Origin of the sequence: Geomonas sp. Red32 (assembly GCF_023652955.1) — a bacterium.
Classification (GTDB): domain Bacteria; phylum Desulfobacterota; class Desulfuromonadia; order Geobacterales; family Geobacteraceae; genus Geomonas.
In genome coordinates this window covers 58,763-100,741 of sequence record NZ_JAKLOY010000013.1, presented here as the reverse complement: position 1 = coordinate 100,741, position 41,979 = coordinate 58,763, and the positions used below count along the sequence as shown (strand labels likewise).

Below are 41,979 nucleotides of genomic sequence, written 5' to 3'. Positions count from 1 at the left end.
CCCGTCTCCTCTTCCTTGCTGGTCCCGCAGACCTTGTAGATCATATTCTCAATGGGAACCAGCACCGGCGAAAGGAGCGTCTTTTCCCCCTGGAACACCTTCGCCATGTAACCTCCAACCGGCTTGACAGCAGCCAGCAGGACCGCGAAGAAGACAACCGTTTCAATCCATTCGTACCTGTTCATAGTGTTTTTCTCCGTTAAGAGAGACCTCCTCCAGGAAACATCTGCCGCTTGTGACAACGGATAGGGATCCGTTTCAGTTTAATTGTCCAGGGCGGGTGCGAACTCCCTCACGATAGTAAGGTTACCGTCCTTCGTCTAAAGGTTGTGTCAAAACAACCGGCTATCGCGTTAAGGAACCATTAAAGTTTTCCCTCCTCATAGTGGCAGGTCACGCATCGATCATGACAGCCGCGACCGTCGCGCCGTCCGTCGATACCGAAGCGGGACTGTAGCCCTTTCGCCATTAAGACGGTGTGAAAAGATGTCCGTCCCTCGTGAAGAAAACATTAAAGCCATTATCAGCGCCCTCGGGGGAAGGAACACGATGAGAGCCCTCGAGCCTTTAATGATTTCTTAACGCCGGGATGGCCAATTTTAATACTCCCTTAAGGGTGATCCGGGTACGGTAGCCTAAAAGACCTAAGCGTGTGGAAAAGGGTGTTATTGGGGGTGGATCTGATGAGAAGGGACCGGCTAAGTTGCTGCCGATTACTGGGATTTTCCCTTGGGAAGGAGATCTTATGAAGATCTATCTTTACGACGTCGAGACCGGAATCTTCCAGGGAGAGGACTGGAGCGACGAGCCATTCTTCAGCGACGGCCCGGCAACGTGCCCTGCCGGGGCGACGGCAGTCGCGCCCCCTCCACACAGAGGGGGCGCGGTTCCGGTTTTCAACGTGAAGGAGAACTGCTGGGTACCCCCCTCCGGCTCCCCGGGCGCGATCTACGCATCAGGGTACGACCTCCACCCTGGAAAGCTTCTGGACGACCGTTTCATGATCGAAGAGTGTGTCGGCCAAAGCGGCATGGCCTCCGTTTTCAGGGCCATCGACCGCGCCTCGGGCGCCCAGGTGGCGGTCAAGGTCCCCCACCTGCAGTACGAAAGCGATCCCGGCTTCTTCTCGCGCTTCGCCAGAGAAGGTGAAATCGGAGAGCGGCTCGATCACCCTTCCATTCTGAAGTTCATCCCGGTTGAGAAGCGTAGCCGTCCCTACCTGGTGACCGAGTTCCTGCGAGGGCGCCCCCTTTCGCACCTTTTGAAAGAGTCCGGGCCGCTTCACGAAGGGGAGGCGCTGAGCTTGGCGAGCCGCATCTGCGACGGCATCGCCCACATGCACCAGCGCAGGGTGATCCACCGGGATCTCAAGCCGCAGAACGTGATGATCTGCGACGACGGGAGCATCAGGATCCTCGACTTCGGCATCGCCAAGTCGATCGGCAGGCGTCACACCTTCGCCGGATTCACCCCTGCCTTGGGAACCCCGGAGTACATGGCCCCCGAGCAGGTCTTAGGGAAACGCGGCGACGAAAGGACCGATATCTACACGCTGGGGGTCATTCTCTACCAGATGGTGACCGGGAAGATCCCCTTTCTGGAAGGTGCTGAGGACGTATTTGCAGCCATGAATGCACGGGTCACCGGCGATCCGGCCGCCCCGTCCGGCTGCGACGGAAACATTTCGTCCCAAGTAGAGGAGATTATCCTGCACGCGATGGAACGTCTCCCCGAAGGGCGCTACCCTTCCGCGGCGGCGATGAAGGAAGAACTGGATCATCCGGAGCGGGTGGAGGTGACCGGGCGTTGCCAAAGGCTGCAGGCGCCCCGGCTCTGGAAGCGCTACCTGAAGAGCGGCATCCTGCTCGCCTTGCTCCTCTCGGCAGTGCTCTTCATATTCGTCAAGGTGATCCTGCTGATCATAAAGCGGGGCCCTTGAAAGCACCCCTGTCAAAGAGGTAATGCTGTCTCAGCATCAACCTGGAATCCCCTTAGAGGTTAGAAATGGCCCACATGAAGAGTAAATCGGCACCTGCCACCGTAGAGAGAAAACAGCTGCTGGTGGTGGACGGCGACCCCGCCATCCGCCGCCTCGTTCAGCATATCCTCGGTTCACGTTTCAACCTCAGCATGGCCGCGACCGGCAGGGAAGGGCTGGCGGCCGCAGCGGTAGTACAACCGGACGCAATCCTGCTCGACGTAGAACTCCCCGACTTGGACGGTTTGGAAGTGATCCGGCAGATCAGGGGGCGGTCGGAGGTATCGCTCATGGTGGTCTCCGAGCAGAACAGGGAGCGAGACAGGGTGGCAGCGTTCGAGGCGGGAGCCGACGCCTACCTCGCTAAGCCGTTCGGCGACAACGAGCTGAGAGCGCAGGTAGACGCGCTCCTGAGGCGGAACAGGAAGTCAGAAACAAGCCCGGTTTTCATGAGCGCGGATCTAAGGGTGGATCTCTGGCAGCGGAGGGTGGCGGTCGGCAACCGCGAGGTCAGTCTTACCCCAACCGAGTTCGAGATCCTCCGCTACCTGGTGGTCCACGCGGGAAAGGCGGTTTCCCAACGGGAGATTCTGGGGGTGAAATGGAGGGACAGGGCGGGAACCCGCCACTTACTACGGGTCAACATCTGCAACCTGAGGCAGAAACTGGAAGGCGACCCTTCCCACCCCAGGCATATCCTAACCGAACCCGGATTCGGCTACCGCCTTCGTTGATAGTTGCCGATGCCTCTTCATGACCCGATCAGGATGCCCCCGGACCAGAAAGCGGTTAGGAAAAGCATTCGGGTCAAGCTTGCAAACTTGTAAGGCGGGAGCAGCCGTATCCAGGAGAGCAACGACAGGCCCGTTTATTGTTGAGGGGATTGGATAGGAGTTTCGCGAAGGGGACAGGCACCGTAGGTGCCAGCCCCTTCCACCGGCTCAAATGCAAAAAGGGCCAGCTTTTTGAGCTGACCCTTTTCTATTAGTGGCTGGGGTACCAGGATTCGAACCTGGGAATGCCGGAATCAAAAGGCGAAGATACCCTCTAATGCATCGACACCTGCATTACATATCCTCATGCTATCAACCACTTACATCATCTAGGCCATTAGATTTTCACCTTATCCTACACTTCAATCTGCGTCAATATCTGCGTCAACCACTCGCGCAACCTGCATCAGCTGCTACGTCCTGTCCACCTAAGATAACAACATCTTGTGATAATTCATCCGGGTGCCACATAAGGATGGTACGTGGGTGTTAGCAGGGGGCCTTTTAATCAGAAGTGACCATCAGCTTAACCGTGTTTGCCGTATCTTCGCCTCAAAACTGTGTTTTTATGCTGTTGGGAAGATTACCAAATAAAGCGTGGTTTTTAATTTTTGTCCTGATATTTTCCGGCAAGTCGTCAGCTACCACTACAGTATCATGCTTAAGTGCAACATCAATTATGTCATCAGCAGAAACCGCGCCGGACCTAATCTGCTTTGACAAAACTGACATGTCGTGCTGAAATTTTCGCCATTCGTCCACATAAATTTCGGGATCGCGAAATGATGTGGTTTTGAACAGTTTATCCAATTCTAGGCCTGCCTTGTAAAGGGCTACTTTTCTTATAGGTAAGGCTATCGTGTGTAACATTAGGTATTTCCATAACTGCTCGCAATCTATTACTTTCAAAGTATCCAATCCATGAGCTGCGATGTCTTCATTAGCTTTACCCAAAAATATCATTAAGTCAGTTGCAGCAGCAGGTGAGTTTGAGAAAAAAGTAGATAGGGACATGGATGAACATGAGTAAATGTCCAGACTACATAAAAATATATCTTGTCTTGCTGGAGCAACAATGACTAGATCCGATGTATTATACTCAACTAACCGAGACATTATTGCGACTCTACCTATGCAATTTTTGAAGTCATCAAAATTCTTTTCAAGTTCAGTTAAGTTAGCAAAGGTATGAAAAATTTGATTATTTTTCTTAAGAACCCATTTTTCACCATCAGAGAGAAGCCCCCAAACCGCATTGTGCAGGCATTGGTATTCAGTCACCTGACCTACGTGCCTTTTCAATGCGCTTATGTCGATTTGACGCTTTTTTTCTTCTACAATAGCGACTGGGTTGTTCATTCCTAAAGGAACGATAACTAGATCTGGCCTTCTCCTTACTGGTTGAGCTCCTTTCCACACATATGATTCTTTTAATTCTTTATATATTGCAGTATTAAGTTGTGGAATAACTTCAGGGTTGTACCATCCCAGACCATCAGGAGAGGTGAGGATGGGATGTATGATCAAATCATGCCTTAAGGCCTCATTATCGAATTTAGGGTCTATTAAATCGAGATTCCTTTTCAATGAGTCAAAGAACTGGGTACGTGGCATACCTCCCCCTATCTTTTTATCCGGTTACGACGTTATCACGACGCGACAGGAATAAAGCCGTAATAAGCGATGCAGGAGGAGCTAGGTCAACGGCAACCTAACTCCTCCTAACTTGGGTGGACCGCATTTCACTACCTATGCGAGCATATCCAGTATATGAGCAGCATGTGCCAACTTGTCGGGAGAGAGGTGAGCATACCGCTCTGTAACCTGTATCGTTGAATGACCTAAATACTCTTTAACCACATACAGGTCAACCCCCCTATTTACTAACCTACTGGCACAGGTATGGCGTAATGCGTGAATCACAAACTCCTTATCGGCCTTTAGTCCCATCCTCTTGCGTGCCCAGTTCCAGGCATGGGCTGCTTGATGTCTGGTAATGGTGAACACTCTGATACCGTTGATGGCCTGCCTCTCCTCCAAGATATGCCGTACTCGCTTGGTCATCGGGACACTCCTCGGCTTCTCCCCCTTGTTGACCCATATAGAGATCAGATTAGCCTTAAAGTTAACATCCTCATATTTAAGATTGATGGCCTCTGACAACCGCATCCCTGTGTCCAGCAGCACTTCAATGAGGTCTGCCGTCTCATGATAGAAGACGTTTCGCATGCTCGGCTTATCTCCACGGATTAGAGCCAGTATCGTCACTTCCTCATCTCTGCTGATTACCCTTATCCTCCCCTGGGTCTCCTTGCCGAGCCTTATATGATCTGCCTGCTGCCTCTTGAACCTCATGACAGTCTTCAAGGCCGCAAGATACCTGTTGACGGTAGCCGTGGCGATCTTGGTCGCCTCCAGCTTGGCAACGTACTCGTAGACCACCTCCTCGGTAATAGAGCCCAGAGGTAAATCCCCCATGAGGGTGATGAACCGTAAAGCATTCTTGTGGGTTCCATCTCCATCTTTGTTCTTTCTCCAACGCGCGGTGTAAACCTGGTCTATCGCATCCGATATCTTGGTTCTAGACGCCTTCTCCTGTGGCGATAGGCTACCCTCATCCATTAGCTTCTTCTTCTCGACCGCCTCGACCAGCTTAGCCTCTTTCTTGGTAAACTTCCCGGTAGACCGGAACACCCGTACCCCGTTAACAGTGAAATTCATGTAGAAGACACCTTTATCGCCTCGTTTGTAGACTGCCATGGTGACACCTCCTTGGATTTGGACACAAAAATAGGAGCATGATGGCTCCTTGATTGACTGCTTGATGGATTGTTAAATTTAATGAATGATGGACTTGGCTACTCGACTTCTTATATTCTCGATCTGACGTAACTTTAGACTTAGGGACAGGTAAGATGCTGGGTTCAACTAGTGGGATTAGTGAGAGCTTACTTTATGGAGGGAGCTACTTGGTCTGCTTGCAGGAGTTAACGAGGTGGTGAAGTGCTCTCTGGTCTGAGACTGGTAGGCTTGCAATTCTCTGGATCAGCTTGTATCCGTTCTTCATGAGGGTGGTCAGGTCAGTCACCAACTTGAAGATGGTCGGGTAGGTAAAGGCTCTCGGGTCCAACGTGGAATACATGTACTGGCTCACCCTAGCTCCACATGGTTCACATATGACAACCACCGCTGACTCTTGGGCTGCCTTGAAGCCGGTACAGGTCAACGTCCCGTACTTGGTGGCATGGATGGTGTCTCCTTCCCTTATTACCCGTCCGCAATGCTCGCATTTCATGGTGGTCCTCCTTAGATCAGGTAGTCGATGAGCTTCATGGTGATGTCGATGGCCGGTAACTGCTCCCACTCCGCCCCCAGGTGGTCAACGATCTCTTGCGGGGAATGCAAGTAGATCCCATTAAGAGCATCAGGCTGTTGAACCATGTAGGCGTTGAGCGCCATGCGGCCATATCCCTTGTTGATGGTGAGCACGTAGATAGCGATACTCTGGGTGAAGACATGGATGGTGTCTCCTGCTCCTCCAGGGAAGTGGTAGTAGTTGCCACGGTAGATGAGGGTTAGGCTTTCAATCTGGATGATGGTACGGTCGGCGTCATGGTTGGTGAACAGCTTGAGTTCGGGCACAACAGGGGTCATGGGTCTTCCTCCTTTGAATAGAAAAGACAGGCTGATAATGGCCTTGCTCTCAGAACAGGCTAAAGCTAGTACGATTAAGTAGTTAGTTCGCATCGAGATGAGTTATAGAGGAAAGGAGGTGTGGCGGGTAGCATTAGGTAGGGCATCATAGTCCACATGGGCAAAGGACCGCCGAAGGTCCATGTCTACTTAGTCATCTTGGTCTTCCTCACCTCCTTTACGGTTCAGAATTTAATCCCTGGCCTTCTGGGTCTGGGCTGCTGCATGTACCAAGAGGGTGCGGCTGCTTCTACGGGCTTACTGGTGACGGACTTCTTCGATTGGTCAATCTGGTAGCCTTGATACAAAAAAAAAGACATGTCCGATGTTGATGGACATGCCTCTAATATTTGATAGCCGGGGTACCGATTAAGAGCGATTCAACTTCTACATATTCATTCTCTCTTCTGGTCTGACAAAGTGGAACAGAGTATCTACAAGGAACATTATGTTAGTCATTAATAACGAGCCTTTAGCGTGTCACAATATCGATTTTGGTCATAAGCACCTTCGTCGCTTGGGTCAGACACCACTAGTTTGGTCTTATAACTGTGACTTATTTGTTAACAAAAACACTAATTACATCCTCTTTATCCATCGCATCAATCTATTTGATGGCTCCTTCACCCCTTCCAACCCTACTATTCGCTGCTTAATCACAACATTAGCCATATCAATAAGGTCTTGGTTCGCGTTAGTTATTGCTACTTTTTCAAAGAAAGTATCAGTCCCAATTTCCTGAACAAGCCGTCCTAGCAATTCATCTAAAAAACTGCTTGAGGCCCTAGTTATACCAGAGAAATCAATATTAAGTTTATCTTCAATATCTGGCAACATGGTTAATATCTTTCTTCGTAATTTTTTAGCTGTTTCTCTAACTCCAGTATGAAAACATTCATCTACAACCTTGATACCGCCCATCTCAGCAATTCGTTCACATTCTGCATTTAAATAATTCCAACTAGGTTTCCCAATAAAAGTATTAGATAAATCTACAGGTCGATTTACATCTAAACTAAGTAATAATCCGGTTCCCATTGTAAAACTGTGATTTGATGTTCCAATTTCCTTACCATTGAGAATTTTGTACTCGGCATCTCCTGTCCATATATTTAAACTGCCTTGGTTTTGAATAATTATTTCTCTTGACCCAGCGAGGCCATTACCCTGTCCAATAGAAAGATTTCTTGTCACACCACGCTTAAGAGCTTCCGTTATTGCTTGTTGATGATCCCTTAGCACCTTCGACTCTTCCAACGAATTTTTAATACCTCTCCCTGAATCGAATATACCAATCTCTAATCTCTGAATATCTTCTCGATACTGAGCGCATACAGCCCCAGGAGCTTTAGTCTCTGAATGAATTATTATATTATCCATAATTTCATTAGCAGCCCACTCAAAGGCCGGCAGTATGCTTCTAGCATTTTCGAACAAATGGGTCAAAAGGTCACAAATAGAGTTCACAGCATCATAGGCGTCTTGACCTTCCTTGATGGTCTTTATAGTAATAAATCTCCCAACCTCAGGTTTTCGTTTAAATATTTCTTCATACCCCAGATCTAAAATCTTGAACAGGTCCATTCGAGAAAGGTATTGTAAAACCCTTGGACTTCCAACAAAATCTATCTTACCACCATTAGACAACTGCTTTAATCCCCATGTTGCCAAGAAAGAAATCGAAGCACAGTCCAAGTAGCAGTAGTTTGGCACTTTAAATTGTAGCTCACGACAAACATTTTCATTTAGTCTGTAATAGTTTATGGCTCTAACCAAATTTGTGAGTCTGCAATCTGATGGCAGTACGACCGTAACCATTCCCCACCCCTAATGAGCCATAAAGCAGCTCTGACTTTTCAATGATAATGCTGCGGACTATAACACAAAAACAGATAACAATGAAAGTATATTCACACTCCAAGCTTCCATATTTGCCCCTACAAGACCATTTTTCTCTCATGCCCGATCCTACCTATATCCCAAAACTTAAACTTGGAATAAATAAAAAATCGAGTATATTCTCCCTTCATCATTTCAGCAGAAGGAGTAGGTTACGATGACTGCCGAGACCAAAGAAACCTCCAAGACCTACAGGAAAGGCAAGACACACGACATCAGAGTTGATCTGCTACACCGTGACATCGACCAGCCACGTAAGCACTTCGACCAAGACGAGCTTGAAGGCCTCAAGAAGTCGATTGCTGACAAGGGGCTGCTCTACCCTGTTCTGTTCCGAGTGGATGAGAACGATGTCCTTATCCTTGTATCTGGAGAGAGAAGGCTTAGAGCATGTAGGGAGCTAGGTAAAGAGACCATCCTTGCCATGCGGGTAGATAGTGAGCGGTACGACGAGGTTGCCTTGATCGACAACCTACAAAGAAGTGATCTCCATCCCATAGATGAAGCAGAAGCTCTCAACAACCTCCAGGCCAAGTACAACCATACCCAAGAGCAACTAGGCAACCTGATTGGCAAGGCTCAGAACACAGTAGCAGATATTCTAGGGTTGATGAAGCTGTCGGACGAGATTAGAGAGGATGCTAGGATTAGGAAGGAGCTAAGCAGGTCTGCTCTTCTTAAGATTGCTAGGATCAAGAAGGCTCCTGCTCAGAGAAAGGCTTATGATGCTCTTGTTTCCTCTTTAGGTATGCCCAAGAAGGAGATCAGAAGACCTAGGCTTAGTGTCACCAAGAAGGCCATTACCTCTACCGATAACGCCCTCAAGTGCATAAAGACCATAGACCTTGACACACTTGGAGATGACAGAGATAGGGTAGTAGGCAAGCTACAAGAATTGATGCAGGAGATCCAAAATAAGCTTAGGACTATAGGCGGTTAGGGCATATCGGCGCGCCGATACTCTTAAGTGAGCAGATACAAGAGAAGCCCTATCATGTGGTGGAGGTAGGGCTTCTTAGGTTTAGCGGTAAAAAACCTTGATAGTTACGAATGGGTATTATTGATGACGTAGCCAAGGATAATAATTGCCACCAGGAATGTGCTTTTCCAATCCTCATAGATTTCTGCATCAGACATTGGCATCTTTCCGATACCGAACAACGGGCCGTCCTTCGAATACAAAGCAGCTGTATATTTCCGTTTTATGTTGCTAAATTCGAAAGCAAAAGGTTTATGTGCGATATTGTTACGTAACATATTTAACGAATTAAGATATAAGGTTATACGGTTGGGTATCTCATTGAATGCATCAGCAAGGTCAAGGATTTGGTTAAAGCTCCAATTGTCACGTTGCTTAGGTAATACCTTTATCTTATTTTGAATATAGCGCCACAGCAAGCTTTGAATTATGAGATGCAATTTGATCATCAAATAGGAATCGGTTTCCCCTAGCAATTTTTTAATATATCCACTATCTAAGGAGATTTCATCTTCTACTGTTGTCAATGAGTAATCAATTACTACTGAAAGTGAAGACAAGTACCTTTGCATTTGCTCAGTCATGTCCAACGAGACATCTTCCCCATCTTCCTTATATTCAAATAACGCTTTGAACTTCTTTTCTTTATCAAAATAGTGTGCTCGTATTATCTCACGCGAGTTTAAAAGAAATTCGACGTTTTCAATTACACCCGATTGGATGGTGCACTCAAACGATACTCTTTTCCCCATACGCTTTCTCCACTGACAGCAATTGAGAATCTGCCGTTAACCCACAACCGTCACGGCCCCTTCAAGACATTCAAGATCACCCCCCAATGATAGAGTCAAGTATATTAATCTCTACAGGCTTGTTCTGGTCAAGGATCATTGGTGCTCCTGGTCGTGGCAGGGATGGCTCTTTATACCACAAAGGCAGGTATCGAGGAAGGGGAATGGTCTGGGGATCATTAAGACACTGGGGCAGCGATTAGCGTTACTTGCCTCCGTTACTCTGTATGTGGTACCAGGTCTGATTTGTTGGGTTCGATTTGGTAATGGGAACATTATGTTAAACAAAAAGAGGCTGAGTTCATATCTCCACCTCTCCGTAATCTGGCTATGCTGCCTCCGGCCCCCCTCCTCCCGGTCAAGCCCACCGCCCCTCCCAGAATCGCAAAAATTACGTTAAATCGGGTCGTTAGCTCGAATCAGACTGGGTTATAGTGAAATAGTGTTTGGATCTTACCATCATAGTTACCTTCATAATAGATGTGATACCCATCCCTCCCTTTGATAGCATCCTCCTGCCTAATTTAACTGAGTCCATCAAAGGATTTAGCGCACCACCAGTACGTTCGTAAACGTCTCACTCTCGTGCTTAAGTTCCAACTTCACATTAGGCATGTACTTCAACTGCTTGCCTAATCTTATGTAATGGTTGCACTTAGTATTACATCTGTTGGCTCTATTGGTGGTCTTAATCTTGAGAGTATTGGGGATGGTATCTGATACCTGCCCTTGGTACTCTGGCTTGATCAATGGACCTAACTTCTTCGCGGCTTGCCACCATCCAGTTAATGCTCTATATGGGTTGATTTTATTTAACTGCTGGGTGATTACACCAGCCCACTTATATTTAGGAGTTGGGGTCACACTAATGTTCAAATGGTCCTCAGATATCTGATAGAAGTAACGGTACATCACATTAGTAACAGTCTCCATATGCCTTTCCTGGCATATAACCGAGTCATGCACAGTTAAAACTGGTATCTGCTTCTTAGTGAAGTACTCTATTACCTTCTCGATGATACAAGAGTCGTAATACTGGAGGTCTCTACCCTGATCGTTTGCTATTAGGTGTGCTATCAAGGGATGCTTCTGCTTCAAGAGTTCAAGTTTGGCCTTTATGGGCTTATGCCCCTTGATCCTATAGCGGTAGAGCTTGCACTGGTCCCTGAGTTCATCGAATACAGCGGAGGCTGCTAACTGCGGCGTCTTGGCATTAAAGGCAGTCAGGAGTATCAGCTTATTGAGATCACGGTCATCATCAGCATCGTTGAGCGAATCAAGCCCATCATCCAGAGTATAGGCATCCTCACCCTTATCAGCGTAATTGATCCCCACCTTGGCATACAAGAGATGAATATGCATGGCCGAGAAGTCCAGCTCTACGGTCGGGTCTCCATTGATGGTGATGTATTTCCTGACGATACTTGGTGCTCCAATCCACCATGCACCATAGAACCGGCCTCCCTGCTTCATGCTGCCGTTGTTGAACACCCGGTACACTGTTTTCTTGGACAGACGGAGAACGATACGCTTCCTCCTGCCAGGGAGAGCCATATCGGCTAACTTCTCAACCGTCTCATCCCGGTCTTTAGCTGTCATGCACTCAACGTCAACATCTATATGCGTCCGTTGGAGTAAAGAACTGTAGTTCCGAATCACCCTCCTCATGCTTATCGTCGCTGCATTCTTCGGAACCGGCAATGAAGGCTTTACTAACCGAGTCCGAACTTTTCCTCTGTACTCGTACACCTCCTCTACCGGTTCCCCTCTCAAGATCAGCACATCATCCTCGATCAGGGTGTCGATCATCTCGGGCCTAACCCCAAGCCTTCCAACCAGGTCCATGAAAGGCTGCAATGGTCTCATCCTGCTCACATAGGAGTGGAGGGTATTGGTCTCGGGGTTGAAGAACTGACCACCTTTTCTATTGCGTAAAAATCCCTTTGCGGTGAGAAGATCTACGCTCTCCACCAGGTAGGTGTAAGACACTTTACTATTTTTAATGTAAGGGTGATCCTTGCCGGTGAAGTTGTAATCATTCTTGTCCCTGCTGTAGGCGAGGTATTGCTCTGGATCGCACAGGTAGGACTGATAAAGGGTCAGCACCAGAACCTTCATGTTGATCCGGTATCCATCCCGCTTTCGAGAAGGAAACTCCTGCACCAACTCCGCAACCAGAGAGTCAACCTCCTTGGCCTTACTCCACCAGTTGCAATTGATCCACCTAAAGTTATCGAACTCGGTATACTCAGCTTGCATAATAGCTCCTTAAACGCAAACAGGGAGCCAATAGGACTCCCTGCCTGCGTTTTATTCGCGGTTAGTTGCGGTTTACCGATGTGCCTTCACAAACTGGACGGCCTCATCGTAAGTCGGGAACTTGGTAAGCACATTACCAGCAATGTACATGCTGCCTATAGCCGTACCTTCAGCAGAGTTTCCGGTCGGTTCGACAACGTAATGCTTTGTATAGGTCGTGCCGGGATCATAGGAAATAATCATCAATTCGCGCATAGCCTCTCCCTATGCTGCCTGCGGGGCGTCAGTCGCCGGCGGATATGCCTCATTAAAGAGCTTGGTAGCCTCCTCGGAGGTTTTGGGATCAGCCATGTAGGACTTAAACCGGTCGTGCACATACTGCTGCATCTTGTTGGCTTTGGTGCTGTCGTCGTACCCTGCGATGCCTTTTTCCTTGTTGACGGAGTAATCGCTCAAGGCATTACCTTGGAGACGTTTGAAGGTTGCCGTCACGGTGGATTTAGGGGTGAGTATCTCCACCGCCTTCTTGATCTTCTTGGTGTCGTCCATGAAGTCCTTATTGCCAAGGGCGACCAGGAGAACAGCGTGAAGTGCTTTGCCGTTGACGGTATCGGGGATGGTGAGGGTGGTGGTGAAGGTGTTTTCGTTGCTCATTTCGTGCTCTCCTTTTACTACTGTTTGGATGTTCAGCGCGTTGCTGTGCCTCCTTTCTACCAAAAAAGAATTTGAATAAAAAAACGCCTACTCCGTGAAGTAGACGTCTATTTACTGGCATGATCTCTGCTGGCTACAGCTTCTTCTTTGGTCCTGTCTTATGCGTTCGAGGGTCTACCTCCCTTAGCCAGCCTCGTAGCGTGTTGTCACCCTTGTAGAGCTTGCCAGAGCCGTATACTTGTATGGCCTTATGGTCCCGCATTTGCTCGATTGTCATATCAGGAGAAGAGTCCCACAATGTCCTAGCGATGCCTTGGCACACCTCTTTGTCGATAGATCCCCTTAGCCTTTGCCTCATCGGTAGCTCTGCATCCTCTTTTTCAATTTCCGCTTTGAACTCATAAGGCAAGTCGTAGCCCTTATCGTAAAGCCAAGCCAAGAACTTCTTCGGGTGAAAATCGGAATTCTGCAACACGATCTTCGCTTCTTGGTAATCACCATTATGGTCATAGCCTGAGGGCCTTTCGGACCGTTTTAGAAATACAGCCTTGGCATCCTCATACCCGAGCTTTTTTATTATGCCATCCCGAAGGTTAGTCGCCTCCTGGTGCATATCGTCATCGGCAGTCCAAGATCGGTTCAACAAATAGGCTCCGATAACAATATCTACCGCAAGGTCTCCTCGCCAAACATCCTTCGTAAGCCAATATTCATAATAGGACAACTCTTCCACTGGGTCCAAAATCACCCTCCAATTCGCCCTTTCAATTGTCATCGGATTATGTATCCGGTAAAAACTCTACCTAATCAGGTGTTTATACAACAGTGATGCGAGTATTGACGCAAAACCATCGACTTTTCAGTCTTAACAGCATAGCAACATAGCCTGCACTACCGCATACTTACCTGCCTTTTCGACTCGGACCGATGAGATTGTTTGCGTAGCAAATGATCGAAGAGGCCGAACAAGCCGAAGGCTTGATAGCCCCATGGCAGCAATACCATACCTTCTCCGTATCATCAACAGCCGCATCATAGCACCCCTCCCATTACCACCGACCATATCAACCTCACCAACATCCCTACAATCCAGGAACCGAAGTGGCGTCAAGGATCGGACAAGCACCGTAACTTGAGAGTAGTGACGGACCATCAGAGGACAACAGGTGCCTCCCCTTCAACTCCAGACCACTATGTTTAATGGCCATCATAATAATTTAAGAGGGTATCGGCCTTAATTGCCGACATGTGGCATAGGAAACAACATTGACTTACCAATAGGTACTATCTGGAGATGATACATTCTAACCATTTAATATAATTGGTGTACTGGCTAACCAGCACAGTTAAGTCTGTTTGGAGAGGTTCTGAACATACTGGTCTTAGGGTATCGCCAAGCGGTCAGTGCTTGATGCCTCAAGCACGCCATAGTGAACATGCTGAGTAGCTGCATGTGATGCTTTAAGGCTTACCTGATGCCTAACACCTGCGTCAATATCTGCGTCAGATACAAAAATAGGGAGCTAGCTGCCAAGCTAACTCCCTATTATTAGTGGCTGGGGTACCAGGATTCGAACCTGGGAATGCCGGAATCAAAATCCGGTGCCTTACCGCTTGGCGATACCCCAATATTCAATTTTGTGAGGGACCGAACCCCATCCTCACCCTACCCTTGAAAGGGAGGGGACGCCGGGACGACAACTCCTAGAGGGTCTGCACGGCTACCGCAAACCAGTCGTGTTTTTTGGCGATCTCGGCTGCGGCGGCTTTGGCACTCTTCTCATCGGGGAAAAGTCCGAAAACGGTGGATCCGCTGCCACACATGAGCGAGCCGCGGGCTCCACTGGCAATCAGCATCTCCTTCAGATCGCCCACTACCGGATACTTCTTGAAGGTTACTGCTTCGAGGTCGTTGGAGAGGATCCCGCAAACGTCTTCAAGGGTGCCGTAGGAATTGGCAAGTATAGCGGCGGTGCGACAACCTGTCAATTGCAAATTTTGGTACACCCAGGCGGTGGAACAGTGGATGCCGGGGTTCACCAGCACGATCCAGAGGGTCGGAACACTCTCGAGGGCAGTGAGCTCTTCACCGATCCCCTCGGCGAAGGCGGTCTTCTTGAAGATGAAGAACGGCACGTCGGCGCCCAGCTTCACCCCGATCTCCCTCAGGCGCTCATCGGTGAGCCCGAGCTCCAGGAGCTCGTTCAGCCCCATCAATACGGAAGCGGCGTCGCTGCTCCCGCCCCCCAGACCGGCGCCGGAGGGAATGTTCTTGGCGATGTTGATGTCGATGCCAACCTCGCGGCCGGAGATTTTCAAGAGTGCATCGGCGGCCTTCCAGGCGATGTTGTCGGGGCCGTCGGGAACACCGGCCTTGCCGCAGGTGACCCGGATTCCGGGAACGTCGCTCAGGCTCAACTCGATATCGTCGCAGAGATCAACCCTCTGCATAATCATCCTCAGGTCATGGTACCCGTTCGGCCTTTTCCCCAGCACATCGAGGCGATAGTTGACCTTCGCGGGGGCTTTCAACTGCAACTTCTTCACTCGCGAACTCCTTGTTTGTTTGATCTTCTTACCCCATCCTCACCCTGTCCCTCCCCTTGAAGGGGAGGGGACCTAGGCCGGGGAGCTTGCGTTGTTCGACGACTACCCCTTTTCTGCGGGCAGGACCTCACCGTTCGTCAGCGGGGACGGTGCGAGCAGGCGCCGGCCAAAGTCGATATGGAGAGCGCCCGGTACCGGAACGGGCCTGCGTTTTCTCGACGACAGGATCCGCCGGATCTGGCGCTGCAACTGCCGGACAGCTTCCAGGGCCCCCTTCAGTTCGTGCTGCTCGCGCGCGGTCAGGGCCCCGGGGGTGACATAGGCAGGCTCGAGGGCGATCTCTTTCTTCACCTTGATCCCGGCCAGCATATGGTAGGCGGCCTCCACCCTTTCGGCCAGCACGCTGTGCAGGACTTCCATCTCCTTCAGGACCGTCAGGCGGTCCAGGGTAGAGGCGGCATCCAGCCCTTCCTGCAGAGCCAGCAGCCGGACGGCGGAAACGAGCGGATAGATGGCGGAACGGGTGAGGTTGATACTTCCGCGGTGCGGGCCGTTCATCTCGGTAAGCAGCCCTCCCAGCACTCCCAGTGCCACCGGCATGGAGAGCGTCTCTTCACTGAGGGTCTCGTACTCGCGTCCCTCCCGGTACCGTTCGAGAACGGTGGCCGCTTTCAGGACAGCGTCGCGTCCGAGGGTCTCGTCGCCGGCGATCATCCGGAGGTCGGAGAGCTGTTCCAGCCGCCGGGTCGGGAATTCCACATCCCCGTGGAATCCGGCAAAGCGTTCCCACTCTTCGAACGATCCCCGCCAGAGCACGTGCGCGGCGGACCCGAGACCGTCTTTGCTGATGACGCCTAACTGGTCCAGGATGGCCAGCACACGGTAGGAGAAATCCTCGAAATACTTCCGCTCCGCGCCGGACCAGACCAGATAGAAGGCATCCCCCTCCTCCATGGTCTGCTCGCGCCGCCCGAGGCATCCGCTGGCCAACAGGGCATAAGGCGCGGGAGGATGACCATGATCGCTCACCTCCAGCCCCTCCTCGGCGAAGAGGAGCACCCTTTTCAACAGCCCCTCCCGCCACGCGTTGCAGAACCCGTGAAAGGCGGTGACCGATCCGCGCCGGACGTAGTAGGCGGATGCGAGACGGTCGAATTTGTTCAGCAGGGGGGGCAACTGGTCGAGGTACTCGGCGTGCCCCAGGTCGTTGAGGACCCGGCCGAAGGAGGCGGAAGCGGCATGCTCGAAGGAGAGCTCCTCCGTCACCCATTTCTTCAGATCCTGGACGGACGCCAGGGTGTCGTGCGGTGACAGGAGACGGGTTCTCTCAAAGAGTTCTTTTTTGGCGGATGATACGAGCTCGGGATCGGCGAATTGTTTCTCCATCGGGGCATACCTTTGTTCGAGGTCAATTCATAACATTGCAGGTACTGCAGGGCCACCTATAATCGCCCTCACCCGGCCTTCGGCCACCCTCTCCCCTGTTCTCTTCTGGAGCGGGGGCGTAATTGGTGGAGAGAACGCCGCGTTTCGTTCCTCAACGCGACCTACCTAAGCCGCATGTTCGGCCACCTTCTGCGAGGGCATTACCCTGAGGGCATATATATTACAACGCCTGCTTCATCACCTCGCTCAGAACGGCGGTGGCGTAGGAGCCACGGGGGAGGGAGAACTCGAGAATGAGGGAGTCTCCTTCTTCGGTGGTTGCCGTGTCCTTGAGCGGAACGCGCAGGGGACGCCGTTCGCCTTCCATCTTGAGCCCTCCGGAGAGGTTGAAACTCTCGCGGGCGATCCCCTCCCCGGCCAGTATCCGCCGCTCGAGCTCCCCTTGGTCTCCTTCGGCCTCCATCATGGTGCAGCCGTACATCGGCCCGGTGGGGGATATCTCGAAGACGGCGGCGCGCGGGGCCTCGGCGGCGGCATCTTTCACGAGGAAACAGGCGCCGTTTTCATGCTTGAAGGCGATGTCCCCCTCGCTCACCCGGTCGAGGGTCTCAAGCCGCTCTTCCACCACCTGGTCGAAAAGGGATGACTGGTAGGCGGAAAGGTAGAGCCGCTTCAGACGCGGCTGCACGGAGTTGAAGGCCCGCTCGTAGCCGTCGGGGCGCTGGACGAGCCTGGTGAGGATCTCCCGCTCTCCGCGCAGGTAGCCGGGGAACATCTCGAGGCTCCCGGCGAGATCGCCCTCCCGGTAGGCTTCGATCGCCTGACGCCACCGCTCGTCGGTGACGGCTGCCGGATCGCCGATCAGGATGTCGACCGCGGATTTGAAATCGCGCCGCACGACGGCGGCGCCAATCTGGTGGGAGTTTCCCTGCACGCCGTAACGCTGCAACCCGAAGCGGTTGGGAACGCCGCGCTTTTCCAGGAGAGCCAAGGTCTCGAGCGCGTGGGGGAGCGCGCCGGCCTCCACCCCGCGGATGCGGATGCGGAACCGGTTCCCCTTCAGGTGCCCGAGACGGATCTTGTTGCCGTGGAGCTTGGCGGAAAGGATGGTGATGCCGGGGATCTCGAGCGCGAGAACCTTCTCGGGCGCCACCCGGGGAATGGAGATCGTCTGCCTGGTCACCCCCACGGCGTCCTTCATCCCGGCGTATCCCAGGTCGCGCTCCTGAACGCCGAGCGCCTTGGAGATCCTGCGGAGGGCTTCCAAGGTGGCGATGCCGCGCTTCTCGATGAGGGCGTAGCAGTGCTCCCCCTGCCCGGCGGGGAGGTAGGCCGGGATCTCCTCTACCAGGAAATCTTCGGGGGTGGTCTTCATGCTGCCGCCGGTCCCGGGGACGCCGGCCGAAAGGTATCGTGTCAAACTGACTCCATCAAAGTTTTTCTTAATCTGGCGGCGCATAATACCTGCTATGTCCCGATGTTTCAACACTATTCCGCACCCCGCGGGCAGGATGAGGATGCCCATTCCCGGACATGACACTCACCGAAAGAGGACTCCTTGCCGGAAAGTTCTCTCTGAAGCCGAAATTCGTAAAGAAAATCGGCCATCTCGTTGTTATACTTGGCCGCAGAAACCATCATCATTCACTCACAGGAGTCCCCCGATGGGAAGTGCGACAGTGACCCGGATTACGGCCAAAGAGATTGCCGAAAATCGCAGATGGCTTAGAGAGCAGGTCAACCCTTACTTCTTCACGGCGATGCAGGACGAGCCGGAGGCTTTGGCAATACTGGAGCGGGAGCTTTCCTCGCTTAGCCATAACCGCCGGCTGATAATGGCCGACCGGGAGAAGACCTTGATCCTCGCCAGGGTCAACGCGCCCGGTTCGCTCTACGATGCCCTGCGCCACATCCACGACCGCGAGATCTCCTACGCGATGATCACCCACTCCGACGGCCCCATGCCGGGAAGTGACCAGATCCTCGAGATCCAGCGCTTCGAGTTCGACAGAAAGAGCAACAGCGAGATCCAGGGGTGGCGCGAGGTCGAGATCCCTCCCCAGTTCTCCCGCCAGGTCACCCTGGAGATGCGGCGGAGCTACCCGGACTTCGACATGAAGGAGTTCGACCGGCTGATCCGGATCCTCTGGCTTAACAACGAGAACTACGTCAGGATCTCCGCCCCCTTGAGGGTCGCCCAGGTGCTGCACCTGCTCCAGAAGGCGGGGATGAGCGGCGGCCTCTACCTCTTCGTGGAACAGACCTCGATCCCCAACGTCACCCGGGTCCATTTCGCGGTCGCCAACCCGCCCCAGACCGAGTTCCTCCTGCAGCTCATGGAGGTCTTCAACAGGCTGGACCTGGGGGTGAACCGCGCCTACTGCCTCACCATATCCAACGGGCAGCATCCCTATTTCCTCGGCACCTTCATGGTCATGAGGAGATCGGGGGAACTTTTGGAGTACGGTTCCGAGCTCTTCAACCGGCTCCAGCAGGAGCTCTACAACACCCAGATCATCTCCACCAAGCTCTACACCTACCGCGAATTCGTCACCACACGGGTCATGACCGGGGAGGAGGCCGCCCTCGCCAACGCCTTCGTCGCCTTTTGCCACACCAACCTGGCCCACAACCAGCCGGACCGTTTCGGGCTGGAGCAGGTGCAAAGCGCCTTCCACTTCCACCCGGAGATGGCGCTGCAGCTGATCAAGCTCTTCCGGGCCCGCTTCGATCCCGCCATAAAGGACCGCTCCTCGACCTACTTCGCGGTGCTTGAGGAAACGAAGGAGGCGGTGGAGGGATACAACACCGGGCACCGCTACCTCGACGAGGCGCGACGCGCCATCTACCGCTGCTGCCTGACCTTCATCACCAACACGCTGAAGACCAACTTCTTCGTGCTCGAAAAGCAGGCGCTCGCCTTCCGCCTGGACCCGAACTACCTGGCCGAACTGGGGACCGCCTTCACCTCGGACCTTCCGACGGTGCTCCCGTTCCGGGTCACCTTCTTCTTCAGCCGCTACGGTTTCGGCTACCACATCGGGTTCTCCGACATCGCCCGCGGCGGGTGGCGCACGGTCATCTCCCGCACCACCGACGATTTCGCCACCAACGCCAACACGATCTTCCGCGAGAACTTCGTGCTGGCCCACACCCAGCACCTGAAGAACAAGGACATCTACGAAGGGGGATCGAAGCTCGTGCTGATCCTCGACGCGGCCGACCTGCAGCGGAGCGGGGAGCGCAAGATGGAGGACTGGCGCCTGTACAAGCTGCAGCACGGGGTGTTGAACGCCTTCCTCGACATCTTCGTCACCACCGAAGGGATCGCCCGCCATCCGCAGGTGGTCGACTACTACCGGGAGGACGAGCCGATCGAGCTCGGGCCGGACGAGAACATGCACGACAGCATGATCGAGAACATCGCCCGCATCTCGGCAAGCCGCGGCTACATCCTGGGAATCGGGATCATGTCCAGCAAGAAGGTGGGGATCAACCACAAGGAGTACGGCGTGACCTCCACGGGGGTGGTAAAGTTCGCCGAGATCACCATGGCCGAGCTCGGGATCGACATCTACCGCGATCCCTACAGCGTGAAGTTCACCGGCGGCCCCAACGGCGACGTGGCGGGGAACGCCATGAGGATCCTTTTGGATCGCTCTCCCCAGGTGGCGATCCGGCTGATCCTGGACGGCACCGCCGCACTCTTCGACCCGGAGGGCGCCGACCACCAGGAACTTGCCCGCATCGTCCTGAAGGAGGATCTGGACGCCTTCGACCCGGCCAGGCTCCACGAGGGGGGATGCCTCATCTACCGGAGCGGGAGCCGGCGCGAAGGACTGAAGGAGCTCTACCGGAAGGTGACCAGGAGCGGCGGGAAGGTCCGCGAGGAATGGATCTCCACCGACGAGTTCTCGCGCGAGACGGCAAGTCTCCCCTTCGAGGTCCAGGCCGACCTCTTCATTCCGGCGGGGGGGAGGCCGGAGACCATCGACAAGGACAACTGGAGGGAGTTCCTGCGGCCGGACGGGGCCCCGTCATCGAGGGCGATCGTGGAGGGGGCGAACTCCTTCATCACCCCGGAGGCGCGCCTCAACCTCCAGAAGGAAGGGGTCATCATCATGCGGGACGCCTCCGCCAACAAGTGCGGGGTCATCTCGTCCTCCTACGAGATCATCGCCAACCTGCTCCTCACCAAGGAGGAGTTCCTGGCCGAGAAGGAGCGCTACGTAAAGGACGTTCTCGAGATCCTGGAGACCCGGGCGGCCGACGAGGCGAAGCTGATCCTGAAAAGGCGCCGGGAGACCCCGGCCCTGATCTGCACGGAGATCTCCGACTCGTTGAGCGGGGAGATCAACACGCACTACGCGAGCATCTTCCGCTTCTTCCAGCAGCAACCCCACCTCTGCCTGCAGCCGCTCTACCGCCGGGCGATCCTCTCCCACCTGCCGCGGATGCTCAGGGAGGAGGCGAAGTACAGCAAGCGGATCAAAAACCTGCCGCAGAAGTACCTCTTCGCCATCCTGGCGGCCGAGATCGGCTCGTCGCTGGTCTACCGGGGCGACCGCGAGGCCGACTTCGAGGCCACCATCAAGGGGCACGTGCAGAAGTACTTCTGATCCCCGGCCGCGTTCATCCGTTCAATCCGCGTCATCCGCGTTCCATCGCCTTTGACTGTCCTACCGGCTGGCTTGATGAATTTCGACGGCAGTTGAGACAGTTGGACGGAACAGGTGACATAAATAACTCTTGACACTGCCCCCTTAATCCTATAGATGTGATTAAATTTTTTTTGAAATGTTTATATTCTCAGCAAAGGGCAAACCCGGGGCAATCCGGGGACGCAAAGTCACAGATCCTGACAAGGGATGGCTGGGCCGCCGAAAGGGGGCCGTCATGTCACTCTTCCACCCGTACATAGCACATTAAAACGACGCCTGAATTCGCTCCGCGAATCAGGCGTTTTTTGTTTTCGGAAATCCGTCTTTTTCGACGCCGGCACGCAACCTTTACCCCACCGAACCTTCCGGTGGGCATCCGCTGGAGCAGCAGCCAGGGGTACCTCGTGCAGATTCCCGACTGGATACGTCCTTCCCTAGAAGCAGTCCGCCTCCCCTTCATGCCGCAGGTATTGCTGCGCTTTCTGGACATGCTGGAGGACGACCAGGCATCGCTCACGGATCTCGCCACCCTGGCCGGACGCGATCCGGCACTGGCCGCCCGCTTTCTTACCGCCGCAAACTCCCCTGCCCTGCGCCGCGGCCCTGACGTCACCGGCATCGACGACTGCCTGGCGACCCTCGGCACCCGGCTGACCCGTACCATCGCCGAATGCCTGGCGATTGAGAGCGGCTGTGCGCACGGCGGCGAGCAGGAACAGATCGATGTGGAGGGAATCTGGAGGCATTCGCTCCGGGTAGCCGAAATGGCCCGCGCGGTGGCGATCAGGACCAACTACGGCGACAGCGAGAGGGCCTATCTGGCGGGGCTCCTGCACGACATCGGCCAGTTGCTCCTCCTGGGCGGGGTTGGCGAGCGCTACGGATGCTGGCTCCAGAATTTCAACGTGGAATCGAAGCTGCGGGACGTCGAGGAGCTTCTCTTCGGGACCGACCACGCCGCTATCGGCGCCTGGCTGGTAGACCAGTGGCACCTGTCGTCGTTTCTCTCCGACGCCATCCTCTTTCATCACAAGCGTCACGACGAGATAGAGGACGCCGACCAGCTGAGCAAGATCGTCTGGTCATCCCACGTCATTGACAGCTGCGGGGAAGGGTCCGGCCTCTCCGGGGGAGAGGATCTCGCCGCCGTCATTTCCATGCTGGGATTGGAGCCGTCCGAGATCCTGGCCATCCGCAAACAGGCCTGGAATCAGGTCGCCGTTCTCTCGGAGGCCCTCGGCGTTTCCCCATGGGAGGAGGCAGCTCCCCTCCCCTTCCCCGCACCACCGGAAAACCGGCAACCGCCCCCGCAGCACGACCGCGATCGCGACTGTGCCTATTCCGAGGTGGAGATCCGGGTACGGGAAATGGCGATCATGCAGTCATTGCAGCGAAACCTCTCCACCCTCTGCCGGGAGGAAGAAATCCTGGTGGCGGTGCATGAGTCGGCGCGGATCCTGTTCGGCATCGGGCGGATCGCCTTCTTCTTCATCGCGCAGGACGAGGCGGTGGCATCGGCGCCCGACTTCGCGGGACAGCCGGCCCTTCTCCAGCATCTGCAGATCAGGCTCGATACCGGGCGCAGCCTTGCAGCGTCCGCCATGGTCGGCAAGCAGCCACGTTCCACCTTCGACAAGGAGCTTCCGGTCCCGGTCTCGCTGGTCGACGTGCAGGTCGCGCGGGCCCTCCAAAGCGAGGGTGTACTCTTCGTCCCGATGTGCATCCGCGAGCGCCGGGTCGGCGTCATGGCCTGCGGGGTCAACCTTTCGCAGCATGCCCGGCTCCAGAAATTCCTCCCCCGGATGGTCCGTTTCGCCCAGCAGGCAGCGGTCAGCATCGAAGCATGGCGGGAGGTCCGGGCCAAGGAGGAAAGGATCGCGGCAAGCCTTTACAGCGGGTACCAGCAGCACGCCCGCAAGATCGTGCACGAAACCGGCAATCCGCTCGGCATCATCAAGAACTACCTGACCATCGTCAGCCAAAAGCTCCCCGCCGGTAACTCCGCAGGGGAGGAGCTCGAAATCCTCCGGGAGGAAGTGGACCGGGTGGCGCAGATTCTCCAGCGCCTCAACGATCTGAACGAGCCGATGCCGGCAACGGAGCCGGTCGACTTGAACGGGATGATCAACGGCATGCTGGCCTTGTACGGGGAAACCCTCTTCGCCTCGCAGGGGATCGTGGTCGAAAAGGAGCTCTCCCCTTCCCTGCTCCCGATCACCGGCAGCCGCGACAGCATCAAGCAGGTCCTGCTCAACCTCTGGACCAACGCGGCGGACGCGCTCTCGGACGGCGACCGGCTGCTCATTTCGACCTCGGACAACGTCATTCTCAACGGGCGCTTCTATGCCGAGATCTGCCTGAGCGACACGGGACCGGGGCTCCCCCTCGAGGTCATGCAGCGGCTTTTCCAGCCGTTGGACAGCCGCCAGCGTCCCGGCCACTCCGGAATCGGGCTCTCCATCGTCGCCTCCCTGGTGGAGGATCTCGACGGCTTGATCAAGTGCCGCAGCGACGCCGGCAACGGAACCAGTTTCGTCATCTTGTTGCCGCGGGGGATGGAAAGCGCGGCGGCAGCGAGTTAACGATGCAAAGCCCCCTGCAGCGCCGGGGGGGAGCAGGACCTAATATCCCGCCTGCGTGCGGGGATTCCCGGGTAAAACCGGGTGACATTCAGGGGACTAAAAAAATGGCCTATGTGAACGTGAATCTGCCAAAAGAATGGATCGAGCAGCCTCAGCACATCTTGATCGTCGACGATGAGCCGCTCATGCGCTCCAGCCTGCGACAGCTTTTGGAGGGAGCCGGGCGCGTGGTATCGGAATGCGCCAGCGGCGGGGAAGCGATCGGCATCCTGAAATCCGGGGAGATCGACCTCGTCCTGCTCGACATCAATCTCCCGGACATCTCGGGGCTGGAGGTGGTGGAGTGGATCAAGATGGGCAAGATCCCCACCAGCGTGATCATGGTGAGCGCCAACGACTGCATCGATTCCGCCATCCGCGCCATGCGCGGCGGAGCGGTGGAGTTCGTCCGCAAGCCGACCGAGTTGGAGGACATCCCGTACAAGGTCGACAACGCCCTGCACCGGCGGCACCTGGAACGGAGCCACTTCATGATCGCCGCCCGGCTCGAGCAATCCGAGCGCCTGCACCGCTTCCTGGTCGAGAAGGCCCCCGATCTCATCTATACCCTCGATCCCAACGGCTGCTTCACCTTCACCAACGAGCGCTTCCAGTCGCTGCTCGGCTATTCCCGCGACGAGTTGAAAGGGCGCAGTTACACCTCCATCGTCCACGAGGAGGACGCCCACCTCGCCACCTTCGCCTTCGTCGAGCGCCGCCGCGACCACCGCGCCACCACCAACCTGGAAATCCGCCTGAAGTGCAAGGTCGATCCCCAGCGCCACCTCGAGAGGCAGCACGTCGTGGCGATCCTGAGCGCCATCGGCATCTACGAGACCAGGGAGAAAAAGAGGGACCTGCAGTCGATAACCTACGCGGGGACCTACGGGGTGGCGCGCGACATCACCGAACGGAAGATCGCCGAGGAGACCATCAGTTTCCAGGCCCTGCACGACCAGCTCACCCTGCTCCCCAACCGGACCCTCTTCAAGGACCGGCTGGAGCTGGCGATGGCGCAGGCCAGACGGAGCGGCAAGATGGCCGCCGTCATGTTCTTCGATCTCGACCGCTTCAAGCGGGTGAACGATACCCACGGCCACGCCGAAGGGGACGAGCTCCTCAAGAAGGTGGCCCAGCGCCTGCAGCGATGCCTGCGGGCCACCGATACCCTCGCCCGCCAGGGGGGGGACGAGTTCACCCTGCTGCTGCCGGATCTCGTTCATCCGCAGGACGCCGCGGTCATTGCCGAGAAGATCATGGAGGAGCTCAAGGTGCCGTTTCCGGTGGCGGGTCAGGACTTCTGCGCCATGGCCAGTATCGGCATCGCCGTCTTCCCCGGCGACGGGGAGAGCGCGGACCAGCTCCTGAAGCACGCCGACATCGCCATGTACGAGGTGAAGGGGAACGGCAAGAACGGCTACACCTTCTTCACCTCCGACATGAACGCCTGCTACCAGGAGCGGATCGGTCTCGAGAACGAGCTGCGGCAGGCGATCCGGAATTCAGAGTTCGAGCTGCACTATCAACCGCAAATCAGCGTGAGCGGCAGCAGGGTGGTCGGGCTGGAGGCCTTGCTGCGCTGGCGGCACCCCGTTCACGGGCTCCTCAACCCGACGAGCTTCATCGACATGGCGGAAGAAAGCGGCTTCATCAGCGAGATCACCGATTGGGTGCTGGCCGAGGTCTGTAGTCAGCTCGACCGCTGGCGGGGCACCGGGCTGGGGGACATCCGCGTGTCGGTCAACGTTTCGCCCAAGGAATTCAACCAGAACAACGTGGTGGACCGGTTCTCTTCCCACGTGGCAAGGCACAATCTCCCCGCCGATGTCCTTGAGGTCGAGATCACCGAGAACCTGCCGGTGGACGACGTCTCGGGGATCATCGACAAGATGCGCATGCTGCGCGAAAAGGGGATCCGGATCTCGATCGACGATTTCGGGACCCGCTACTCGTCGCTGAACTACCTGCGCCGCTTCCCGATCAACACCATCAAGATCGACCGCTCCTTCGTGCACGACATCAGCGAGGACAAGACATCCTCCCCGATCATCCACGCCATCATCGGCATCGCGCGCGGCTTCGGGCTGAACCTGGTGGCGGAGGGGGTGGAGACGAGCTACCAGATGAGGACCCTGTACCAGTTGGGGTGCGACGAGATGCAGGGGTACTTCTTCAGCAAGCCGCTTCCCGCGGCCGAGATCGAAAAGTTCCTGCGGGAGTCGATCTCCAGGTCGTCCGCAGGGGCAGTGGAGGGGGGACTCCCGTACCAGAACCAGCGGCGCTGCGCGTAGCGAGTTCAAAGGGGGACTTGAAAGAAAAGAAAAAGAGCCCCCGGCTTCATCAGCCGGCGGCTCTTTGCTGTCTGTGTCAGTCGATTTACTTCATCCGGTAATGGACGAAGTAGATCTTCTTTCCTTCCGCGAGGAACTTCCTCATGTATTTAGAGAGATGGTACCCGGGGAAATCGTGGCGGAAGAGGTCGGGAGCGAACTGGTTCTCGAGCCCTTGGATCTCCGGCAGTGCGGCAGCGACGTCCTCGCCATAGTCGTCGAAGTCGGTGGCGAAGTAGAAATTGGCTCCCGGCTGCATGTACTCCATCAGGAATTCCACGAACTGGCGGTTGACGAGCCTCCGCTTCCGGTGGCGCTTCTTGGGCCAGGGATCGGGGCAGTTGATGTAGACCGCGGAGAGGCTCCCCTTCGGGATCCGCTCGGTGACGAAGCTCCTCGCCTCCTCGCGCAGCACGCGCACGTTGCCGAGCTCATGGCGGTCGATGCGGCGGCAGGTCTTGTAGCACCCCTTGTTGTAGAAGTCGATGGCGATGAAGTTGGTGTCCGGCTGGTCGAGTGCGGTCTTCAGGATGAAGTCCCCCACGCCGCAGCCGATCTCGAGCGCCACGGGATTATCGTTACCGAACAGCGAGGCCCAATCGGGAGGATCGGGGAGGTTTTCCGGTCTCAGGTAATTGTGTGAGTCAATGTGAATGAACGATTGCATGGTGCCCCTCTGCTAATTTTGTGACCCGCGACCATAACACAGGAACCGATAAAAAGCAAAAGCTTGGGAAGGGCGGCTTGTGACTGTGTCACGCTTTCCGTTGCCATTTCCCGGTCACTGTGCTAATTAATTATCCTGTTGAAATAAGGTAAAAAAGGACAACTATCACTGATGAAATTCAAAGAGTTGCAGATCCCGTCCGAGGTCTTAAGGGCCATCGATGAAGCGGGATTCGTCGATTGCACCCCCATCCAGGAAAAAGCGCTTCCCCTCGCCCTCTCCGGCAAGGACGTCGCCGGCCAGGCCCAGACCGGCACCGGCAAGACCGCCACCTTCCTGATCTCCCTCTTCACCAAGCTCCTGAGCCAGCAAAAGCCCGGCGACGAGCGGCATCCCCGCGCGCTGATCCTCGCCCCCACCCGCGAACTGGTGGTCCAGATCGAGAAGGACGCCCAGCTCCTCGGTAAGTACACCGGCTTCAACATGCAGGCCATCTACGGCGGCGTCGATTACATGAAGCAGCGCGACGCGCTGAAGGCGGGAGCCGACATCGTGATCGGCACCCCGGGCCGCCTGATCGACTACCTGAAGCAGAAGGTCTATTCGCTCAAGGAGGTCGAGGCGCTGGTCATCGACGAGGCGGACCGCATGTTCGACATGGGGTTCATCTCCGACCTCCGCTTCATCCTGAGGAGGCTCCCGGCCTACGACAAGCGCCAGAACATGCTCTTCTCCGCGACCCTCAACGCCCGCGTCATGGAGCTCGCCTACGAGTTCATGAACGTCCCGGTCAAGGTCTCGGTCACCCCCGAGCAGATGACCGCCGAACGGGTCGAGCAGGTTCTCTATCACGCCTCCCGCAAGGAGAAGTTCCCGCTGCTCCTCGGTCTTCTGCGGAAGATGGGGATGGAGCGGACCATGATCTTCGTGAACACCAAGCGCGAGTGCGAGTTCCTCATGGACCGCCTTAACGCCAACGGCTTCCCGGCCAAGGTGATCTCCGGCGACGTGGAGCAGAGAAAGCGGATGAAGATCCTGGCCGATTTCAAGGCGGGAGAGCTTCCCATCATGATCGCCACCGACGTCGCCTCCCGCGGCATCCACATCGAAGGGGTCTCCCACGTCATCAACTACGACCTCCCCCAAGACTGCGAGGACTACGTCCACCGCATCGGCCGCACCGCGCGCGCCGGGGCCGAGGGGATGGCCATCTCGCTGGCCGACGAGGACGGCGCCTTCTACATCGAGCCGATCCAGGAGTACATCAAGCAGAAGATTCCGGTCGAGTGGGCCGAGGACGACATGTTCGTCCACGACTACGTGAGGAGCAAGCCGCGCCCGCCGCGCCCCGAGGACAAGGCCAAGGGGAAAGGGGGCCGTGGAGGCCGTGACGACCGCAGCCGGGACCGGGACAAGGGGCGCCGCGGCGACAAGCCGAAGAAGGATGCCACCGTCAAAGCCGAGACTCCAGCAGGTGTAGGCGGAGGCGGCAACACGGCAGCACCCGCCGAAGGTGCCAGTGAAGCGGGGGGCGAGAGCGCCGAGAAGAAGAAGCGCCGCAGGCCCCGCAAGAAAAAGCAGCCCTCCGGAGAAGGCGGCGCGGAAGCGTCCGGCTCCGGCACCCCTGACAGCAACGACTGATGGGGAAGGGACGGCCGGCCAAGAAATACTCCCAGGCGGCGAGGCTGCATGACGTGATCCGGCTCATCGAGGCCCGTCACGGCATATCCGCAGCCGAGCTCGCCGAGGAGACCGGCGTCAACCGGCGCACCATCCAGCGGGACCTGATCGCCATCGAGGAGGCCGGGTACCCGATCGTCTCCGAATGGCAGGACGGGGTAAAATTCTACCGGTTCCTGACCGGCTTCAAGAACGTCCCTCCCATCAGCTTCTCTCTGCAGGAGCTGATGACCCTCTCTCTCCTGAGATCCCAGCTCGACCTTTTGAGCGGCACCCCCTTCATGGAGGACATGCAGAGCATCTTCGGGAAGGTCAACTCGGTTCTTCCCCCGCGCCTTGCCGCCCACATGGAGCGGATCGCCCAGGTCGCCCATCCGCTTCTGCAGGGAAAGCGCGACTACAGCAAGTCCGCCGAGCAATTAAAGCTGATCCGCCACGCGCTCCTGTACCAGCAGAGCGTCACCCTCTCCTACCGATCCCCCGGACGCGACGAACCCGCGAGCTACCACGTCGATCCCTACACGCTGCTCTTCCAGAAGGGAGGGATCTACCTCCACGGTTTCGCCCGGGAGCGCCAGGCGCTGCGGACCTTCGCGCTGGAGCGGATCGTCTCGGTTGCTGCCGGGACCGAGCGCTTCGACATCCCCGAGGGATTCCATCCCACCCACGCTCTGGAGGAGGCCTTCGGGCTGGTGGCGGAGCCGCCCATGGAGGTGGCGATCCGCTTCTCCGCGGGGATCGCCCACGCCATCGCGGATCGGACCTGGCACGCATCGCAGCGGATCGAGCGGGGGGAGGACGGCACGCTCCTTTTGAGGTTCCGGGCGGGGGGAAAGATGGAGATCCTCGCCTGGCTCCTCTCGTACGGCCCCCATGCGGAGCTCTTGGCTCCGGCGGAACTCCGGGAGGAGTTGGCCAGGATAGCGGCGGAGACGGCCAGGATGTACGTCGAGGCAGAAAGCCACCCCTCCCTCCCCCCTGCTCCTCTCCCCTAAAACGCCGAGGGGATAAGGATTGCCCCCCGTTTGACAAGGTGCGGGGCACCGTATATAGAGAATCTATCCAGGAGGAACGCCCATGCCCACCGAGGCTGCCAATACCAAACTTGCCCAGATCATCCTCGAGCGGATCCGCTCCCACGGGGAGATCCCTTTTTCGTCCTTCATGGAAGCCGCCCTCTACGAACCGGGGCTTGGCTACTACACCTCGCCCGGCCGAAAGGTCGGCGCGGAGGGGGACTTCTACACCAGCATGAACGTCCACAGCTCCTTCGGGCGGCTGGTCGCCAGGGAGATCGTCCGCTTCTGGGAGATCCTCGGCACCCCCACCGGTTTCACCGTCGCCGAGGCGGGCGCGGGGGGAGGCCAGCTGGCCCAGGACATCCTGGACGCCGTCCGGGAGTTCAACAGCACCCTCTACGGCACCATTATCTACCGGCTGATCGAGAAGGAGCCGACCCTGAAGGAGGTCCAGGCCAACCGGCTGCGCGAGCACGCCGGGCACCTCGCGTGGAGCACCCCCGAGGAGCTGGCCGACGGAGAGGTCACCTTTACCGGCTGCATCATCTCCAACGAGCTCTTCGACGCCATGCCGGTCCACGTCGTGGAGATGACCGATGACGGGATCAAGGAAGTCTACGTGGGGGCCGATCACAACGGTTTCCGCGAGCGGCTCGGCCATCCCTCCACGCCGGATATCAAGGGCTACCTCGACCGCTTCGAGGTGCAGCTCATGCTCGGGCAGCGCGGCGAGATCAACCTCTGCGCCCCCGGCTGGCTCGCCTCCGCCGCCGAATCGCTGGACCGGGGCTTCGTCCTCACCATCGACTACGGCTACGTCACCGAGGAGCTCTATACCCCCCAGAGAAAAGACGGGACCCTGCTCTGCTACCACCGGCACACCACCGGCGACGATCCGTACCTCCTGGTGGGGGAACAGGATATCACCACCCACATCAACTTCACCCAGCTGATCGAGACCGGGAAGGACTTCGGGCTGGAGACCGTATGGTTCGGGGAGCAGTACCGCTTCCTGCTCGGCGTAGGGCTCATGGAGGAACTGATCCGCCTGGAAGCCGAGGCCGAGACCGAGCAGGAGAAGCTTCAGCACCGCCTCGCCCTCAAGAAACTGATGCTCCCGGAAGGGGGAATGGGCGACACCTTCAAGGTCCTCATCCAGTCCAAGGGGGTCAATAATCCGCAACTGCTCTGCATGAGGAAATGGGGGCTGAGTTGATCAAGGCGATCGTCTTCGACCTCGATGGGACGCTGTACCAGAATGAGCAGATGGGAGGCCAGGTCAACCTGAGCGCCTGCCGCTACATCGCCGAACTGAAGGGGGTGAGCGTGGAGCAGGCCGACCTCATGCTGGAGGAAGCGAGAGACAGCCTGGCCGGTCTCGCCGCCACCCTGAGCCAGGCGGTCATCTCGCTCGGCGGCAACATGCACGATCTCCACGAACGGATGGCCCGGGAAGTCCGGCCGGAAGGGCTGCTCGCCGTGGACGAGCGGGTCGTCGGCCTCTTAAAGGACCTCGCCAGCCGCTTCGGCATCCACATCTACACGAACAACAACCGCTCGCTCTCCGCCCGCATCATGAAGCTCATCGGGGTGGCCGATTTCTTCTGCAAGGTCTTCACCATCGAGGACTTCTGGCGCCCGAAGCCCGACGAGGAGACGCTGATCTTCCTCCTCGACGCCATCGGGGCCAAGGCGGAGGAAACCCTCTTTGTGGGCGACCGCTACCAGGTCGACCTGGCCCTTCCCGCCACGCTGGGTGCGAAAGTCTTCGAGTCGTGCACCATCGAGCAGTTGCTCGGACTGAGAGAGTTCCTGGCTCAAGAGCCCACCGCCTAGCAACGACAGCCCTAAGGCAGCCTCTCCCCCCTTTGAAAATGGGGGGCCGGAGGGGATTTCTCTCACACTCGGCCAGCTGTCCCACCTCCTCAAAGTCCCCCTTTCTCAAAGGGGGACTTTACTTTCTTCCTTTTTTTCTCTTCTCCTCTCATGTAACGCCATCGATTCGATATCATTACTCATAGGGCCTACCACGACTGACAAAACCGATCCACGGGAGCTTGGCTATGACTTTACGGACTGAGAAAGATACCATGGGGACCGTCGAGGTCCCTGCCGAGGCGCTCTACGGAGCCCAGACCCAGCGGGCGATCGGCAATTTCCCCATCTCGGGATTGAAACCCCACCCTGCCCTGGTCCGCGCCACCGTCAGAATCAAGAGGTGCGCAGCGCTGGCCAACCGCGGGACCGGCCGGCTCGATCCGGAAGTGGCCGATGCCATCGTGCAGGCGGCCGGCCAGGCTCTCCGGGGCGAATTCGCGGACCAGTTCGTGGTCGACCCCTTCCAGGCCGGCGCCGGTACCTCCCACAACATGAACGTGAACGAGGTGCTGGCCAACCGCGCCAACCAGCTGATGGGGGGAAAGCTCGGGGAATATGCCCGGGTCAATCCCAACGACCATGTGAACATGGCCCAGTCCACCAACGACGTCTTCCCCACCGCCATGCGGCTCGCCGCCCTGGAGCTCTCCGGTGAGCTCGCCGCCGAACTGGACCGGCTCTCGGCCGCCCTGGCCGCCAAGGGGGAGGAGTTCGACGGCATCCTGAAGTCCGGGCGGACCCATCTCCAGGACGCGGTCCCGATCCGGCTCGGGCAGGAGTTCACCGCCTACGCCGCTGCCATCGCCAAGAACCGCGAGGGGATCGAGGCCGCGCTCCCCGGTCTCAGGGAACTCGGGATCGGGGGAACCGCGGTCGGGACCGGCCTCAATGCGGAGGAGGAGTTCATCGACCGGATCGTGGAGGAGCTCTCCCGCGAGACGGGTGAAAAGCTCACCCGCAGTCCGAACCTGGTCGAGCGGATGCAGAACATGGAACCGTTCGTCACCTTGAGTGGCGCGCTCAAGGGGACGGCGGTCAACCTGATCAGGATCGCCAACGATCTGCGGCTCCTCTCCTCGGGGCCGAGGACGGGGCTCGCCGAGATCAACCTTCCCGCCATGCAGCCAGGCTCTTCCATCATGCCGGGGAAGGTGAACCCGGTGATGGCCGAGGTGACCAACATGGTCTCCTTCCATGTCCTGGGCGCGGATCTCACGGTGACCATGGCGGCCCAGGCGGGGCAGCTCGAGCTGAACGTCATGATGCCGGTGATCGCCTTCAACCTCCTCTTTTCGCTGGAGATCCTCAAGAACTGCCTGCACCAATTCACCACCCTCTGCGTGGCGGGGATCACCGCCAACGAGGAGCGCTGCCGCACCTATCTCGATCAGTCGGTGGGGCTCGCCACCGTGCTCGCGCCGAGCATCGGGTACGCGGCGGCGGCCGAGGTGGCCAAGGAGTCGGCCAAGAGCGGAAAGAGCATCCGGCAGGTGATACTCGAGCGGGGAATCCTGACGGAGGCGGAGCTGGACGTGGTGCTGGCTCCCTATCCCCTCACCACGCCGGGGGTGCACGAGAAAGGATAGTGCTTCCCTCCCCCCTGCCCCCTCCCTCAAGGGGAGGGGAGGCGGATGGTCAGCGAGGATGGCGTGGGATGCGGACTGAAGGGTTAAACCTTTTGCATTTATCATGCTATTCCTATAGACTCATAGCTGGCTGAACCCAATCAATCCCTGGAGGACGACATGGTAGAAGAAGTAAAATCCGTTCTGGAAAATATCCGCCCCGCGCTGCAGGCTGACGGCGGCGATGTCGAACTGGTCGAAGTCGGTGAAGACGGGGTGGTAAAAGTCCGCCTGGTCGGCGCTTGCGGCCACTGCCCGATGTCCACGATGACCCTCAAGATGGGCATCGAAAGGACCCTTAAGGATAAAGTGCCGGGCGTGAAGGAAGTCATCTCCGTCTAACCCGGATCCCAGCATAGCAACGCGCAGTAACGGAAGCGCGGAAGTAATCGCCATCCAACGACGTTATTTCCGCGCTTCGTAGCATGTAGACCCCTCGCTCACGCACCGCTCCGAGACGACGCCATGGATACCATCCGCCGCAAGAGAAAACCTTTCCGGTTCCAGACCTCGAGGTTCTTCAATTTGTTCAGGAGGAACAGCGAGGCCGTGTCGTTCGTCGGCCAGAGCGCGACTCTGTACCGGGACGGATCCGAGTTTTTCCCGGCCCTTTTGCAGGCGATCGGGGAGGCAAGCCACGGCATCTGCCTCGAGTTCTACACCATCTGCGCCGACCACACCGGCAACCAGCTCGCCGACGCCCTCATCGCGGCCGCCAAGCGCGGGGTGCATGTCTACCTGCTGTACGACTACATCGGCTGTTTCGATACCCCCGCCTCCTTCTTCAGGAAGCTCGTCAAAGGCGGGGTACACTGCACCGCGTTCAATCCCCCTCCTTTCCGGCGTGCTTGGTTCGACAAGCGTGACCATCGAAAGATCGTGGTGATCGACGGCTGGTGCGCCTTCACCGGCGGCATCAACGTGGCCGACGTCTACTCGGGTTGCGGCAAGAAGATCACCAAGTGGCGCGACGCCGGGGTCAAGATCGAGGGCGAAGCGGTAGCGGGAGAGCTTTTGCGGATCTTCCAGGAAACGTGGCACCGGGAGCGAGGCTCCTGGGCACACCTGCGGGACCCGGACACGCCGGGCGAGGTCCGGGGCGACGCCAAGGTCATGATCATCAACGGCGGTCCCCACCAGAAACGCTCGGTGATCAGGAGCGCCTTCCGGGTCGCCATCGCCGGGGCCTCGGAGAGCGTGATCATCGCGAGCCCGTACTTCATCCCCGGCCCCCGCATCATCCGCTCCTTGCTAAGGGCGGTCGGCCGCGGCGTGCGGGTCAGGCTGCTCCTCCCGTACCAGAGCGACGTACCGCTGGTCAGGCTGGTGAGCCGGACCTGCTATGCCCAGCTCTTGAAGAGCGGGATCGAGATCTACGAGCTTAACAGTGCCGTCCTGCACGCCAAGGTGCTGCTGGTGGACGACAACCTGGCCATGGTCGGCTCGGCCAACATCGACCAGCGGAGCTTCCACCGCAACTACGAGCTCAACGTGGTGGTGGACAGCCTGGACTTCGGCCAGCAGGTGGCCGACATGCTGGAGACCGACATGGGCATGGCCCGGCGCATCGTGCTCAAGGAACACGAGCGCCGCGGCTGGCCGATCAGGATCCTCGAGAGGGTGTTCAGCCCGATCAGCTGGTTCCTGTAGCGATTCATTTCTTACTACGTAGAAAGGTTGAAGGCTGACTTGATGATAAACAAAGACACCCTCAAGCGGCTGGAGTTCGACAAGATACTCGAATCCGTGGCCGCTTTCTCCCACTGCGAAGCGTCGAGAGCCGACGCACTCGCCATCGCCCCTCTCAGCTCCCCGGAAAAGACCGAACTCCGCCTGGGACTGGTCGACGAGATCAGGAAGCTCAACCGCCTCGGGATCTCCCTCAAGCTCTCCCCCTTCGAGGACATCACGCGCCAGTTGCGCAGCGTGCGCCCGCGCGGCGCCGTTTTCTCCCCCCTCGACCTGCAGCTCTTCATCCCCACCCTCAGGGTCATGGCGGCGGTCTCCACCCAGCTCGGCTACCGCAACGACATTCCGCTTCTCCAGGAAAAGGCGGGGGTGATCACCGGCTTCCCGGACATCCTCAACCCTCTGGAACATACGGTGAACGAGGTGGGAGAGATCCTGGACACCGCGTCGCGCCTTCTGGCCGACATCAGGGGGCAGAAGAAGGGGCTCACCGCCCGCATCAAGAGACGGCTTGAGGAGATCGTCCGCGAGCGCCACACCGCGATCTTCCTGCAGGACGATTTCATCACGCAGCGGTCGGGACGGTGGGTGATCCCGGTCCGGATGGACTCCAAGGGAATGGTGCCGGGGGTCGTGCACGACGTTTCCAACTCCGGCGAGACCGCGTTCATGGAGCCTTTGGAGATCATCGGGCTCGCCAACGAGCTCGAGAACCTGGTGGCCGACGAGCGCGCCGAAGAGATCAGGATCATCCGCCAGCTCTGCGACTGGATCCGCGAGGACGCCGACCTGATGCTGGAGCAGTTCCAGGCCCTGGTCATGGTGGATGTCCTGAACTGCATCGCCCTCTTCTCCGACAAGCTCAGGTGCGAGCCCCCGATCCTCGCGAAGGGGAACGGCATCTCGCTCAAGGCGGCCCGTCACCCGATCCTGACCCTCATGGGGAAGGAGGTCGTCCCGCTCGACCTGGAGTTCAGCGACGACAACCGGGTCATGGTGGTCACCGGACCCAACACCGGCGGCAAGACCATCGCCATCAAGAACGCGGGGCTTTTGACCGTGATGGCCCTCTCCGGGATGCCGATCCCCGCCGCGCCGGGCTCCCGCATTCCGCTGGTCTCCAGCATCCTGGTGGACATCGGCGACGAGCAGTCTATCGAGGAGAGCCTTTCCACCTTCTCGGCCCACATCTCCAAGATCGCCTCGATTCTTACCGGCGCCGATAAGGACACCCTGGTGCTCCTCGACGAGCTGGGGACCGGAACCGAGCCGGGACAGGGGGCCGCCATCGCCTGCGCCGTTTTGAAGGAGCTGCACGGCAAGGGGGCGCTGGTGATCGCCACCACCCACCTGACCGAGATCATCGGTTTCGTGCAGCGCGAGCAAGGGATGCTGAACGCGGCGATGGCGTTCGACCGCCTGAAGCTGGCCCCGCTCTACCGCCTCACTTTGGGCGAGCCGGGAGAGTCCCACGCGCTCGACATCGCCGCCCGCTACGGGCTCCCCGCCCACGTGGTCCATTTCGCCAAGAGCATGATCGGCACCATGGAGGCCGACTTCCACGCCCTTTTACGCGACCTCAAGGATAAGAGCCGGCAGCTCGAAGAGAAGCTGGACGATCTCGCCCTGCGGGAGGAAAAGCTCGTCCGCAACGAGCAGAACCTGGCCGGCCGGGTGCGCGAGGCCAACGAGCTGGTCAAGGGGGCCAAGGAGAAGGGGTACCAGGAGGCCCAGCAGATCATCCGCAAGGCGCGCCGCGAAGTGCTGGAGATCATGGAGGAGGCCCGCAAGGAGAAAGCCCGGGAAGCGAAGGCCAAGCTGGATCAGGCCGAGGCCGAGGTGGAGCGGGTGCTGGCCGAGATGAGTCCGGACCAGGAGATCCCGGTCGACAAGGTCGAGGTGGGGCAGACCGTCTTCGTGAAACCGATCAACTCCGACGCCAAGGTCCTTTCCATCGATGGCCGCGACGGCAAGGTCCGGGTGCGGGCCGGGAGCATGGAGATCGAGGTCCCGCTCTCTGCCCTGGCGAAGCCGAAGGGAAAAGAGACCAAGGTGCGGGCCAAGCGGGCCCAGAAGGAAGCCGAGCGGGAAGAGCCGGCCTCCAGCATCAACCTCCTCGGGATGCGGGTCGAAGAAGCGATCGACCAGTTGGAGCCGTTTTTGAACCATGCGGCCCTTGACCGGATCGGCGAGCTGCGGATCGTGCACGGCAAGGGAACCGGGGCGCTGATGCGCGGGGTGCGGAGCTATCTCGCCAGCCACCCGCTGGTCGCCTCCTACCGGACCGGCGAACGATTCGAAGGCGGAGACGGCGTTACCGTGGTAACATTGCGATGAATAAATGACTAAACAAGTTTCATCGGGGCTATTATGATCGTCTCGCTCATCGCGGCGATATCAGAGGGGAGAGTGATCGGTTACCAGGGTAAACTCCCCTGGCACATCCCCGCCGACCTGACCCGTTTCAGAAACATAACTATGGGGCACCCGATAGTCATGGGGAGAAAGACCTATGACTCCATCGGCCATCCCCTCCCCGGCCGCCGCAACATCGTCCTCAGCAGGAGTCTCACTTCCCTCAAAGAGTGCGTACTCGTCCATTCCCTCGAGGAGGCGCTGGTCGCCTGCGAGAAGGAGGAAGAGGTCTTCATCTGCGGCGGCGGCGAGATCTTCAGGGAGGCCATCCCGCTCTGTCAGAGGATCTACCTCACGGTGGTGCATGAGCGCCACCCGGGGGACACGTTCTTCCCGGAAATCCCCGCCACCTTCCAGCAGACCGCCATCGAGGAGCGCCAGGACCTCACCCCGCCGATCACCTTCGTGACCTTCGAACGGGTGGACGGACGGGTCCGCGGCGAGGACGTCGAGGAACTGCGGCGCAAGGGGAAGGAGGCGATCCAGCGCCAGCTCTTCTTCCTGGGAAGGATCTGCCTGGAGCAGGCCTCCGCCATCCAGGACACCCCGGAGTGCAGCTCCGATCTCGCCCTCTGCCTGGCCAAGAGCGGCGGTGACGTGACCGTCGCGCTCAAGATGGCGGAGGAGGCGCTCCAACAGGATCCCCACAATCCCCGCGTCTGCCTCAACCTCGGCCGCGTCCAGTTCATGGCCGGGAAGCAGGGGGAGGCCTTGGCGACCTTCCGCCTCGGGATGCAGCTCGGGGGCGGAGCCGAGCTCCAGGCGGAACTGGTGCGGATAGGAACCCGCCACCCCCCGGTCATCCCGTCGCTCCCCAGAGAAAACGTCCTCAACAGATGCCTCGGCTTATTGAGGAGCAAGTTCACCAACCACAAGGGGTAATGCCCAAGCGAGTACATGAGAAAGTCCGAAACTGAAGCCATCGTGCTCCGGCTCACCGACTACGGGGAGGCGGACCGCATCGTCACCCTCTTCTCGCTGGAGCAGGGAAAGATTTCCGGCATCGCCCGCGGCGCCAAGAAGAGCCGCAAACGTTTCGGCGGCGCGCTCGAGGCGTTCGCGCACCTGAGGCTCCAGCTCCAGAAGGGAAGCGGCCTCGCCACCCTCCTCTCCGCCGACATCGTCGGCATCTTTCCCGGCATCCGCACTGACTTAGCCAAGATCGGTACCGCCGCCTACGCCTGCGAGCTCGTCGAACGCCTCACTCCCGAGGAGGAGCCCAATCCCCGGCTGTTCCGCCTCCTCTACTGCTACCTGGAAAGGCTCGACTGCGCTCCGCTCTCCCCATCCGACCGGCGCTTCTTCACCGTCAACCTGCTGAAGATCCTCGGCTACCAGCCCGACCTCTCGGTGCGCGGCGTCTCGCAGGAGACCGCGGACCTCCTCGACCGGGCCATGCGGACCGGGAGGTTCGGCGCCGTGGTCTTCCCCGACCACCTCCTCAGGGAGGCGGACCTTCTCCTCAATCCCGCCATCGACCTGCACCTCGACCGGGAGCTCAAGTCGCTCGCCTTTCTAAGGGAGTGCGGGGCCTAGTCCATTCCCTCCCTCACCCCCTCGTCCCCTCCCCTTGAGGGAGGGGACTCCACCTCTTTCCCTTTGATTTCGTAAGCAAAATGGTTGACCGGTGGGCCGGATGCGGGTACTATTCTCCGTTCACAAAAGTGTCACGAGCAGGACGTTTCAAGAGGTAGCGATGAACCCCATGGACATGAGAAAACTGCCGCCGCAGAGCATCGAGGCGGAGATGTCGATCCTCGGCGGTGTCCTGGTGGACAATGAGGCGATCAACCGGGTGCTGGAGATCCTCACCCCGGACGATTTCTATCGCGAGACCCACCGGAAGATCATGCGCGCCATGATCGAGCTGAGCGAACGTGGGGAGCCGTGCGACCTTATCACCATGACCACCCAGCTCCGCAAGAAGGGTGAGTTGGAGGAGGTGGGGGGCGGCGCCTACCTGGCCACCCTGGTGGACTACGTCCCGATGGCGGCCAACATCGCCTACTACTGCAAGATCGTCAAGGAGAAGGGGCTTACCCGCAAGCTGATCTCGGCCGCCACCGACCTGGTCAGCCAGGGGTTCGAGGACAAGGTCGACGTCGAGGAGCTGCTCGACACCGCCCAGAAGGTCATCTTCGAGATCGGCGAGAACAAGCTCCGTCCGGCCTACTACCAGGTCAGCGACATCCTGAAGGACACCATCAAGAACATCGAGCTCCTCTACGAGAAGAAGGAGCTGATCACCGGGGTTCCGACCGGCTACACCGATCTCGACAAGATGACCGCCGGCTTCCATGCGGGCGATCTCGTCATCATCGCCGGGCGCCCGGCCATGGGGAAGACCACCTTCGCCTTGAACGTCGCCCAGTACGCGTCCATCGAATCGGAGACCCCCTACCCCGCCGCAATCTTCTCGCTGGAGATGCCCAAGGAACAGCTGGTCGAAAGGCTCCTTTGCTCGGTGGCCCGGGTGGACCTGAGCAGGCTGAAGACCGGCCACCTGTTGGAGAACGACTGGCCGAAGCTCACCAAGGGGGCCGGCGCGCTGCACGACGCCAAGATATTCATCGACGACACCCCTTCCATCACCGTCATGGAGCTCCGCTCCAAGGCACGGCGGCTGAAGGCCGAGCACGACATCGGGCTGATCGTCATCGACTACCTCCAGCTCATGCGCGGAGGGGTCAACCCGGAGTCCCGCCAGCAGGAGATCTCCGAGATCTCCCGGTCGCTCAAGGGGCTGGCCAAGGAACTAGGCATCCCGGTAATCGCCCTCTCCCAGCTCAACCGGGGCTTGGAGCAGCGCTCCGACAAGCGCCCGATGATGAGCGACTTGAGGGAATCGGGTGCTATCGAGCAGGACGCCGACATCATCATGTTCGTCTACCGCGGAGAGGTCTACGAGAAGGACAACGAGGAGCTCAAAGGGAAGGCGGAAATCATCATCGGTAAGCATAGAAGCGGCCCGACCGGAACGGTCGACCTGACCTTCCGCGGCGAGTTCACCCGTTTCGAAAATGCTGCCAAAGAAGACTACTCATAACGAGTGAAAGAAAGGAATGCTATGACCAAGTACCACGCCATGCGCGAAGTGCCCGCCACTGCGGGATTCAAGAAGGGGGACGTTCTTTTCCTCTGCGGCGAACTGTTCGGCCGCGGCTACGCCAACGGTATCATCGACGAGGCGCGCGCCAAGGGGATGACCATTATCGGCGCCACCGTCGGGCGCCGTGACTCCGACGGGACCCTGCGCCCCTTGAACGCCGAGGAGCTTGCCGCTGCCGAAGCCAACCTGGGCGGAAAGATCATCAACATCCCGCTGGAGGCCGGCTTCGACATGGAGCCCGGCAAAGACGGCGTCACTCCCTGCGACCGCCTGAAAGGGGTGAAGCCGGACGAGTGGGCCTCGGTGAAGCTCGATCCGGCCGAGGTCGATTTCTCCCGCAAGACCGGCACCAAGCGCTTCCGCGACAACCTGGCCGCCGTGGTCAAGGAACTCTCCGCCCTGCTCCCCTCCAAAGCGGACCTGCTGGTGGTACACACCATGGCCGGCGGTATCCCGCGCGCCCGCGTCTTCATGCCGATCCTCAACAAGCTCTTCAAGGGGCAGGGGGACCGTTTCCTCGCCTCGGAGCCGTTCTGGAATTCCGACCTGGGGCAGCTCTGCGCGCTGAGCTTCAATGAAGTCACCGCCGACACCTTGGGCTACCTGATCGAGTCCACCGCTTCCTTGCGTGAAAAACACGACGTCCGCTACGCCGCCTACGGCTACCACGGCTGCGAGGTAATGGTGAACGGCGAGTTCGTCTGGCAGTCCTACACCCCGTACCTGCAGGGATGGGCCAAGATCCGGCTCGAGGAGATCGCCACCGCCGCCTGGGATAACGGCATCAAGGCCACCGTTTACAACTGCCCGGAAATCCTCACCAACTCGAGCGCCCTCTTCCTCGGCGTCGAAAACTCCCTCTACCCGCTGCTGTCCGCCCTTAAGCAGGAAGGGGTGGATTCGGTGGTCGACGAATGCCAGTCGCTGCTGAAGGAAGGGTCCACCACCGGCGACCTGGTTAAAATCGCCACCGATTACCTGGTCAACCCGCTGATCACCTCCACGCGCGACTACGACTCCTGGCCGCAGCACAACTCCCCCGCCCAGCAGGAGTACATGCTGAACGTCTCCGCGGAGCTCATCTCGCTCAACGCCGATCCCAAGGAGATCGTCTGCGCCGTCCTCTCCCGCGCCGTCTTCGTCGGCGTCGGGAGGCTGATGTTCAACTCCTCATGGAATCCCCAGGCACCGGTTTTCTGGCTGAACCACGACGTCATCGCCAAGGCGCTGGCCGGGATATAGATTGCCTCCCGTTCCCCCTCTCCTTGAGGGAGGGGGGCAGGGGGTGGGGGAAGCCTCCCCGAAGAGAAGAGAGTGACCTTGGGC

At 57.9% G+C, this 41,979-nt stretch carries 33 protein-coding genes, 1 tRNA gene and 1 riboswitch; of the genes, 18 read left to right on the top strand and 16 right to left on the bottom strand.

Annotated elements, in window-relative coordinates; genetic code table 11:
• The coding region (locus L4X63_RS23125) for a potassium-transporting ATPase subunit KdpA (RefSeq protein WP_250681035.1) at positions 1–185 on the bottom strand (185 nt) is incomplete at its 3' end.
• Between the two features lie 560 nt (positions 186–745).
• Here L4X63_RS23125 and L4X63_RS23120 point away from each other — a divergent pair.
• Together L4X63_RS23120 and L4X63_RS23115 are read left to right on the top strand one after the other, a co-directional pair.
• Positions 746–1,939: a serine/threonine protein kinase gene (locus tag L4X63_RS23120; protein ID WP_250681034.1), complete on the top strand. Its 1,194-nt coding sequence runs from the start codon at positions 746–748 to the stop codon at positions 1,937–1,939.
• Between the two features lie 74 nt (positions 1,940–2,013).
• A complete protein-coding gene (locus L4X63_RS23115; RefSeq protein ID WP_250681033.1) occupies positions 2,014–2,712 on the top strand; it encodes a response regulator transcription factor in 699 nt (232 codons plus the stop codon).
• Between the two features lie 591 nt (positions 2,713–3,303).
• On the opposite strand, the gene L4X63_RS23110 is transcribed toward L4X63_RS23115, so the two are convergent.
• The 5 genes from L4X63_RS23110 to L4X63_RS23090 form a co-directional block, all read right to left on the bottom strand.
• Entirely contained in the window at positions 3,304–4,365 is a 1,062-nt protein-coding gene (locus L4X63_RS23110; protein WP_250681032.1) for a hypothetical protein, read from the bottom strand.
• Between the two features lie 135 nt (positions 4,366–4,500).
• Positions 4,501–5,511 (bottom strand): tyrosine-type recombinase/integrase, encoded by a 1,011-nt coding sequence (locus L4X63_RS23105; RefSeq protein WP_250681031.1) that lies wholly within the window; start codon positions 5,509–5,511, stop codon positions 4,501–4,503.
• Positions 5,512–5,716: 205 nt separating this feature from the next.
• Positions 5,717–6,046, bottom strand: coding sequence for a hypothetical protein (locus L4X63_RS23100; protein WP_250681030.1), 330 nt, complete (start codon positions 6,044–6,046; stop codon positions 5,717–5,719).
• An 11-nt stretch (positions 6,047–6,057) separates the two neighbouring features.
• Positions 6,058–6,405 carry a hypothetical protein gene (locus L4X63_RS23095; protein WP_250681029.1) on the bottom strand — a complete coding sequence of 116 codons (348 nt, stop codon included), beginning with the start codon at positions 6,403–6,405 and terminating at the stop codon, positions 6,058–6,060.
• A 618-nt stretch (positions 6,406–7,023) separates the two neighbouring features.
• A complete protein-coding gene (locus tag L4X63_RS23090) occupies positions 7,024–8,262 on the bottom strand; it encodes an STAS-like domain-containing protein (RefSeq protein WP_250681028.1) in 1,239 nt (412 codons plus the stop codon).
• Positions 8,263–8,500: 238 nt separating this feature from the next.
• Here L4X63_RS23090 and L4X63_RS23085 point away from each other — a divergent pair, with 238 nt between their 5' ends.
• Positions 8,501–9,283, top strand: coding sequence for a ParB/RepB/Spo0J family partition protein (locus tag L4X63_RS23085; RefSeq protein ID WP_250681027.1), 783 nt, complete (start codon positions 8,501–8,503; stop codon positions 9,281–9,283).
• A 104-nt stretch (positions 9,284–9,387) separates the two neighbouring features.
• Here the strand turns inward: L4X63_RS23085 and L4X63_RS23080 are convergent, their stop codons facing one another.
• From L4X63_RS23080 to truD, 9 genes are all read right to left on the bottom strand, one after another.
• Entirely contained in the window at positions 9,388–10,074 is a 687-nt protein-coding gene (locus L4X63_RS23080; RefSeq protein WP_250681026.1) for a hypothetical protein, read from the bottom strand.
• Between the two features lie 585 nt (positions 10,075–10,659).
• The gene (locus L4X63_RS23075) at positions 10,660–12,372 is read right to left on the bottom strand and encodes a hypothetical protein (RefSeq protein ID WP_250681025.1); all 1,713 of its coding nucleotides are present in this window, start codon (positions 12,370–12,372) and stop codon (positions 10,660–10,662) included.
• Positions 12,373–12,444: 72 nt separating this feature from the next.
• Positions 12,445–12,627, bottom strand: coding sequence for a hypothetical protein (locus L4X63_RS23070; protein ID WP_250681024.1), 183 nt, complete (start codon positions 12,625–12,627; stop codon positions 12,445–12,447).
• 9 nt (positions 12,628–12,636) lie between these two features.
• On the bottom strand, positions 12,637–13,026 hold the full coding sequence (locus L4X63_RS23065; protein WP_250681023.1) for a hypothetical protein: 390 nt from the start codon (positions 13,024–13,026) through the stop codon (positions 12,637–12,639).
• Positions 13,027–13,159: 133 nt separating this feature from the next.
• Complete coding sequence (locus L4X63_RS23060; RefSeq protein ID WP_250681022.1) at positions 13,160–13,768, bottom strand: hypothetical protein; 609 nt, start codon at positions 13,766–13,768, stop codon at positions 13,160–13,162.
• A gap of 811 nt (positions 13,769–14,579) precedes the next feature.
• A tRNA-Gln gene (locus L4X63_RS23055) sits at positions 14,580–14,654 on the bottom strand.
• 76 nt (positions 14,655–14,730) lie between these two features.
• A complete protein-coding gene (gene ispE, locus L4X63_RS23050; protein WP_250681021.1) occupies positions 14,731–15,573 on the bottom strand; it encodes a 4-(cytidine 5'-diphospho)-2-C-methyl-D-erythritol kinase in 843 nt (280 codons plus the stop codon).
• 102 nt (positions 15,574–15,675) lie between these two features.
• On the bottom strand, positions 15,676–16,959 hold the full coding sequence (locus L4X63_RS23045; protein ID WP_250681020.1) for a putative nucleotidyltransferase substrate binding domain-containing protein: 1,284 nt from the start codon (positions 16,957–16,959) through the stop codon (positions 15,676–15,678).
• 220 nt (positions 16,960–17,179) lie between these two features.
• Complete coding sequence (gene truD / locus L4X63_RS23040) at positions 17,180–18,379, bottom strand: tRNA pseudouridine(13) synthase TruD (RefSeq protein WP_502799943.1); 1,200 nt, start codon at positions 18,377–18,379, stop codon at positions 17,180–17,182.
• A gap of 244 nt (positions 18,380–18,623) precedes the next feature.
• Between truD and L4X63_RS23035 the strand changes: the two genes are divergently transcribed.
• From L4X63_RS23035 to L4X63_RS23025, 3 genes are all read left to right on the top strand, one after another.
• On the top strand, positions 18,624–21,578 hold the full coding sequence (locus tag L4X63_RS23035) for an NAD-glutamate dehydrogenase domain-containing protein (protein WP_250681018.1): 2,955 nt from the start codon (positions 18,624–18,626) through the stop codon (positions 21,576–21,578).
• 189 nt (positions 21,579–21,767) lie between these two features.
• Positions 21,768–21,844: riboswitch (cyclic di-GMP riboswitch) on the top strand.
• Between the two features lie 234 nt (positions 21,845–22,078).
• The gene (locus L4X63_RS23030; protein WP_250681017.1) at positions 22,079–24,202 is read left to right on the top strand and encodes an HDOD domain-containing protein; all 2,124 of its coding nucleotides are present in this window, start codon (positions 22,079–22,081) and stop codon (positions 24,200–24,202) included.
• A 119-nt stretch (positions 24,203–24,321) separates the two neighbouring features.
• Complete coding sequence (locus tag L4X63_RS23025; protein WP_250681016.1) at positions 24,322–26,532, top strand: EAL domain-containing protein; 2,211 nt, start codon at positions 24,322–24,324, stop codon at positions 26,530–26,532.
• Positions 26,533–26,617: 85 nt separating this feature from the next.
• Here the strand turns inward: L4X63_RS23025 and trmB are convergent, their stop codons facing one another.
• The gene (gene trmB / locus L4X63_RS23020; protein WP_250681015.1) at positions 26,618–27,238 is read right to left on the bottom strand and encodes a tRNA (guanosine(46)-N7)-methyltransferase TrmB; all 621 of its coding nucleotides are present in this window, start codon (positions 27,236–27,238) and stop codon (positions 26,618–26,620) included.
• A 171-nt stretch (positions 27,239–27,409) separates the two neighbouring features.
• Here trmB and L4X63_RS23015 point away from each other — a divergent pair, with 171 nt between their 5' ends.
• From L4X63_RS23015 to L4X63_RS22960, 12 genes are all read left to right on the top strand, one after another.
• Complete coding sequence (locus L4X63_RS23015) at positions 27,410–28,879, top strand: DEAD/DEAH box helicase (protein ID WP_250681014.1); 1,470 nt, start codon at positions 27,410–27,412, stop codon at positions 28,877–28,879.
• Entirely contained in the window at positions 28,879–29,913 is a 1,035-nt protein-coding gene (locus tag L4X63_RS23010; protein WP_250681013.1) for a helix-turn-helix transcriptional regulator, read from the top strand. Before L4X63_RS23015 ends, L4X63_RS23010 begins: the two co-directional genes overlap by 1 nt.
• A gap of 82 nt (positions 29,914–29,995) precedes the next feature.
• Positions 29,996–31,153 (top strand): class I SAM-dependent methyltransferase, encoded by a 1,158-nt coding sequence (locus tag L4X63_RS23005; RefSeq protein WP_250681012.1) that lies wholly within the window; start codon positions 29,996–29,998, stop codon positions 31,151–31,153.
• Positions 31,138–31,773: an HAD family hydrolase gene (locus L4X63_RS23000; RefSeq protein WP_250681011.1), complete on the top strand. Its 636-nt coding sequence runs from the start codon at positions 31,138–31,140 to the stop codon at positions 31,771–31,773. The genes L4X63_RS23005 and L4X63_RS23000 overlap by 16 nt, the downstream gene beginning before the upstream one ends.
• A gap of 227 nt (positions 31,774–32,000) precedes the next feature.
• Positions 32,001–33,401 carry an aspartate ammonia-lyase gene (locus tag L4X63_RS22995; RefSeq protein ID WP_250681010.1) on the top strand — a complete coding sequence of 467 codons (1,401 nt, stop codon included), beginning with the start codon at positions 32,001–32,003 and terminating at the stop codon, positions 33,399–33,401.
• Positions 33,402–33,560: 159 nt separating this feature from the next.
• Complete coding sequence (locus L4X63_RS22990; RefSeq protein ID WP_250681009.1) at positions 33,561–33,782, top strand: NifU family protein; 222 nt, start codon at positions 33,561–33,563, stop codon at positions 33,780–33,782.
• Between the two features lie 123 nt (positions 33,783–33,905).
• Positions 33,906–35,090 (top strand): phospholipase D-like domain-containing protein, encoded by a 1,185-nt coding sequence (locus L4X63_RS22985; RefSeq protein ID WP_250681008.1) that lies wholly within the window; start codon positions 33,906–33,908, stop codon positions 35,088–35,090.
• Between the two features lie 42 nt (positions 35,091–35,132).
• Positions 35,133–37,466: an endonuclease MutS2 gene (locus L4X63_RS22980; RefSeq protein ID WP_250681007.1), complete on the top strand. Its 2,334-nt coding sequence runs from the start codon at positions 35,133–35,135 to the stop codon at positions 37,464–37,466.
• Between the two features lie 33 nt (positions 37,467–37,499).
• Positions 37,500–38,426 carry a dihydrofolate reductase gene (locus tag L4X63_RS22975; protein ID WP_250681006.1) on the top strand — a complete coding sequence of 309 codons (927 nt, stop codon included), beginning with the start codon at positions 37,500–37,502 and terminating at the stop codon, positions 38,424–38,426.
• Positions 38,427–38,441: 15 nt separating this feature from the next.
• Complete coding sequence (gene recO, locus L4X63_RS22970; RefSeq protein WP_250681005.1) at positions 38,442–39,080, top strand: DNA repair protein RecO; 639 nt, start codon at positions 38,442–38,444, stop codon at positions 39,078–39,080.
• 160 nt (positions 39,081–39,240) lie between these two features.
• On the top strand, positions 39,241–40,590 hold the full coding sequence (gene dnaB, locus L4X63_RS22965; RefSeq protein WP_250681004.1) for a replicative DNA helicase: 1,350 nt from the start codon (positions 39,241–39,243) through the stop codon (positions 40,588–40,590).
• Positions 40,591–40,611: 21 nt separating this feature from the next.
• On the top strand, positions 40,612–41,895 hold the full coding sequence (locus L4X63_RS22960) for an enoyl ACP reductase FabMG family protein (protein ID WP_250681003.1): 1,284 nt from the start codon (positions 40,612–40,614) through the stop codon (positions 41,893–41,895).
• Positions 41,896–41,979: the final 84 nt, after the last annotated feature.

What these genes read in the sequence shown, in the direction of transcription:
- L4X63_RS23120 (WP_250681034.1), top strand. Translation starts at nt 746, where the DNA reads ATGAAGATCTATCTTTACGACGTCGAGACCGGAATCTTCCAGGGAGAG.
- L4X63_RS23115 (WP_250681033.1), top strand. Translation starts at nt 2,014, where the DNA reads ATGAAGAGTAAATCGGCACCTGCCACCGTAGAGAGAAAACAGCTGCTG.
- L4X63_RS23110 (WP_250681032.1), bottom strand. Translation starts at nt 4,365, where the DNA reads ATGCCACGTACCCAGTTCTTTGACTCATTGAAAAGGAATCTCGATTTA.
- L4X63_RS23105 (WP_250681031.1), bottom strand. Translation starts at nt 5,511, where the DNA reads ATGGCAGTCTACAAACGAGGCGATAAAGGTGTCTTCTACATGAATTTC.
- L4X63_RS23100 (WP_250681030.1), bottom strand. Translation starts at nt 6,046, where the DNA reads ATGAAATGCGAGCATTGCGGACGGGTAATAAGGGAAGGAGACACCATC.
- L4X63_RS23095 (WP_250681029.1), bottom strand. Translation starts at nt 6,405, where the DNA reads ATGACCCCTGTTGTGCCCGAACTCAAGCTGTTCACCAACCATGACGCC.
- L4X63_RS23090 (WP_250681028.1), bottom strand. Translation starts at nt 8,262, where the DNA reads ATGGTTACGGTCGTACTGCCATCAGATTGCAGACTCACAAATTTGGTT.
- L4X63_RS23085 (WP_250681027.1), top strand. Translation starts at nt 8,501, where the DNA reads ATGACTGCCGAGACCAAAGAAACCTCCAAGACCTACAGGAAAGGCAAG.
- L4X63_RS23080 (WP_250681026.1), bottom strand. Translation starts at nt 10,074, where the DNA reads ATGGGGAAAAGAGTATCGTTTGAGTGCACCATCCAATCGGGTGTAATT.
- L4X63_RS23075 (WP_250681025.1), bottom strand. Translation starts at nt 12,372, where the DNA reads ATGCAAGCTGAGTATACCGAGTTCGATAACTTTAGGTGGATCAATTGC.
- L4X63_RS23070 (WP_250681024.1), bottom strand. Translation starts at nt 12,627, where the DNA reads ATGCGCGAATTGATGATTATTTCCTATGATCCCGGCACGACCTATACA.
- L4X63_RS23065 (WP_250681023.1), bottom strand. Translation starts at nt 13,026, where the DNA reads ATGAGCAACGAAAACACCTTCACCACCACCCTCACCATCCCCGATACC.
- L4X63_RS23045 (WP_250681020.1), bottom strand. Translation starts at nt 16,959, where the DNA reads ATGGAGAAACAATTCGCCGATCCCGAGCTCGTATCATCCGCCAAAAAA.
- L4X63_RS23035 (WP_250681018.1), top strand. Translation starts at nt 18,624, where the DNA reads ATGGGAAGTGCGACAGTGACCCGGATTACGGCCAAAGAGATTGCCGAA.
- L4X63_RS23030 (WP_250681017.1), top strand. Translation starts at nt 22,079, where the DNA reads ATGCCGCAGGTATTGCTGCGCTTTCTGGACATGCTGGAGGACGACCAG.
- trmB (WP_250681015.1), bottom strand. Translation starts at nt 27,238, where the DNA reads ATGCAATCGTTCATTCACATTGACTCACACAATTACCTGAGACCGGAA.
- L4X63_RS23015 (WP_250681014.1), top strand. Translation starts at nt 27,410, where the DNA reads ATGAAATTCAAAGAGTTGCAGATCCCGTCCGAGGTCTTAAGGGCCATC.
- L4X63_RS23010 (WP_250681013.1), top strand. Translation starts at nt 28,879, where the DNA reads ATGGGGAAGGGACGGCCGGCCAAGAAATACTCCCAGGCGGCGAGGCTG.
- L4X63_RS23005 (WP_250681012.1), top strand. Translation starts at nt 29,996, where the DNA reads ATGCCCACCGAGGCTGCCAATACCAAACTTGCCCAGATCATCCTCGAG.
- L4X63_RS23000 (WP_250681011.1), top strand. Translation starts at nt 31,138, where the DNA reads ATGGGGGCTGAGTTGATCAAGGCGATCGTCTTCGACCTCGATGGGACG.
- L4X63_RS22995 (WP_250681010.1), top strand. Translation starts at nt 32,001, where the DNA reads ATGACTTTACGGACTGAGAAAGATACCATGGGGACCGTCGAGGTCCCT.
- L4X63_RS22990 (WP_250681009.1), top strand. Translation starts at nt 33,561, where the DNA reads ATGGTAGAAGAAGTAAAATCCGTTCTGGAAAATATCCGCCCCGCGCTG.
- L4X63_RS22985 (WP_250681008.1), top strand. Translation starts at nt 33,906, where the DNA reads ATGGATACCATCCGCCGCAAGAGAAAACCTTTCCGGTTCCAGACCTCG.
- L4X63_RS22980 (WP_250681007.1), top strand. Translation starts at nt 35,133, where the DNA reads ATGATAAACAAAGACACCCTCAAGCGGCTGGAGTTCGACAAGATACTC.
- L4X63_RS22975 (WP_250681006.1), top strand. Translation starts at nt 37,500, where the DNA reads ATGATCGTCTCGCTCATCGCGGCGATATCAGAGGGGAGAGTGATCGGT.
- recO (WP_250681005.1), top strand. Translation starts at nt 38,442, where the DNA reads ATGAGAAAGTCCGAAACTGAAGCCATCGTGCTCCGGCTCACCGACTAC.
- dnaB (WP_250681004.1), top strand. Translation starts at nt 39,241, where the DNA reads ATGAACCCCATGGACATGAGAAAACTGCCGCCGCAGAGCATCGAGGCG.
- L4X63_RS22960 (WP_250681003.1), top strand. Translation starts at nt 40,612, where the DNA reads ATGACCAAGTACCACGCCATGCGCGAAGTGCCCGCCACTGCGGGATTC.